Genomic DNA, 57,221 nt, shown 5'->3' with positions numbered 1-57,221 from the left:
CAGCGGCAAAATCGTCACGTCGAAATGGACATCCCCGTCATAAGCCGGCAGGAAGAACAAGACGGTGATAATGGCGACGAGAACAACCGACAGCACCGCAATTAATGGCGTGTAATTCCGTTCCTTCATCGAATTCTCCTTTGTATCTCTTATTTTGTCTACCCCAACAATAGCTGATATCGGCTTGTAAAACAATTCGTTCAAGCACCGTTTATGTCACGATCCTATGACGATTGTTTAGCAAAACGGTGAATTCTTACTTACCCCCGTCCAGTAGTGCGCTATCTACAAGGATCATGACATTTCCCCATATGCAAAAAAGCCTCTGTTCCGTTTGTTGCGGAACAGAGGCTTCCTTTTGATCCATTAACTCTTACTCGTAAATATACGAGCAGCAATAATCAGCAACAGCCGCCACTTGCAGCTTGAACTTCGTGTTGGCCGGAACGGTGAATTCGCCTTTGCCTTGAATGTGTACCCATTCCGTTTCACCTGGCAGAAGCACTTTCAAATCGCCGGCCAGAATCTCCATAATTTCAACGCAGTCCGTACCGAATTCATAATCACCTGGCAGCATAATGCCGAGCGTTTTTTTCGTTCCGTCAGCAAATACGACAGCACGGCTTGTTACTTTACCGTCGAAATAAACATTAGCTTCTTTAATAACTGTTACGTTTTCGAATTGCGACATTGTTTTCCCGTCTCCTCTACAGTACAGCTTTTACTTTTGCTACAACGTTTTCAACCGTAAATCCGTACTCTTTAATGACGCGGTCGCCAGGAGCCGAGGCGCCGAAACGGTCGATGCCGATAATCGTGCCTTGGTCGCCGACATAACGCTCCCAACCGAACGGATGCGCCATCTCAACCGCTACGCGCGCTTTCACGTCAGGCAGCAGAACGGAGTCTTTGTACGCTTTGTCCTGCTTGTCGAACAGATCCCAGCTCGGCATGCTGATAACACGCACTGCGATGCCTTCTTCTGCCAGCGCCTTTTGCGCCGCTACAGCCAGTTGCACCTCGGAGCCCGTTGCGATCAGCTGTGCTTGCGGTTTGCCGTTCGCTGCTTCGGATACGACATAAGCACCGCGACGAATGCCTTCTTTGGCATGCTCAGCCGTACCTGCAAGGATAGGCAAGTTTTGACGGGTCAGAACGAGCGCCACTGGATTTTCTTTATTTTCAACCGCATAAGCCCATGCCGCGGAAGTTTCGTTGCCGTCAGCCGGACGGATAACGGTCAGACCTGGAATAATGCGAAGCGAAGCAAGCTGTTCGATCGGCTCGTGAGTCGGGCCGTCTTCGCCTACGGCGATACTGTCGTGCGTCAGCACATAAGTCACCGGCTGCTTCATAATCGAAGCCAGACGGACAGCCGGACGCAGGTAGTCCGTGAACACGAAGAACGTGCCGCCGAAAATTTTCAGGCCGCCATGCAGACTGATGCCGTTCATTGCCGCAGCCATGCCGAATTCGCGAACGCCGAAGTAAATGTTACGGCCGTCGTAGCTGCCTGGCTTGAATTGCGTCAAGCCTTTCAAATGGGTCATTGTCGAGCTTTCCAAGTCGGCAGAGCCGCCGGCGAGGTAAGGAATGTTTTTCGCCAGGCCGTTCAATGCATTACCGGAAGCGACGCGCGTCGAGAGCGCTTTATCTTCCGTCGAGTACACAGGCAGGTCAGCGTCCCAGCCTTCAGGCAGATCGCCGGCAATCGCCAGCTCGAATTGCTTTGCCAGCTCCGGATTCGCTTGCTTGTAAGCGGCGAACAGCGCGTTCCATTCTTCGTTCGCTTTCTCGCCTTTCTGTTTCACTTCTCCGAAGTGAGCGGACACTTCATTCGGCACATGGAACGCTAATTCTTCGTCCCAGCCATAGAAGCGCTTCGTCAGCTTCGTTTCTTCGGCGCCAATTGGCGAGCCGTGCGTACCGCCGTGGCCGCCTTTGCCTTGCTTGTTCGGGCTGCCGTAGCCGATAATCGTTTTTACTTCGATCAGAGTCGGCTTGTTGGCAACGGCTTGCGCTTCCGCAACCGCTTTGGCGATCGCGCCAAGGTCGTTTCCGTCTTCTACGCGAAGCACTTGCCAGCCGTAGCCTTCGAAGCGGTTTTTCACGCTTTCGGAATAGGACAGGCTCAGTTCGCCGTCGAGGGAAATATCATTCGAATCGTACAGAACGACCAGCTTGCCCAGCTCCAAGTGACCCGCAAGCGAGGCTGCTTCGTGGGAAACCCCTTCCATCAGGTCGCCGTCGCCGCAAATCGCGTACGTGTAGTGATCAACGATTTTAAAGCCTTCTTTATTATAAGTCGCGCCCAATTGCGCTTCGGCCATCGCCATGCCGACAGACATCGCAACGCCTTGTCCAAGCGGACCGGTTGTCGCGTCAACGCCCGCCGTGTGGCCGACTTCCGGGTGACCCGGCGTCAAGGAGCCCCATTGACGGAAGTTCTTCAGCTCTTCGATTGGAAGATCGTAGCCGCTCAGGTGAAGCAAGCTGTACAGAAGCATTGAGCCGTGGCCTGCCGACAGTACGAAACGGTCGCGGTTAATCCAGGTTGGGTTCGACGGATTGTGCACCATATTTTTTGCGAAAAGCTGGTAGCCCATTGGAGCGGCGCCCATCGGCATCCCCGGGTGGCCGGAGTTCGCTTTGTCGATCGAATCGATCGAAAGCGTACGGATTGTGTCAATCGAAAGCTGATCAATCGATTTTTGGGTAACTGTCATTGCATTTCCTCCTAAAGTCCGTTGTTCGCTTTTCATTTTTCTCTATTTAATTTTAAGGGTATAGCGCGAGTTGTCAGCGCAATGGCTTTGAATATTGTACCATCCCGTTCTGCCGTTTACCACTTTAAATTGAGGCTCCAAACGGCTAAAACCGAACATTATTAGTTGAACATAACCGTTTTGTTCTGATGTACGATGATGCGGTCTTCTAAATGCCATTTTACGGCGCGGGCCAGCACCACTTTCTCAATCGTCCGTCCGATCCGGCGAAGCTCCTCGACGTTGTCGCGATGGCTGACGCGTTGTACGTCCTGGTCGATAATCGGTCCGCCGTCCAACTCCTCGGTCACATAGTGAGCGGTCGCTCCGATGATTTTTACGCCGCGGTTGTACGCCTGCGCATATGGGTTGCCGCCGATAAAAGCCGGCAAGAAGGAGTGGTGGATGTTGATAATGCGGTTTGGAAAATGTTCGATAAACTTCGGCGAGATGATCTGCATGTAGCGGGCGAGAACGACCAGATCGGCTTTGCCTGCGACAGCTTCCAACTGCTTCGCTTCCGCTTCCGCCTTGGTGCTCGCCGTAACCGGAATATGATGATAAGGAATGCCGAACGACTCGACCATTTCTTTCATATTCGGGTGATTGCTGATAACCATCGAAATATCCGCGTTCAAATCCCCGGACTTCCATTGCCACAGCAGTTCCATCAGACAGTGATCTTCTTTGGAGACGAAAATAGCGAGGCGCTTCTTCCGGCTTGCGCGGAACGTATGCCACTTCATATCGAAGCGGTCTGCTACGCGGGCAAAATCCTCCACGAGAACCGGCAATTCTTTGTCCAGATCGGACAAGTCGAATTCAAAGCGAATGAAAAACATACCGCCCACCGGATCCATTGTATATTGGTCAGATTGCACGATGTTCGCTCCGTGCTCGTAGAGGAACTGCGACACAGCCGCTACAATTCCCGGTCTGTCGGGGCAGGAGATCAGCATGCGCGCGCGGCCGCTAGTACCTGTCGTGGATTGAGGGGGTTGATTGGATGACATAAAGTGAACTTCCTTCCTTGGTAACGGTTATATAGTTGCAGCTATAAAATACGGCTTGCGCCGGAGTAGCGCCTGAAAGGCAGCGAAACCGGCGACAAACCGAGATTTTCATCCTGTATAGGTCATTTGTGCAGTTACGCGTTGGCAAGCAGCTGCTTGCCGGCAAACCAAGCGGTGATCCGCTGGTTGATTTGCTCCTCGGTCAATTCTTCAGGCAGCGGGCTGCCCTCCGATACGAGATCGAACAGCCTTTCCATCGGCTCGCGCGGATCGGCTTTTTTCGCCTTCGCGTCGTTTTTCAATACGTCCCAAGTGCCCAGCACGAATTGGCGCGGATCGATTTCCTGTTTGCCGAAGAAGTGATGCAGCCGCTCAACATGGTCAAAGAACGACTCGCCAAACCGCGTCGTGGCATCGCCGCGAAGCAAAGCGATCTCCGCTTCGTACATCGGACGAACCGTCTTATCTTCCTTGCCGATCCACGGCGTTTCCAGAATAAACGGGCGGCCGGCAAGCGCTTCATGATGCACGATCGAGCGGATTGCGTCATGTCCTAGCCAGCCCGCACCGATCGGTGCGTGACGGTCTTTTCCGGCTCCGCGCGGATTTTTGCTGTCGTTGATATGAACGACCGCTACCCGATCCAAGCCGACGATCCGGTCGAACTGCTCGAGCGTCCCGTCGAGATCGTCGATCAGGTCGTAACCGGCGTCGTGCATATGGCATGTATCCATGCAGACAGTTAGACGTTGGTTATCCTGTACCTTATCGATAATCGATGCGATTTCTTCAAAGCTGCGGCCAATTTCGGTACCTTTGCCCGCCATCGTTTCCAATGCGATGTTGACGTTCGTTTCTTTCGTTCCGGCCAGAACTTCGTTCAGCCCTTCCGCGATGCGGGAGATGCCGAATTCGGCATCTTTATCCGTATAAGCGCCCGGATGCAGTACAATATTTCTCACACCGATATGATCCGTTCTGCGGATCTCCTCCTGCAGGAACCGGACGGCAAGCTCGAATGTGTCTTCCTTATAAGAACCGAGGTTGACGATATACGGCGCATGCACGACAATCTCGCCGATGCCGGCTTCGCCCATCGCCGCTCTTCCTTCTTCAATATATAAAGATTCGATTGGCTTTCTCCGGGTATTTTGCGGAGCCCCGGTATAAATCATGAAGGTGCTCGAACCATACGATACCGCTTCTTTGGCTGCCGTCAGCAGACCCTTGTCCGAAAATGATACATGGGAACCGATTTTTAACATCACTAAACGCCCCTTTCGGTTGATCAAACCTTATTTTACAAGGAATGTCGAAATAAATCTAGGAATACGGTATAATTCATGCTGAGGTGAAGGCTCAAGATGAAAGCAACCCCAGATTGGTTTATGTATTTTATCGTGTTTTGGGCGGTCGTTATGGTAGGCGCTATGGCTATCGGCGGCTTCTTCATGTTCCGTAAATTTCTGAAGGTGCTTCCGAAAAAGGATGGAAAATCAAAGCTCGACTGGCAAAATTATTGGGTCGAACGGAGCCGCAGCATGTGGACCGATGATTCCAAAAAATTTCTTGACGAGCTCGTCTCTCCGGTGCCTACCGCATTCCGCGACATCGCCAAGCATTCCATCGCCGCCAAGATCGGTGAAGTCGCAATCGAGTCCGGCGCAGCCGAAGTGACGGAAGCGCATTGTATAGAAGGTTACATACGGGCCACGCCCAAGCGCGATTATCGCAGTTTAGTCAGCTTTCTCAATCGCAAAGGCATCGATTATGCCCCATACAAGCACCTGCTGAACAAGTAGGCCTAAAGTCTAGAATCGACGAGAAAACGGAACTTTAAGCCTGCTCGTCTCGTTAATAGGTGCAGGAGGTGGTTGCAATGACAACAAAGAAACGCAACAAGAAGAGCATCGCCGCGATCGGCGCCGTTCTTCTCGCCGTAGCCTTAACCGTATCCGCATGCGGATCGGGCAACGACAAACCGCTGGGCAACGCTAATACTGGAGCGAACGAGAACCAGCCCGCTGATACGGAACTGAACGGCAGCGGAAACGACGAGAATGTAGGAAGCGAGAATACACAGAACGACGATTCCAGCACCGACAATGGCAACAGCGGCGGTGTTACTGATCCTGGCAACGCCAAGCCTGACGCTCAGACGGGCTCGGATAAAGGCTCTAGTTCCGCGAAGTCTGAAGAAGGTACGTACGGCGGACAAGTCGATTCGCACTCCATCGAAGTGATGACATCGAACGGACCGCTCGTTCTGCAAATCACAGACGCGCAGCAAAGCGAGCTCGACATGGTATCCCCTGACGCTAAAATTAAGTTTACTTATAGCGAAAAAACAACGGACGGACAGACGCAGCTCTGGCTCGAGAAGCTGGAAAAACAATAATCGATAAGGGATGATGGCCGTATGCGGGTAGCTGTAACGGGCGGAACCGGATTCGTAGGCAAGGCTCTTGTCGCGGCGCTTCTCGCCCGAGGCGACGAGGTATGGGTGATCTCGAGAACGGGCGGGAAAAGTGTGACGGCCCATAAACGGCTCCATACAGCTACATGGACCGAGCTTGCCGAGAATCCATCGAAGCTGCAAGGCATAGAAGCCATTGTCAACTTGGCGGGCGAGTCGATCAGCAAGCGATGGACGCCAGCAGCGAAGAAACGGGTGCTTGATTCCCGTCTGCAGGCTGCTGCAAGAATCGCCCGATTCGTTGAGGAGCTTCGCCAGAAGCCGGTTACCGTTATCAATGCTTCCGGCATTTCCACATACGGCCATTCGCTCGATCAAACGTTCGACGAAAGCAGTCCTACCGCGACAAGCGACTTCCTTTCGGGCATCGTCAGGAAATGGGAGAAAGCGGCCGACGCGATCGACGCCGAACGAATCGTCAAGCTTCGCTTCGGCGTCGTGCTGTCTGGCGAGGGAGGCGCATTTCCGCTAATGGCGCTTCCGCATCGCCTGTTCGCAGGCGGCCGCCTCGGAAGCGGCAAGCAATGGCTTTCCTGGATCCATCTCGAGGATGCCGTCCGGCTCGTTCTGTTCTGTCTGGATCAGCCTGCCGTACGGGGAGCAGTCAACGTATCCGCCCCGGAGCCCGTCACCAACGACGAGTTCGGACGCGCCTTGGGCAAGGCGATTGGAAGGCCGCATTGGCTGCCGGCCCCGGCTTTCGCTTTAAAGCTGGCGCTCGGCGAAATGTCCGCCATGCTGCTCGAAGGGCAGCGTGCCCTTCCCGCCAAAGCGCTCAGTCACGGCTTTGAGTTTCGTTATCCGACAATCGAGGACGCCTTGCGTGCTATTGTCGAACAGAGCAAGAGCAAACGTGGCTCGTAGCTATCGACAGAGTTGAAGATAGTATGAAAAACGAGTATGTGCGGATTTCGAGCGTTATAATGATGCAATGATGATGCAAAAAAAAGAAGGCCTCATCTCCGACTTTCAAGTGGAGATGAGGCCTTTATTTTTAGATTGAACTAGCTAGGATACCAAATAGCGCTTTTGATGCTGCCACTCTCTTTTATTGATTGTTGTAATCGGATAATGACTTCGAACAGCGAAATAGCAGTTACTCTACTCGCCTTGCCCTTGGGCAAAAGCTCGACCCACGGGAGCAATAAATGCAGAATTGCAGTTATTTCCTTCCTATCGGCCGTGTGCCGAGGGAATAACTGCGAAATGGCAGTTATTTCGCTTGCCCTTTCGGCAAAAGCTCGACTGGTGAGGGAAATAAATGCAGAATTGCAGTTATTTCCTTCCGATCGGCCATATGCCGGGGAAATAACTGCGAAATGGCAGTTACTTCCGTGCTCTTCGTGCAAAAGTTCGTTAGTGGTAGCAACATATTTAGAAGTGCGGTTATTGGCTAGTTCTCTCTGCAAAGGTTAGTGCAAGTATGCAAAAGTACAAACACTGGCGTGCTAACGGAACACAGAGAAGCGCCTCAACCTTCTCCTCCTTACAGAGATAGCTTATAGGCAGGTCCGCTTACACCAGCGAGATGGATGACATCCCCATCGCTCAGCGAGTAGGACTTGTAGGGAACCATGGCCTGCCCGTTCAGCAGGCTGCCGTTGCGCGAGCCCAAATCTTTGGCCCGGCAGCTGCCGCTTTCCCGATTCAGCTCAAGATGGAGGCGCGATACGCCAGCAGCCGTCTCCTCGTAATCGACGCTTTCTCCGGCTCTGCCAATCGTTAGCTTCTCCCCCTTCCAAGGCAGCCAAGCACTTCCGTCAGACCACTCCCTTTTTAAAGACGGCCCGCCGGATCGAACCGACTGCCCGAGCAGGACGGTCGCCTCGGTCGCATTCGCAGTCGCAGTCGCAGTCGCAGTTGCAGCCGCGACCGTTGTCCCCATGCTCGGTCCCGGCCCATCATTCGTCTTGGCCGATGAATCAGCCATTCTTTCATTGCTCTTCCCAATGTTGCGGGCAAAGTCGGAAACCGACGCGAGGCTGCTCCCGTGCTCATCTTCTCTACCATATGCGTTTTCCTGTTTGATAGAGGACGCAACTGCCCCGCCGTTTGGCCAAGAACGTTCGGAAGCTCTTGAAGCGGCAGGAGTGAATGGTGAAGAGCCCCCTCGCAATGGTCCCGATACGGGAATAAATTCATCAGGATCGTAATCATCGGCGCGATCGCCCGTCAGCAGCCGCGGCGCTTCTCGTTTCGTCCAGACATAGATTAAGCCGGCCGCTCCCATCAGCGTCAATCCGAGGCTGATATACAGCCCATTGACCGCAGCCGATGGCAGATAAATGTATCTCCATGCGCATGCGATACCAACTAAAACGACAGCGGTCAATATCCATCGCTTGCGACTCAACTCGGAACGATCAATCGGCTCAGCCTCTTCTTCGCTCATCTCCTCGTCCGGCTCCATCCCATCATAAGCTAATCGGATGTGATGTTCCCACACCGCCTGCGGATCACGCTCGAGCGAAGCAGGTGCCGTTACCGACGCTGGTGCCGGCACCTGACCGACAACAGCCTGCTGCCGATGCGACTCCCGTGCGATCGGCAAGCTCTGCTCCGCGCTGAGAGACTTATAAACACTCCTGCTTGGAGAGCCCGCCTCGATCAGTTCCAGCAAAACTTGCCGCAGTTCGTTCAGCGGCCACGGCCGGTCGTTAAACGTACGCAGCAAGCGTTGTAGGCCGCTGCCATCAATCGTATGGACATAAGCGCTGACGTAGACAATGAGCGGCAGCAGTCCTCCGCCACCCGAGGCACCGCTTGCACCAGCCAAACCCGATCCTTCCCGTTTTAAAGGCATATAAGCGATGCCGATATCATCTAGCCGCTCACCTGCGAACAAACAGCTTTCTTCAAGCAGGCAACCGCTGGGATGAAGCATGTAGTTCTTGCATTCGATCAATGTTTCGACAATCGCAAGCAGCAATGCGTAAAATTGCTCCATGCTCAGCCTTTGCATCTGTAAGCATCGAGATAGCATTCGCCGCCCGGATAGCGCATACCGAAACGTAATGGCGCCGTCGAATTCCATCCATTCAACTGGCAGCAAACCAGGAATACGGTTATTTTGCAGCATTTGCAGCTCGATTTCATCGAGTTCCGCTCTGGCGATCGCTTTTTCCCGATCGACAATCATTTCGTGACCCCGCTGCATCGAGAAATCGATTCGGTAATCATTCATAAGTTATTCCTTCCTCCTTTCCTGCCTGCTACTGAATAAAAAAGGTTACCGCTCCCGGTACAACCGCCAGCATGAACGGAAAGGTTCTGCCGCCAGCCGCCCAAGCCGCCCATTCTCCTTGGCGAGCCCCGCTTCTCCGGCCGACAAGCGCCCCCGCGCCTGCTGCCATTCTTTTAAAAAAGGGCCGGTGCAAAATCAGCCATAGCGCGCCAATGACACCTGCGTAAAGAATAGCGTAGAGCATAATGTAAAGCACGGGTACGACTCCGATCCAAGCACCCAAAGCACCGAACAGCTTGACATCTCCGGCTCCAATCCCTCGCGCCAAATGGAGGAGAAGCAGCGGCCCAAAGCCTGCGGCAACGCCAGCCAAAGCACGCACAAGTCCGTCCCAGCCAGCGAAAACCCCGTGGTAAAACAGCCCAGATATAAAAAAAGGAAGCGTAATCCAATTGGGAATAATCATTGCGCGGAGATCGGTGAAAGCCGCCACGCCGAGCAGCAGTATTGTCGCCGCAAATGGAATCCCTCCAATTTCTGTGAACGGCAGATTTAATAGAGTCATGCTTACCCTCCTCCTTCCTTCGGTTTCTTTTCAACTTGAAAATGCATCGACGCCTGTTCCCCAGACGCCGAGGTTGCCGTCAGCTCCCATAATCCCGGCGTCGTATTGCCGGATACGTGCCAGGTCCATTTCACGAAGCCGTGTTCATCAGCCAACGCCTCGCCTAAATTTTTCGCTTTGCTCTGCCCGCTCTTATATTGTACTTGCAACGAAGCGACGGCTCCCGGTTTCGTTAAAGCCGTTAATGTGGCGGTATGACCTGGACGCAGCGGCGACGGTTGAATCGAGACGAGCTGAATTGGAACGATTTCGGCAGAGTCCGTTTCTTTATCTGTGGCTGGCAATATGTCGCTTACCCATACCCGCTCCGATGCCGGCTCTCGCAGAATGATCGGTTTATTCAGAATCGGAACGCGCATTGGAAACTCATAGGACGCTTCAATTGTTATGTAAGGCTCCTGCTTGCTCTTCAAGTCGGGTAAAGACAGCCGGGAAAGCGTAATCCGCTCAGGTTCGAGAATGGCTTTATCAGCATTACCGCGAAGAAGCGGTTCAACGGCGAATCGGCCAAGCTCCGTTGAAGCGGCGTCCACGAGTGGACTCCAATCTCCTTCGATAGCCGAAGAAGCTAACACGCCTGCAGGATCAGGAAGCCATCTCGCCGCCTCAGCGGCAATCATCCGCCAGCCGGACAAAGGCAAATTCGCAGGCTCTGCAGCCGGGGCAGGACTAGACCATTGCGAGACTGCCAACTCCGCAGGCCGAATATGCGCCGCGATTTGCCTGACGGATTGCGAGGCGGCCGATTGCAGCGCCATCTGCGCAGCGCATAGCCGGATAAGAATAATAAAAGCCATTAGCACAGCCAGCAGCAAGGGCATCGTCAGCGCCGCCTCAAGCACGATGCTGCCCTGCTCGTCTCTTCTGCCGTCTGCTGCTTTAGTAGGACCAGCCCATCGTTTTCGTCGCTTCATAACGATTGCCATTAACCGCTCCTTCCCACGCGCCGAATGCACCGATCGCCTTCATAACACCAGGTAAAAACCAAAATGCCATTTCTGCCTTTACTTCTCCTGATACGGCGGCAGGCACCCCTGCCAGCGTTACGCCGTTGTTCTGCTCAATAACAGCAATCATCCGAGATAGTCTCGGCGGACTGTCGGCTCCCCCGTGCAGCAGCATGAACAGTCTTAAGTAATCAGAATACGTCAAATCTATCTTGGCGTATTTAGACAACGGAGCTTTACCGTTCGTAGCCAGCCCTATAAAGTCTTCGATCGTTTTCTCCAGTCCGTATATCACTGCGCAGCCTAAAATAAGGAGCGGGTGCCCGGCAGAACGGCATTCGATCAGCCCCTCTGTCGTACGAATCGCCATACGCACACCAAACAACTCGCCATAGGAAGCCGCTACATTAGCGAGCGGGCGATGAAAGCCGTACAAAATGTACTCCGCCTCTTGGAACTGAAAATCCATCCTACTGGACAACGCGCCCTGTCCTCGGTCGCCCCCGGTAAACGACTCTTTCAAATATTCGGGTTGAAAGGCATGGAAACGCTGGAGTACGTATTCTCCTGCATACACCGAATCTCTGGCGCGCTCCAGCATATCCGCCATGCCGGCGAATAAGCCGTCCATCCTATCGACGGAAGCCTCGGCCTGATCGTATGCATCCTTAAGAGGCTTACCGTCCCCGGAAAAGTCTTCTTCTCCCGCTGCAACTTCGTTAAACAGCCGATTATGCTCGTATCTTTGCTTTACCAGTTCGAAAGTTTCCCGATTTCCGCCTTCGCCCGGCTGTTCAAGACCGCTTAGCATTTTCCGGCCCTGTTTCCAAAGCGAGCCTGCCTTGTTATTTTGCTCGCGCAGCCGCTTACGCACATCGCCTTGATCGACCGTTTCTCTTCTTAATTCAATCAATGAACGCTCGCCAAAATACACTTTTTTGTACTCGACATACTTCTCTTGCATTTGCCTTACTTGGCCCTTCAAAACACTGCTGTACGAATACCCCGTTCCAAGAGCCGCCTGCAAAGTCGAAGCGAAGTTGGAAATCGAAAGGCTGATCTTATCATAGGCCTTGCTTTGCTGCATCAGCTCCTCCCGATACTCGGAAAACCATCCGTCAGGCAGGATCACTTCTCTTGCGGTTCGGCGAATATCCGCCAATTGCCGGTCTGCTCCGCTATTATCGAAATCGCCGCTTTCCTGAGTCGATGAATGCTCCGAGACACGGTCATAACCAGCTTTGCTTGGCGATTGTTCCGCCAATTCCGCCACGGCTTTCATCTCATCGTTCACGCTTTGAGCTTCGGCAAGCGCAGTAATTGCTTTGAGGCGCAGCGCATCGTGCAGCTTAGCGAGCTTGCCATCCTCTTTCTGAAGCCGATCAAGCAGCGTTCGCGCATTTTGTTCGTAGGCTTGCCGCTGAGCTGCGTATTTCGGCTTTTTGCCGTTCTTTATCAATTCCATATCCGTTCGTACCCAAGATGCGTAAAGCTCATAATCCTCCGCCATCGCATTCGCGTTCAGTTGCGCCGCTTTCGAGCCGTCGACTGGAATAAGACCTGGCAGCCCGCCTTTCTCCGCCTCTTCGGCCGCTTCTTCCTGCAAAGAGACGATGGTTTCCAGCAGCGACTGTCTTTTCTCGTACAGTTTTCTAAGACGCTCCAGCGTATCGATTGCCGCAGTCCCCTCCTTCAACGTCTCTGAAAGAGGGGCAAACTTGGATAGTAGATCAATCGTGAAGTCGATAGGCGCTTTATATTTCATTTCCTCCAACACTTGTCGCTTGAAAATCGGATGGCTGCCCAGGTAGGCCGCATCATTAAGCTTCACATCCGTTAGTTTGGCGTCAACCATCCGGAATGAGCGGCCCGTCAGCGACCGCTGCCGTTCCAAATTGGCTTGCGCCGACCGCCGAAACAGCTCTTCGCCGTCCGTTCCTCCACGGCCGAACAAACCATAGCGTTCGTACAGGCCGTCGTCGAATGCCGACAGCACGGAACGTGTTCCGGCTCTCGCCGCATCCTCCGTCATCTTATTCAGCGTTGCCAATCTTGCATAATCAATCAGTACGGAAGAAAACAGCAGCAGCGAAGCAAGCGCCATGACCGAGAATACCGTCACCGCTCCTTCACGACGGATGGACAAGCGACACCACTGGCGTATTCGCTTTGCAAACTGGCCTGCCAAATTCATGTCCCCTCCTCCATCTCCGACTAAGAGCTCTTTCCGTATTTGCCAAGCGTTTTTTCCGCTTTCATCTTCTCTTTGCCACCCCAGCCCGAAGCAAAGCGATTGTTATAGTACCTTGCCAAATCGACGCTTCGAATAAATTCAACCGGATCAACGATGCCGGCAGCTGCAGCCGTCTTCGGCTCGGTTAAACCGAGCATTCGCTCTAGCGGGGCTATCGACACCGGCTGCTTCAGTTTAAGCTCGATTGTTCGTTTTACAGCCCCCGGCTCGTACTGGATGGAACCGGTCAGCGATGAGGCCGAAACCGCCCCGATCCAGGAAGAACTTGCGGTCAGCTTGCGTTCCGCCAGCCCTTCTCCCACATTCTCGCCTGCTGTTGCTTGTCCAGGCAGGTCGAGGGTGACGGCGGAAGCCTGTCCGCCCAGTCCGAACAGTGACTCGAGCAGTCGATCCTCTGTCATTCGCCAATACAATCCGTCGTAGAGCGGCTGCTCCAGCATGCCGTTCCGCCAATCGCGGTGACTATTATCCCAGCTGAAGGCCGTTCGCTCCGCCGCTGAGGAAGCCGAGTAATAAATGATGACCTTTTGATATAAATAGAGACTGAATAATAGAAATAAAAACAGCATCGTCAGCAGCAGCGGCATCACAAGCGCCGATTCGAGCGTAAAGCTGCCCCTTTGCCCCCACAAAATGCCACGCAGCCGGCTACGAAAAAATTTCGTCCGCTTTGTCATCGGCTTTGCCCATTAAGTTTTCGATCAGATCGATAATCCAATCCTTAAACAACAATGCGATAATAATGACAACGGCGATAATCAAAATAACCTCCAGTGTCCCCAGTCCGCTCTCCGAGCGCCAAAACTTTCGGACTGCCCGGCTTACTGCATTTCTCGGCCGGAAAATGCGTCCTCCACTTGATAAAAGAGCCTGTACTATTTTCATATTCGTTACCTTCCTCTCTTTAACCCGTTTTAAAATTCAACAAACCGTCTCAACGAACGACACAGCAGCTACAGCAGCAAGATCAAGACATAAGCAGCAGTGCAGGAGCTGCGACCAATACCATTAAAACAAGCAAAATGCCAACCAGCGGGAACACAAGCTTAGACGAAGCCTCCTCTCCCTTCGATCGGGCGACCGCCTTGCGCTTCTCCCACAGCGAATAGTTCAACTCCCGCAGCGCGAGTACGAAGTGCTCTCCTCCTCTGCGATAATTCAGCAGCAGCACGGTCGTAAAAACAGAAACCTCCTGAACGGCGCAGCTTCGATTAAAGCGCTCGATTGAAGTGCCGAAGGACTCCCCGTTCCGAAGAGATCGCACCACTTTGGCCCATTCTTTATAGAGGGGATGACTTTCGGCGTCCTTGCCATCGACGCAGCGCATAAACGCCTGCTGCACGGTCTCTCCCGCGCCGACCAGCAGCATCAGCTTGCTGAGCGTTTCGGGAAGCTCGAGCAAAATCGCCTGCTTCCGGCGAATAACAAGAGCGCCTGCTTCCGTGAATCGGCGAACAGGCAACAAGCATCCGACAAGCGCGCCGATCGTCAAAATGACCGTCTCTCCGCTGAGCCAAGCGAGCAGCGCGCTTGCCGTCAGCGCAGCGTATCCGCCTCCCGCCGCCGCAGCCAGCAGCCGCTTCGTGTCGTCCAGCCGCCATTCCGTCCCGTGCAGAACGACTTGCTTCGCATGGTATCCGCTTAGCGGCAGTTGAGCCTTCTCGAACACTCCGCTTCGTTCCAGAAATTCAGCGAACGGCCGTTCAAGCAACTGCGTTCTCGCCTCATTCGAAGACAAACGACCTGCAGCTTTAGCCCGCAAAACAAGCGATATTGCTTTTCTTGCTAATAACAGCCATGCAACGGTCAGTCCGACGGCTATCGCGGCTGCCATCAAATTCGCTCCCTCCTCATATCCGAATCGCCATAATCCGCTGGATAAACCAAAAGCATACCGCCAGCGCAGCCAGACCGACCGTCAGCAACGTATACCCCGCTTTGCCATATAACGGCGCCATATAGTCGGGCGCCGCAAAACCGAGAAAAGCAAGAAAAGCGAAAGGCACAGCCATCATAATTCGAGCTTCGAATTTTTTCTGCGCAATCATAACCGCGATTTCCTGCTGTACCTCCAGCTTTTCCCCAATCGTCTGAGACGTGCGCTTCATCACCGAAACGAGGTCGCCGCCGCTCCGTTTGCAAGCCGCCATGACATCGGCGAATTGCGTAATATCATCGATGCCGGCCCTGTTCGCCAAGTGTCGAAGTGCCTGCTCCAATGGTTCGGCGTTGTCAAGCCGATACTTAATCATTTGAAACTCGTTCAGCAGCTCCGTCCGAGGATCGGGATACAGCAGCCGCAAATCGTCGATCGAGGCAACGAACGCGTTCTCTACCGACCGTCCTGCGGCAAGCGAGGAGGCAAGCGAATAGAGCGCTTCTTTGAACTGAAGCTTCAGCCTCTGCTTGCGGCTGTTTATTAGGGATGCCCGATAGAAACGGGGAGCGCATAATCCAACAACCCCTAGCGTTATTGAAACGGGAACGGAACGGTAGACGATGTATAGTGCGACAAACATAATGGTGTACCCGACCGCCGCCGCGAACGCAAATTGGATGGTGGTCGTCGTTTCTCCGCCGTTACTCGGCCATCCGCTCCAGACGAGCAGTTTTCGCAAACGGCTGCTTTGCGGCTTCAGCTTCTTGCCCGCCAAAGAGACTCCGGGCTTTCTCCCTGATGCGGCTTGCCCGTTCTTCATCCGCTCCACTTCCTTTCATCCGTATCTATCCCGGCCATCTTCAGCTTATCGGTCTGAAGCAGCGAATGACCGGACCTCTTCAATTCTCCAAGAACGACACCGTCACGCTCGCCCTCCTCCTCAAAGCGAAATAGGGGCATGACCGCGATTTCGCCGTTCTCGACGCCAGTCACTTCACCTATTTCCGTCACCCTCCTTGAACGGTCGCGAAAGCGAGAGAGATGAACGACGATATCGAGCGCGGAAGCGATTTGCTGCCGAATCACTTGCACCGGCATGTCGGCGGCTCCGAGCACCATCGTTTCGAGCCTCGCCATCATATCCTTTGCGCCGTTTCCATGTCCGGTCGACATGGAGCCCGCATGCCCGGTATTCATCGCTTGCAGCATATCCAGCGCTTCGCCCCCGCGCACCTCTCCGACAATGATGCGATTCGGCCGCATCCGCAGCGATGCGCGGATCAAATCGCGAATCGTAATCTCTCCTTTGCCTTCCGTATTGGCGTTGCGAGTCTCCAATGACACCAAATTCGGCACACTGCGAATTTGAAGCTCGGCGGAGTCCTCGATCGTCACGATCCGTTCATCGGAAGCGATATGCTGCGACAACGCGTTCAGGAAGGTCGTTTTCCCCGTTCCCGTCCCTCCGCTAATAAAAATATTGTATTGAGCCGCAATCAACATCCGCAGAAAGCGAGCCGCTTCAGCCGTCAGTGAGCCGGCGGCGACCAGCTGTTCCATTGTCATCGGCCGCTCGGGAAATTTGCGGATAGTCACGGCAGGCCCCCGGAGTGCGACGGGAGGCAGTGCAATATGAACGCGAGAGCCGTCCTTCAGTCTGGCGTCAACAATCGGAGACGACTCGTTCACCACCCGGTTAACGCTCGCAACAATGGATTGAATCAAGTCTTCCAATCGGTCCCGGCTTTCAAACGCGGCAGGCAGCTGGCTTATCCTCCCGTGTCGTTCGACGAAAATCTCGGCATGATGATTGATCATGATTTCCGTAACGGAAGCATCGTCCATAAGCGGCTGCAAAATATCAAGCCCTCGAAAGGAGTGAAACAGCCGGTGAACCAACGCCGCCTTATCGGCGGCGGTCATAGCCCTGCTGCCGTCCCATTCAAGTACAGCGGACTCCGCTAGCGACAGCAGCCGTTCGTCGGATATTTCTCCGCTCAAATCGATTCGTTCGCGAATCGATTCCCGCAGCTGCCGGACCTGCTCATCGGTGAACAAGCGGTTTCGCCCCCTCTTCTTCGATTAGAAAGCGGAACAGCCGCTCCACCGCCGCTTTATAGACCGGCGATGCGATTATAGCGCCGCCGGATTTCCGCCGCCCTTCGCTCTCCTGCTCAGGCAGTTCAGCCGCTATTGGATGCTTTGCGCCAAAGCGTCCGCCATCTGCAGTGGGTACCCGTTCCGTGGAGCAGCGATTTACGACAAATTGAAACCTCCGCTCCACCGCTTCAAATCTTCCTTGCCAGCGCTGCTCCGCATAGCGATAAGCCAGCTCGGCTTTTCTTCGGACGGACGGATCGTCGGTCAACAGCCAGATAATCTGGTCGCTTCGCTCGCAAATTGTCATGTGGAGCTCATCCGTGCCCTCATCCAAATCGACGACGATCAAGTCGTATTGTCCCGTTGCCGAAATCGCTTTGACGATCGCCTCAGCGTCAGCAGCCGAAAGTGCCAGCCTGTCCTCCTGATTCGAGCAAGGCAGTAAATAATCTCCTTTGAAACGTGGATGTCGCTTACGGTGCTTCAACAGCCAATCTCCAGCCCGCTCCGGCTGCGACTTTAAAACGTACAGCAACTGCGAAAGCCCTTCGCCTTGGTGATGGCCTTCACCGCCAACCTCCAACTCTCCGCCATCCAGCTTGTAATGCCACGCACTCCAGCGCTCCAAATTCAAATAAAATGCGCGGCAGCCCTTGGCGGCCGCTGTCTCCATCAATTGAAGAGATAGCGTCGTTTTACCTACTCCTCCCGATGCCGAATAAACCGCAATGACGGATGATCCGTCTCCTTCGGCGCCTCGGTGAGCCTTGCCGCCAGACGCTCCGGCGTATAGCGCAGACAGCGATCTCAGCAGCTCGGGGAGCGGCTGATATTGCCTAATCTCTTCATACTCCGGGCATTGGCCTCTGGCCGTCACCAGCGCGGCAACCGGAACCTTCCCCAGCGAGTCGGACGCGGCGCTCAGCATGGATGGCTGTGCTGCCACGAGGTCTACCGGATAGCCGCTTCGCAAATATTGCACGAACGCGTCCGGATGAGTGAAAACGGTAAGCTGCCACTGTTCGCCAATGGGACTGTTCCTCACGTAATCGGCCAATCTTCTGGCATACTCCTGTTCCTTAACTGCAATCGCAACCTGCAACCGCATCGTTCATCCCCCTCCCTCCAAGCGAACGCAAAAAAGCACCGTAAAAGGCGCAGTTCCCTGCGTCTTCTACGGTGCTTCCGTATCGCTCGTTATTTAATTGACTAGAATTTACCATACAGAACCGACATCCGTCAACTGAAGTTCCCAAAAAAATCCTTGCAGATCATTTCCAAATATTTTAAAAAATCTAGATACAATTTGTATCGCTTATGCTATAATCAGAAACGTACCGTATCGAGTAGCTAAACTACATAAGAACAATGAAAGGGGGTGAGCTCAATGAAAAAACAATGGGAAGCTCCAGCTTTGGAGACACTGGAAGTGAAATTCACTTTCGACGGCGAACTCGCTGAAACGCAAGGCCGTCCTAAGCCAAGCCACTGGGGCCCTCGCTCCTAATTCATCACATTTTACACAAAAAGCTGTCCGCGGCGAAAACCGAGGACAGCTTTTTTCTTTTTCGACTAAAAACCGAAATCAGTACTTGACTCTAAGTAAGGAGAAGCGCTGATTTTAAGTTTGATCCTCTTTTTCAATAAAATGCGAAGAGCCTGCTCCTACGGGATCTGCGGCCCCCATATAACGTTCCCCTCCCCGCCTGGCGCCACATCCTACCATTTTTTGTGGATATCAAAACGATGGCGGGATTTACGCCCCAGTCGCTTATGCTTACAGCGCGGCATTTGCCGCACTGATTTCCACTTGCGGTACTTCATCCTGCGGCGAAGCTTCCGCTTGCGCACGGAGCAGCCTTTGGAAGCCCCCCTGCGAATCGCGCGCAAGCTCGGCATATCCGCCTTGCTGTATCACTTGTCCGCTTTCCAGCACGATCACATGATCAGCATTCCTAATCGTGGAAAGCCGGTGAGCGATGACGATAATCGTCATTGTTCCTTTAAGCCGCTCCAGCGCATGCTGAATTCGCAGCTCATTCTCGCCGTCCAGCGCACTGGTCGCTTCATCCAGCACGAGCACCGAAGGCTTGCGGAGAATCGCCCGGGCGAGAACGATCCGCTGTCTCTCTCCTCCCGATAGACGGATGCCCCGGTCGCCGATCACCGTATCCAGTTGGTCCGGCAGCTTGGAGACAAACGATTCGGACGCGGAGAAACGAAGCGCCTCCCACAGCTCTGTTTCCGTTGCATTTGGAGCACCAACCGTGAGATTGTCGCGCAAGCTGCCGTGGAACAGAAACGGCTCCTGCGCCACATAGCCGATTGAGCTTCGAAGCCGGCCGAGCCTTTCCCCTTCGAGCGGCAGCCCGTCGATCAGCACTTCACCCTCAAGCGGCGCCATCAAGCCCATCAACAAGTCGATGAGCGTGCTCTTGCCCGCTCCGGACTTGCCGACAATGGCCGTCATTTTGTTCGCGGGAACGAATAAATCGATATGTTGAAGCGCGCGGTCAGAATTCTCCGATTCCCCGTCCTCTTCCTCGCCTCTTCCCGCATAACCATAGCTGACATCCCGGCAGGCGATGCCGTGCTGCAGCTGGAAAGGCCGAAAAGACTGCCGATCCCCGTCAAAGCCATTTTCAACCGGATCATCCAGCTCTTCCTCCCGCTCAGCGTCGCTGTCTCTCTGAAGGCTCGTCACCGCTTCGAAGGCGGCTACTTTATTGACAATATTCTCAAGGCCTGATTGAATGCTGATGAACCTCGGCCATAGCCGGGTAAAGATAAGCACGATCAGCAGCAGCTGCTCCCCCGGTACTCGCAGCACATGCAAAGCCAAGTACACGAACCCTGCGATCAGCGCAACGGAGGAAAGCCGGTACAGCAAGTTTGAATTAGCGTAAACGCGATAGGCGTTGACCATATTTTTTTCCAATCGGCCGCAAAGCTCGGCAAACCAATCCATATGCTGCTGCTCGAGCCGATTGCTTTTTATATCCTTCATCCCGTTAAAATGATCGTTCAGCCCAGCAAAATAAGCTTTGGACAGCTGCGTCGTCTCCTTGCCCAGCTTGGCCGACTTGCGGACAAACCGTCGCGAAACGAGCGACAGCGTCACGCCGCTGCCAATAATTATCGCGGTCAATTCAAAGCTGAGCCACATCGCCAGGGCGATCTGAATGACGGTAAACGCAACCGATCCAATCATCTTCAGCAGCAAATCGATCCCGCCCGTAACCCGGTTCAATTCGGCCGACAGCGCCTGATTGAAGTCCGAGCTTCTCCTTTTCAAAAAAAAAGACCATTTGGCCCGCAGCAAGGAACGATGCGTATCAATTCGCAGCCGTTTCACAAAGGACTGTAAAATCGACTCGGACAATACGGTATGGTACCGCTGCAGCAGCGCCTGGCCGCCGACCAGCAGGACAAAAACAGCAAGCACGACGGCCAGATTCATACGAATGCCCCATTCACTCAAGTACGCCATGCCCGTTGAGACAAGCGGAATCTGGCCTAGCTCCATATCGAAGACGCCTGTCATGCCAAGCAAAGGGATAATCAGAAATATTCCGATTCCCTCAAGCCCGCTGACGGCCAGCATAAGCGAAATATGCGCATAGAGCCGGAACCCTGCAGCGGCGTGAAGCTGTTTCAACAAGACGAGCGTTGCTCTCATGCGCATCTCCCCCTCATACGGACGACCGCTTGACCTGTCTCCAGAACCATAGCACAGGCCTCAGCGGAAAATATAAAAAATGAAGGCTTCTCGGCAGCGGCAGTACATGCGCATCCTTGGAGCTTGGATACAGCTTATTGGCCGCATAAAGCCATTTCTGCCGTCCTGTCATCGATGCGAACAAATACCGGTTGAACGAAAGCGCCACATCTCTGCGCTCCGGCTTCGGAAACAGGACAACCCGTTCACGAATAAAGGTAAGCGCGAGCTGCGCAATGCGGACCGAACGTTCGCCCGCCGCCGCTTCCGCAGGCGCTTTCGTCCCTAACAGTGAAGCCGTCAGCACGACAGCCGCTCCCCCTAAGTGGACGCTTTTAAAGCGTCTGAGCTTATTGTTCAACACAGCCCAATCAAGCGGCAGTGCGAGCAGCCGGTCGATATCGATCAGCCAGCGCAGGCAGGACCAGCCGTGCCTTGTCCCGTGCAAGACGAGATAGAGATACAGGTCTTCATTGCCGAGCGTGTATACTTCTTTACCAAGATCGCTCCGCTGCTTGCCAGCCCACAGCTCATCAAACGCAGGCTCGGACACCGTATCCGGATTGAGCCGCCAATGCAGCTCGATTTCGATATCCTTCCCGTCGTGGATATAAGAATGATGATGGGTTTTGCGCTCCAAATTGTTCAACAGCTCGCCCGATTCCTGATGCAGACGGTATCCTAGCTCCACAAGCGCCTGCTCCGTCTCCGCCAGTTGCTCCTTCGGCACAAGCATATCCAAATCGCTGGATGTGCGTCCCGAAAGATCGCCGTAAAGCAGCTTGGCCAGCACCGGCCCCTTCAGCATCAGCGAACGAATGCCTTGGCCGGCAAGCGCCGAACATACGCGCGAGGTTTCGGCCGCCAAATGAAGCATCAGCAAGCCGTTATTGCGGTATAACCGCCGGATACGCTCCAACGTCTCCGCCGGCACCCATTCCTCGCCTGCAAGCTGTTCCTTTAATACCGGATACAACACCGGGTGCGTCTGATGATACTCCATAAAATCGCAAAATGTGCGCCAGTCGAGGCTCTCGGCCTCGCTCCGCGCTCTCTCTTTGTCCAGCCCGCCTTCCGCCCGGAGCAGAAGCAGCATAAATGTCATTTCTCTCGTAAGGGAACTTAAATCGATAGGATACGCCTGCACTCCGCTCATAGTTCTCTCTCCTCTAATCGGCCGTCCCCGCTGGCGAACATCGCCACCGTCGTATAACGGTCCATTTGCTCCGCACCGGTGAGAATGCGGTCTCCGCTTCGCAGCCACGCATGGGCTTTCATTCCGCCCGTACGCTCATCCTTGGCCGTACCCAAGTAGAGCGTGCTGGCAATCCCCCTTCTGCGCAGCATTCTTGTGCCTGCTATGGCGGTCACCAAGCATTTGCTCTCCCACGGCGTGAACCGTCCGGCAATGCGGAGCGCCCGGGCGACCGATTCCGCTTCAGCCATGCGTATGCTTCCAGCCGGTGCGCATGACGTTTCCGCCATTGGCTTTCCTAGCGACGGAGCGATTTTCCCGAAGGGCATCGCCTTCTCCATTCTCGCCCAACCGAGCTGTCCGTACGCTTCGAGAAGCAGCAGCTTGAACCGCATATCGGAGACGAGCAGCTTACGGATCATCACGATCGTCCTTGCCATGTTAACCGACCGAATTAATGATAAGCCCTTCGCCAGCCAGCTTGATCAGGAACGCCTCGACTTCCGCCTCGCATCGTTCCCGGTCGACCTCAAATTCCGCGCACAGCTGCTCCGTTATCCGGCCAATCGTCGTCGGTGAAGCAAGCAGCTCCCAAATTCGGCCGCCCGTCGCTCCGAGGTTATAATATTTGCCGCTCTCGATACTCATCATCACTTTCTCCCCGCCCATATCGCTTACGACATAGCCTTCGGCCTGCGAAATCGTCTCTTTAATCGCTACAGAATTCATCGCTATACCAACTCTCCTTGTTTGATTAGATTAAAAATCTGCTCCGTCAGCTCCGGGATGGAATAACGGCCTGCCGGGCGTCTAAGCTGATAGAACGGAACCGCATTCGCCGTCTTCGCCGCAAAGGCGAAATGCCATTGCTGCAAGCCGAGGCTGACCACGAACGAATTGCTGTATGTATGGTATTGAAAAAAATGAATGCGTTCGAGCGGCTGCAGCGCTCTCGCCGACACTGCGCCGATTTCGGCCTTGCCGAGTTCGAATAGGCCGCCAAGAGGAGCCGTACCGCCGTGAAAGCCCTTCTCCGCGGGAACGTCATACTTGTCGTACTCGGCCATTATCCGGGCATAATTACCGGAATCCATGCCGAAGTAATCCAAGCTTTGCGTCCACAGCTTTTGCCGCGGAAACGACGAATGCGCCGTCGGAACATGAGTGCCAGCCACCATTGACAGCGGTGTAATATCATCGCTCAGCATTTGACATCCCGCCTGCAGCAGAGCTGCCGTCAGCGTTGATTTTCCAGCGCCGCTGTCGCCCATCACGACATAGGCCTTTCCGTCAATCAGAACGGAGCTGCCATGTATCGGCACGATTCGCCGCTGAAATAAAAGGACGGCAAAGCAGATGCCAAGCAAATACAAACGCAGATCCCGATCGTCGATTCCTGGCTCGGGCATAATCTCAATCGTTCTGCCGGCCGTCATCCGGTAGGCCGCAAGCCCCTTTAATACAATGAGAACGAAGTCGTCGCCGTAAAAGCTATAGCGGCCTTCCGTATCGAATTCAGAGATGCAGCTGTGTAAGTCGGCGTATTCGATAATGATTTCGGGTTCATTCCCGAGCGCGGGGGCAGGCGGCAGCTCTGGAAGCTCGATTTCGCTCTCTATGCGAAGCCCGTACGCCGAATACCGCTTTGTTGCGCCAAGCAGCCTGTTCGTCACTTCTAATCACCTCGTTTTATTTGATACTAATTGTAGCAATAATATTATAAAATATCAACAAAATGTATCAAGATGAACGCAGCTTTACGGCTCGATCCAAATAATCAAGCAGCCTTTCGGCAAAAATCCGTTCATTGTACTTCTCTGCATGCCTTCTGATCGCGGCCGGGTCCCATGCTTTCGCTTCAAATCGCTCCAGTGCGCGGACAAGCGATGTGACGGTCTGCTCCTCAAAGTAAAGCCCGTTCTGATCCGGGACAATCGTATCGAGCGCGCCGCCGGCTTGAAAAGCGATAACCGGACGGCCGCAGCCGTTCGCTTCGAGCGGGACGATGCCGAAATCCTCGAGTCCGGGAAACAGCAGCGCCTGGCAGCGCTGTAAATATCGTACGACTTCCTCGTCGCTCCTTCTCCCGAGAAAGACGACGCTCGGACCGGCCAGCGCTTCGAGGCGGCGGCGATCATCTCCGTCGCCGATGACGATCAGCTTTCGGCCGGTCGCCGTGCAGGCCTCAACAGCCAAATCAATCCGCTTATACGATACAAGCCTCGATACAACCAAGTAATATTCGTCTGGCGGTTCGTCGGCGACGGCAAATCGTTCGATCTGAACCGGCGGATAAACGACCGGCGCGTCTACACCGTAAAAGCGCTTGATACGATCCTTGACGACGGTCGAGTTGGCTATAATACGATCCACCTTCCGCGAATTGCGGCGGTCCCACGACCGCAGCGGAAGCGTACAAGCTTTAACCGCTGCCAGCAGCCAGCGGGGCAGCCCGCTTTCCCTCATATAGCCGTCGAAATCCCAAGCGAAACGCATCGGCGCATGACAATAGCAAAGATGTACGCTGTTCTTTCCTTTAATTAGCCCTTTCGCGTAAGCACTGCTGGAGCTAATAACGATATCGTAGCCGCTTAAATCCATAGACCGGACTGCAAACGGAAAAAGCCAGAAGAACAGCTTAAATCGGCTTTGAATACGGGGAATCCGCTGCATCCACGTCGTTCGGATCGACGCGTCCTGCAGCTCGGGAAGCAGCTTCTCGCGAGCGGCTATTGTCGTGTAAATCGGCGCGTCGGGGAACATTTTGTGAAGTACGCCGACGACTCGTTCCGCTCCTCCCATTTGATTCAAGTAATCATGCACAATCGCCACCTTCGGCTCGATCATTTGGCAATCCCCCTTGCCCGTTCTGCTTCCGGGACATCGCTGCCTAGAGCCGCTTCCAACTGTTGCAGGCAGCTTTCTTCATATACCGCTTCGACCTTGCTCGCCGCCTGTTCGATCGAGAAAGCGGTCCGCACGCGCTCCTTCCCCCGTTCTCCGAGCGTTCGGCGAAACAAGGGGTCTTCCAACAGCTCGCATGCGTAGTAGACAAGCTCGTCGATATTGCCCGTCTCGTACAGCAAACCGGTAATGCCGTGCTCGATAATGTCCGGCACCCCTCCGCCGTCCGTCGCAATGACCGGCGTGCCTTGCGCCATCGCTTCGATAATCACTCTGCCGAACGGTTCGTTTTCGGAGCAAAGCAGCAGCGAATCGGCCGCGCAGCAAATATCGTCCACCTGATCGTGAAAGCCGGTAAAGCGAATCCTTCCCTCCAGGTTGCGCTCGGCAGCCATCGCCTTCAGTTCTTCCCAGTAGCGGCCGTTTTCCGACCTAAACTTTGGTTCGCCGACCACCCACAGGTAGATGTCATGCCCTTGCTCGATCAATACGGCGGCGGCGAGGATAGCGTCCTCCTGCCGTTTCCAGCGGGCGATTTGCCCGACAATTGCGAACACGAAGCCGTTCTCGGGCGTCTGCAGCTCCTCGCGGATATGCTTTCTCCTGCGCTGTTTATCGGCGGCGGAAGTCTCTTGGACGACCGTTCCGTTATGGACGAGGCGAATGCGAGAGCGCAGGCCCGCCAGCTCCATGCCGTCGGCGACTGGCCGCGAAATGGCGATCAGCGATCGGGCCGCTGCGAGTGCGACCAGCTTAATAAGCCAGCCGACCGGACCTTTCGGCGGCATGTCATGCAAATGCCAAATAACTGGAAGCCGATGATGCCAGCGAAACAGCGAGGCCATCAAGCCTGCGCGCACCGAATTGGCATGCACCGCATCCACGCTATGCTTCTTTACTTCGCGGGCGAATCTCCAGCCCGCTCCCAGCATGCGGCCCGCGTCTCTCGCCAGCATAATCGGATTGCGCGACAGCCTTGCGCGGGCGCTTCGCAGCGGCACTGTCGCCAGACCGGCATCGCCGGCACGACGCAGCAGTTCGCCTTCCGGCGCGAACAAAATCGGTTCCACCCGCGACATATACGCGGCGGTCATAAGCAGGTTCACCTCGGCGCCGCTCACTTCGCCGGTATGGTTGTACAATGCGATTTTCACTGGCGCTTTCTCCTTTCCGCAGCGTCCTCCAACACTTCGGTCACCGACCTCGCCACCTGGCTCCACGTATAGTTCCGCAGAACAAATTCATGGCATTCTTCACGGGTCGGAAGCTGCAGCTCGCCTTTTAACGCTTTGACGAGTTGGCGGGCCATCGCTTGCGGACTGCCGTCATCAAATAACAGATCGCCGGACAATCCGCTTAATATTTCTTTCGTGCCGCCGTACGGCGTCCCCATTGCCGGCGTTCCGCATGAAAGCGATTCGACGGTAACGAGACCGAAGCCTTCCAGCGTAACGGTCGGAACGACGCTAATATCCGCGGCCTGATACCATTCAACCAGTTGCTCGTTGCTTACACGGCCTACCATTTGCACCCGTCCGGTCAGCCGCCTCTCCGCAATAAGCTGTTCATACTCGCCGCGCATCGGGCCTTCGCCTGCAATGACGAGCCGGGAATGCGGACAATGCTCAGCAACCTCCGACATCGCTTCAATTAGGCGATCGATGCCCATACGGCGTACGATTCTCCTGACGCAGAACAGCAGGCTCGTATGCTCTTGCACGCCTAGCTTCTGCCGAACACTGAGCCGATCGACGGCAGGCGCGAAGCGCTCGTGCTCCACCGCCCCCGGAACGATATCGATTCGCTCCCCGTCAATTCCGTAATGCTCGATCATCATCTTGCGAAAATAATCGCTGAGCACAATAAACCGGTCCGAACGGCGATAGGTCGCCAGCTCGATCCGTTTTTTCATCCGGTATCGCGCTTCTCTGACCAGGAAAGGCGTTCCGCTTTCTTCCAAATTAGATTCCATTGCCCAAGGGCCGTGGAAATGGGTTACGATCGGTATATGGTCCGGCAGCAGGTCTCGCGAAATCATTGACGCATACAGCGCGAAATGGGGATTAAACACATCCGGCTTTTGGTCCGCCACGATAGAGGCGGCATGCCGGCGAAACGACCACATCCGGCTCAGAATCGGCGCATCGGCATTGGCCGCCTTCTTAATGCTCAACCCAGCCGAAAGCTCCTCCCGCTTTCCTCCGGCAATCAACCCGATGGCTGTATGTCCGTGCTCCTTTAGCGCTTGGTTATAATCGGCATAGTAGCGATTTAATCCTCCGGGCTGCCACTCGTTCCACCCAAGTCCGGTCGTCAACACCTTCATCCTATCCGCTCTCCCTGTCCATCCCGTCTTTTCTCTGCCAAGCTTTCATAATAATCGAGTGTATCCTGCGCAATTCGGCTCCACCCGTACGTTTGAGCGGTCTCATACGCCTGCACTCGAATTTCTCTAAGCCGTTGCGGGTTCGCAAGCAGTAGTTCGAGCTTCTGGGCAATTGCCTGCGAATCCCTGGCTGGGATAATAAGCGCATTATGCCCGTCTTGCAAAAAAGCGTCCGTCGAAAATGCGGTCACTGGCGCCAAGCCGCAAGCCATCGCCTCAATCAGCGAAAGCGGAAAGCCCTCCGACAAGGTTGGGAAAAGCTTAATCTGATGACCGGTCAGCAGCGCCGGCAGCTCCACTTGCCGATAACGCTCGACGACCGATATTTGCGAGTGAACCTCCTCATCATAGTCCTCCAGAACCCGTTCGACGGAACAACCGGTCCCTATAAACGATATCGATACATGCGGGTACCATCGAAGCAAGCCATTCAGAGCCGCCGCCGTATACCGAATGCCCTTTCTCGGAATATAACTGCCAATTTGCGCGATGCGGATCGCTTGTCCGGCAGCTCCCCATTCGATCGGCAATCCCAGAAAAGCGTCCGGCAGCCCGTTCCGCACGATACGAGAATTTGCGCCTTCCACCTTTAATCGGCGCAGCGCATAGTCATAATCGCGTTGATTTAAAAAAAGCGATCCGTCTGCCCTGCGGAATGAAATCGCCACTTCCTTTAAACGCAAGCCGCCGTGATATAACGGGTACTTCCAGGAAAGACGAAGATGGCCTCTCCGCTCTTCCTCCAGCAAGCTTTCGTGCATCGTATGCTCCAGTCCGTGGCTGCGGGTAACCAAAATCGGGCCGTTCCTTCTGCTCCGCAGCAGGCTCCAGAGCCAGGCGTCGCCGCTGGAAGCGTCCACGACGTCCAGCTTCTTCTCGCTGGCAAGCTTGCGAATTTGTCGCCATAAAAAGAACGGAAAGAAAAGAGGCTTAAGCTTACCCGGAATATAAGACGGCAGTTGGTCGAAGGAAAATAACGCAACGCTGTGTCCAAGCCGCCTATATTGCTCCCCAAGCCGATAAGTGACGCCTGGAGCGCCCGCATTCTCATCCAATGGATGATGAATTGATAAAAGAATATACATTAGACGGCCTCCATTTTTTTCTTTTTGCTCCCCAGCTCGCGCCATTGATTCCTCATCCAGAGAAAATCCTCCTTGCAGTAGAAAAACGAGGAGAGCCGCACGCCGTAATCCCTCACAAACAGGACGATAAGGACGGCAAAATTAACGACGGAGGACAACAACAACGCGTACGCCGCGCCTGCAATGCCGTAGCCGGGAACGAGCAGATTGATCAGCAGTGCGTTCATCAGCAGCGAAGCTGCCTTAAGCGCCGTCGTCCGGCCCGGTTTGCCTGTCGCCATAAACGCTTGAGCGATCGTCCAGGTCGCACTCGACACGACCGTATGAACGACCAGTATGCGAAAGAGACCGATCGCCTCTTTAAAGCCGCTGCCGTAAAGCAGCAGCAGGGCATATGGGGCAAGCGCAATCGCCATAAACCCGAGCACGATCGTAATCATGGAGCTGATCCGGTGCATTTTCAAAGTCAGCCTCACCGCCTCTTCCTGCTGCAACGAGGCCGCCTGTGGAAATAGCACCGAGACGACCGAGGTTTGGATAATTTCCAGCATTTTCGACAAATTCAAAGCGACCAGATAGATGCCTAGGCTTGCTGGAGATAACAAGCCTGCTACAAGCACTTGATCGATATAGAACGACAGCGTCCCCGCCAGATCGGTGCCGTAGGAACGGATGCCGTAGCCGGTCAGCAGTCGGGCCGAAGCCATCACTTTTTTTTGCCGAATCCGGTAAATGCGCAGCAGGCGTACTGTTGTCCAAAGGGTGGCGGGTGCTATCGGAGCCAGATAGGCAATAGAAGTATGCAGCGGGGTCACCTGATTTGTCGTAACTAATGCGATCAGCAGCATCAAAGTCATCACGTTAGGCAGATACCGCATTCGGTTGTAAAGCTGAAACTCTTCTCTTGCCTGCAAAACCGCATTATTCATGATGCCTAGCAAGCCAAAGGGAACGAGCACAAGCGCCCAGCAAGCGAACTGCACCGTCTCGGTTGAATAGCCGGACAACCACTTCGGAATAAGCAGCAGGCCGGCTCCGACCGACAGCGCCGCCAGGCATAAGCCGGTCCATAAGGAGGCGACATACAGGGAGCCGTCGTTTCCTTCACGCTTCTTCATGTGGTAAATAATCGAAGACGGCAAGCCAAGCGTTACGATATAGGAGAGCAGCTGCGGCCACATAATCATCGCTGCCTGCTCTCCCCTGCCTTCCGGTCCCAGAAAACGGGCGATTATGATGCCTGTCAGCGTATTGAGCAGCAGAATAAACAGGTTAGAGGCAAAAATTTGCGCGATGTAGCCTATTAAATCTTTCCTTTTCAAAAACTCGAATCTCGCCATCTTTCGCTTCCTTTCAGCGAGGCGTCGCCGTTACGGCTTTATGTACAGCCGTCTCTTGAATAACGCGGCTGTAATGGCCCGCCATTTCGCTCCAGGAGCAGTGGACCGCCAGCCGTTTTGCCTCGTTTCCCATACGGATTAGCCGGTCCCGGCTGCTCAAGCATTGCTTGATCGCATCCGTGAGCGCTTCACGGTCGTTCGGATCGTCGATAATAATCGCCGCATCGTTGTTCAACAGCTCCACGGCTCCGCAGTTGCAGCTTGTAATAATGGGCAGCCCGACAGCCATCGCTTCCAGCAAAACGAGTGCAAACGGCTCGTATCTGGACGGATAGACGAATAAATCAGCCAGCGACATCATTTCGGCAATATCGGTGCGATAGCCGAGAAAATGCACCCTGTCCGCGATACCGAGGCTTTGCGCCAATTGCGGGTAAATGCTGCCTTTGGTCGAGCCGATGACGAGCAGGTGCAAATCTTCGACGTCCGCCACCGACTTCAGCACGGTGTCCAAATTTTTGCGGGACGATTTGATATCGCCTGCAAACAAGGCGTATATCTTGTCTTCCGACAAGTGATAGTCGGCCCGCTTCACCTTGCGCGGATAGAACTCCCGCAAATCGACGCCGTTACGGATAACCGAAATATGCTCCTCCGCGATGCCTACCGAATCCAGCAGTTCCTGCTTCACCTGCTCCGAAACGGCTACAATTCTGTCGGTCCGCCGAACGGCGAACTTCTCCAAAAAGCTGTTTAAAAAATTAAAAATATACTGATAGAACGACCGGGCGCTCTTGCGCTCTCGGAAAGGATGATACTTGGAGTTGAGCCAGGAACGATGAACGAAATGAATGCAGTTGATATTGGAGCGCGCGTACGTGATAAAGCCATTCGCAACCGTAATGTCGATTCGCTTGCCTAGAAACAACAGCCACAAGGCAGAGGCTATTGCGAACCATTGATTTCGCAGCAGCTCGCTTGGCAGGCGGCGAACGCTAATTTTTTTCCAGACAACCCTGTCCATCGCAGCCAGCTCTTCGGACAGCTCGGACGAAATGACGACTACCTCATGCCCCTGCGCAAGCATTTCCCGAATGACCTCGTAATTAACTCTGCCTTGACCGTCGCCCTTGCGTACTTTATGCGTGATAAAGCAAATTCTCATCGAACACCTTCCTTTATTTCTGCGCTTCCTAGCCCTATCCGACTAGCCTCGATTACGGCATACAATTCGTCCGCAATGGTTTGGTGCCCGGCCTCATTAGGATGGAATCGATCCTCCCAATAGTCCTCCCATTGTCTTAGCAGAGCGGAAGTATCACAGCGATGAACGCTGCCGCTGCGCTGGTGCCTCCATGCGACGGCGTCGATTTGCTGCCGGAAGGCTTCCAGTGACGACCCGGAGGACGGGAAATAAACGGGATCTGCAGCAATCGGCGTTAACAGAATCAAATGAGTGCTTGGCGATTCGTTTAACAGCCTCGTTATAAAAGGATCCAAATAATTTCTGAACTCACTCGGACTCATCCAGGCGATTCCCCCGAATAAGCGAATCGCCGCCCATTTACATCGCCATCTTATTGCCGATTCGATTCGCTGCATCGTTTTTTTATACCGGTTCTTGGAATAATACGGCCGCGGATCCATCCATCCCGGCTTTCTCCATCTGGGAGGAAACAGCCTCAGAGCGGCAGGCTTCGGCCGCACAATCGCTTCGGTGACGCCGTGAGCGACAATAACAATGTCCGGCTGCATGCGAATGATCTCCTTTTCATGCCTCCGTATGGACTCGTCAAGCATCTTCGCGCTGGCGCCGAAATTGTACAGTTCTACTTGCCCCTCACCGCGCGAACGTAGCCTGTGCGCAAGCTGGCTTGGATAAGACTTGCCGGTTCGTATAACGCCAAGCCCTTCCGTAATCGAATCCCCCAAACAGATCAGCTTCATGCGGTTTCCCCCTTCCCCTCCGGTTGATGGGAAGCGAAGGCCAAGGAAGCGAGCATCCAAAACACGGCCCCCATCACCCCGGGCAATATGTTGCTTCCAAGGAGCAGAAATAACAGCGCTCCTAACGCCGACAGACTTAAACTCGCATAATTCCCTTCGATTTTTCGCGACCGAAACGCAGCCCGTGCCAGCATAAGCAGCATGCCGATAAATGCGATTCCGCCAATCACTCCGAACGTATACAGAACGTTCAAATAGCCGTTATCGAAAGATTGGATGGCGCTGTTGTTCAGCTTGGCGCTAAGACCGGTGCTGCCTAGGCCGTTTCCAATCGGATTGTATAATATCGCATTTGTAATCGAGCTAGAGAATGAAAGTCTTTCATTGTAGGACACATCTTGGTTCAGAGAGCCGAGCGTATTGATTCTGGAAATGATGGCGTCCGCTCCAGGCAAGCTGGGCAGCACGAACTGATAAGCTAGCAGCAGAACGGCCAGCATGGCAGACAGCTTCGCCTTCCCCGCTCGCGAGCTGACGAAGTAAACGATCAGCATAACGACCAGCGCTACCCATGCGCTTCTAACGAGCGTAATCAGCAAAGCAAAGGCGACGATTAGCATGCCTGCCAAGCCGAGCGCTCTCCATCTTTTATTCATTACCATGACGCCAAGGGCGAAAGCGAAAAACACCCCTGCCGGCCCCGGTGAATTCAACGTCGAAAAGACGCGTACCTTTAACGGCTCCGGCTGCCCAATGGACATCATTCCGGAATGGTGCATCCAGAAACGGTCCCACTCCGGCAGGTACAAATATTGAACAATGCCGTATAAGGCAACTATGACCGCCAGCCGAGAGAAGCTTTTCAGCCAACGGTCATGAACCTCTCTGCCAAATTGAGCCGTATGGACGTAGGCCAGAATAAAGACGGGGCAGAGGTAACTAATGAAGTCGTAAACGGCGGCCACCGCACCGAATTGAACAATCCCTAGCACAAGCCCGTATCCCATCAGCAAGGCGAATAGGATGACAATTCTGCGAAGCACTGGATTCATGCTTTTGAAGCCGGAAACGACTGGGATAAGCAGCGGCAGGCTGACGAAATAAGGGGCAAGCGAAAGAATCGGCGTTTCGCTGTAAACGTGAAAGGACCAGTCCAGCAGCCGGCGAATTTCGGGGCCAACTGCCCACACCGCCATCACATATGGCAGCAAGGCGACCGATCTGACATGCTGCAGCAAAAAGGCGACAGCGCTTAAAAGCAATACGATGCTGAACTGCCAAAGCTCGATGCGCAGCCCGTGGTTGGCGGACAGCCATCCGATCAGCAGGATTCCAATCGTTACTCCAACTGCGACGGCCATTCGGTTAAAAATAGGTTTGGCGACTGCTATGAATCTAACGACGCTCTCCATGATTTCCATCCGTCCCATCTGCCCCTATAAGTTGAAGCCAGCTTATGGAAGGCCGCCGTTCGTTCTCTTGGCAGCATTCTGGCGAAATTGGCAATGCCCGGCGTCGGCTTGCTCCCGATCAGAAGAGCCCAAAGGATAAAAAAAGGCCTTCGATAGCCGTTCAAATGCTTCAGCAGGACATAAGTTTCGTTATGCGCTTCGTTGCACCATGCTGCTTCGTTATACCCGTTCCTCTTATCTTCGTCAAAGCGCTCGGCCGGATAATGACTGACGCCGATATCGGGATCATACACAACCCGCCAGCCCAATCGTTTGACTGACAAGCTGATTCCGACCTCCAAATGAACCTGCGCACCGCTTCCGCGGAGCCTTTCGTCGAACCGCAGCCCTGCTATCGCCGCTTTGCGGAAGCTCATGTTCGCCCCCTTCAAAATATCGACTTCACGGCTGCCGCCAGTTCCGATATGATGATTGCCGATCATTCGGCCGAACCACATCATTTTGCCGACCGTTCCGTTCGCGCCTTCTTCCAATCGGTTGCCGTGATAGACCCAATCCTTTCCGCCTAAGCCGCCGAGCGCCGGATCGAACTCGTACCGATAAACCATTTTCTCCAGCCAGTCGGGGAATGGAATCGTATCATCGTCGAGAATGGTCACGATATCGCCAGTAGCTTGCGCAATGCCCGCGTTCAAGGCGGCAACCGCCCCGGGAACCTCAACCGCAACGGCTTTTACGGACCATTGGCTCGGCTCGCTCAGAAAGGCTCGCGTGTCCTTGTCGGTATCGCGGACAACAACGATCACTTCATCAGGCATTCTCGTCTGCCTGCATAGTCCCGCCAAGCAATCCGCTAAATTCGCCACCCTCTTATAGGACGGAATCACGACGCTTGCTCGCATAAGCCGCTCCTTTCAGTTGGATATTCCGTAATATTTGGCATATCCGATATCACGACGTTTGATTTGATTCAGCACTGTGCCAATGACACGCGCTTGTACAAAATCCAGCTTCTCTTTCGCTTTGCGAACGTACGACTTCTTGATCTTGCCGCAATGGACGACCAGCAACACCCCGTCGCACAGCGAGCTGACGACTATTCCGTCCGTCACCGCCAATACGGGCGGCGTGTCGAACAGAATCAGATCGTATTGCGTCCGCAGTTCATCAACCAGCCCCTTCATTCGATTGGAGCCGAGCAGCTCTGCAGGGTTTGGCGGGGCCGGGCCGGAAGTGATAATCGATAAGCCGTCGATCTCACTTTCTTTTATCATTTCTGCCGGCAGGCATTGTCCGCTTAAATAATTGGTTAGGCCGACCCGATTGGTTTGCTGAAACAGCCGGTGGATGGAGGGCTTGCGCAAATCGCCGTCAATCAGCAGCACCCTCTTCCCCTCCAAGGCGTACGCAGCCGCGAGATTGGAAATAACGGTCGATTTCCCTTCGCCGGATAAAGCCGAAGCTGCCATCAGCACCTGAATCGGGTTGTCGACCGAGGAAAATTGAATATTGGTACGCAGCGTTCGATACGCCTCGGACACAGAAGAGCTCGGATTGTAGGCGACAATCAGCTTAGGATCATTGGTTGAGCGTCGCATAATGATTTTCACCCGCTTCCTTCAATAATGTAGGCTGAGCGATGCGCTGGCGGCCGGTACGCAGCTCTTCTTTCGTCGTCAATCCGATGGAGGCAAGGAGAGGGATGTCAACCAGAGCTTTCAACTCCTCTTCGCTTCGTACCCGGTCATCTGTGAAATGGAGCAGCAGGACGAGCGAGACGGAGACGATTAACGACAAGACAAAAGCGATCATGATGCTCATCGTCAGATTAATATTAACCGGCGCATGCAACTGGGACGAATCGGTCTTCGCTTCATTTAGTATCGTAATGTTATCTACGTTCATAATTTGGGGGATTTGCTCCTTGAACACGTTCGATATCGCATTTACGGTTGCCGCTGCGCTCTCGTAAGAGGAGGAGGTATAGGTAAGATTCATGACTTGCGAATTGTTAGGCGAGGACACACGCAAGTTTTGCGACATTTCGTAGACGCTGTCCTCCAGCTGCGGGTAACCGCTCTTCACCTTGTCCAGAATAGCCGAAGAATCGATAATTTCTTTGTAGGTATCGATGAGCATCAGATTCGTTTGCAGCGTTCCTACAGTCGGCAGCCCGTATTCGTTGACAGCCGAGGACTGGTTCACGATTAGCTTTGCAACAGCCGAATAGACAGGCGTTGTAAAGTAATAGCTCTTCACGGCTGCCGCCGAGCACGCGAGGACGACTAGTATGAGGACGAGCCACCATTTTCGAGCGACAATTTTGAAGTATTGTTTGAAATCCACCTTGCACCTCCGCGTCAACGATCTTGATACATTATGTATATTAACTACTTTATGATACATTTAGTAGCATGTCAATAGGCTCCCGCAACACGAAAGATACCCGGCGCTCCCTTGCTGGAGTACCGGGTATCCGTACACAGGCTGCTTTGCCTTTGCCGCCATTCAGCTTAATGCTGTAATTTGCAGCTTGCCGCCGACAATTTCGATTTTATTTCTTGTGCCCGTCGTTTTATCGGTCAAAATAAAGGCGTCCCCGCTCTCAATCGCTTTCTTGGAATAGGCATGATTGTAGGGAGAATAGGCACCGTTGAAATCGTAATTGACCATAACCGCAGCGATATAGGTCGGCTGCGCAGCGGACAGATCAAAGAACGAAGCCGAGATGCCGATCGAGTTGGGCGCGAGCTGCTCCCTGCACGAAATTTTGCTCCAGCCGTTGGTCGTTACCTCGAACGTATCGTCATAGAGCGTCGCGTGGCTGCCGAAATCGAGACGGCTCCGATAGCGGGATACGGGACTCAGAATAAAGTATTCGAAGGAGAGAAAACGATTGGTTTCAATAGAGGAGGAAGAGAAGCCGAGGCTAATATAAGGACTGCTCGAGCCGTTTGGCGTAATTTTCAGTACGGCCCCAACCGACTGATCGATATAGGCTTTCATTTCGGCGCTGAAGGGGACAGGAAGCTTAGACAGGTCGGAGACGACCGAAAGGCTCGTTCCCGTGCCTGCCGTTACACTCCAACTGCTTGCTGTCTCCGGGTTTTTCAGCAAATTGCCGTGGCTGACGGCGCTGTTCGCTTTGGCCCGAATCGATTCGCCTACGGTTAACGGAGAAGTATAGAGAAGCGAGGTGCGAATATTTTTATTTTTAATTGTTAAAAATTCCGGGTTCAATCCCGATACGATGACGTTTTTCTCAATATAGTCGATATAAGCGGAGCCTTTCGCTCCCGGCGCCGAGGATTTGACGGCAAGGCCTTCAAATCCCTCGATTACGGTAGTGGTGACATAGCCGAGAACAACGGCGTATTGCTGCTTCTCGCCCGGGCTTTTCAAGCTGTCCGGCAGCGCCGTGTATTCATTCGCCGTCGGATCGATGGACGACCACGACATCCCGAGCCCTGACATGAGCAAGCCGTTAGAGATCGATTTCGGAAGCAGCTTGATTGCAGCCTCTCCGACTTGCTCGAAACGAACCGATTGGAAGGAGCCGTACAGACCGTTTACGCCTCCGCTGGCGTTATCGTACGTATTGGAATCCTTCACTTGATAGACACCGTAGGGCGCATAGCCCAGATGCACTCTTTTCATCGTTGCCCCGAATCCGCCGTAATGGTTGGCATGCTCGGCTATTCCGAACATAATGCAGCAAAAAGCTCCGCTGATCGCGCCTCCTTGAAAAAAGTAGTCTTCGCTGTTTTTCAAGCAATAGACGCCGATCAAGCCGCTCCAAGTACAATCGTAAGCCGTAATATGGCCGTCGGTGCTGTTCATCAAAAGCCCCACCTTGACTTGATTGGTTCGCACACAGCGGAAAATCGGCTTCGCCCCGCCAGCTACTTCGAACGCCGCCGGTCCCGCGCTGAACATCGAGTACAAATCTTGATCGAATAAGCTTTTATTGACCCAAGTCGACAATTGTCTGGGATTGTACAGGATTTCGCCAATCACCGAGAAGTTTTCGAACACGGCGTCCAGACCGGCCTGCTCGATTCTGATGCACGGCAGCAAATCGGTTTTGGTATCAATGGGGTCCCACATAATTTGCGAGCCTAATTGTCCGCCATCCACATAGTCGCCTACTCCGTACATGCCTCTGGATTGGTTCTCAATCGTTTGCCGGATCCGGTACGTGCCTTGCGGCAGGAAGATCCGGTACTTTTTATTGCATATCAACATTGCCGCCTGAAAAGCGGCGGAATCGTCCGTCACGCCGTCTCCTTTGGCCCCGAACCAATGCGGATAAATATCGGCCGTTAAAGGCGTTCCAGCAATAACGCCGCCTGCGCTAATATCGAATACCCAATCGTATACCCCGGCGTCGACCGCTCCGTTTACCGTAATCGTGACGCCCTTCGCCGGCTTAATACGGGCTCCCCGGTCAAAGGTTAGCCGTTTCGCAACGGGAATCGTGATGTTTTTCTCGACGAGATAGGTTCCTTTCGGGAAATAGATCGTATTTATATCGCTATTAACAGCGCTTAATAAAGCGTTGTAGTTGCCGGCAGTGCCGTTTCCGCTGCCGCCTCTCCACAGAATGCTTCCGCCCCGGTCCGCGAATTCTTTATCGATAGCGTCAAAATTGGCGTTCAATTCTTCTCTGAGAACCGTATCCTTGCTTCCCCAACTATTCATATTCATATTTTTCGTTTTGTTCGTTGACATCGCATATGCCCCCTTTCCTAATTCTATATTCCTCCCTTCTCTCATTTGATTCGGATAAACAACTAGATTCATAGATTCGGGCAGCTCCGGCCCTTTATTCTGCGGCTTCGAGCCTCGCCTGTTCGGCCGGTACAGCAGAATAGCCTATGGAGCCCTCCACCATCTCAATGACGATCATTTCCAGCTCCGCCGCCGCCTTTAGAATAAGAGCAGCATTGCGCGGAACGACAGTTACGAACCCCGTCTTCACTTCGTGGCGCTCGCCGTTAAGCAGGAGCTCTCCGGACCCTTTTACGCACGTCCAAATTTCCCGGCGCTCAGCGTCCAGCTTGGAAACGACGCTCCTTCCTTTTCCAACCAGCAAACGCTTCGTCACAACCCGGCTGCCGTCCTCTTCTTCCCGGATTTCCAGTACGCGCTGCCAGCCCCACTGCCGCTCCTCGTACATCGGCATCCGGTCGTGTCCGATATAATCCTTGATTCGCGGACTCGCTTTTTTATCGCTGACCAGTATGCCGTCTGGACTAACCGCCACAATTACATTGGAAACACCGATGATCGAAACCGGCAAATCGGTTTCGTTCACCAGATGCGTGTTGACGCAGTCTTCGCTAATTTGGCCCTTCCCGAGCCGGTTGTCGCCCATTTCTTCCGTCAGCGTATTCCATGTGCCAATATCCTTCCAGCAGCCGTCATAGGGGATGAAGGCGATACGGCTCATATGCTCCGCCACTTCGTAATCAAAGCTGATTTTTGGAAGTGTATCATACTGGCTGGCCAACGCATCGTATTGAATCGGATAGCCGCGACGCAGCAGATGGTCAATCATAAAGCCAAGCTTAAAGGCGAATACGCCCGAATTCCACAGCGCGCCTCGCGCGATTAATGATACGGCTCGTTCTTCCGCCGGCTTCTCGATAAATTGTAACACGCTGCCGTATTCCTCCTGGTCGCTCCCGGGAGCGGGGACCATATAGCCGTATTTAGAGGAGGCGTATGTCGGCCTGACGCCGATGAGTGCGAGTTCAGCATCCGTATGGCAAAGCGCGTCGTCAAGGCGCTTGACCGTATCGAAAAATCGGCTCTCCACATAGGGATCGACTGGCAGGATGACAATCGTCTCATCAAGCGCAACGCCCTTGCGGGAATATAAATAAACGGATGCAAGAGCGATCGCCGCGAACGTATCTCTTCGTTCAGGCTCTACGATCAGAGGCACCCGGTCTCCTAATTGATTTTGCATCATTTCAACCTGTGTACGAGCAGTAGCAATACAGGTCGATTCGGCCAATCCGTTCTCCCGAAGCTGACCCCAGACACGCTGGGCCATCGATACGAGTCGTCCCTCCTCGTCCTCCAGCACCTTTAAAAACTGCTTCGAACGGGCGTCGTTGGATAGCGGCCATAGGCGCGTTCCAGACCCTCCTGACAATAGTACAAGCTTCATGTCTTTCCCTCCCTAGCAACCGTCCTGTGAGGCGAACATCACTTTCACCGTCCGCAGCACGATTTTGATGTCTAGCAGCATGCTTTTTTGCTCCATATAAACCAGATCAAGCTTCACCATCTCGTCAAAGCTCAACCGGTTGCGGCCGCTCACCTGCCATAAGCCAGTGCAGCCCGGGACCGCGCGCAGCCGCAAACGATCGTAAGCGGTATACGCCTCGACCTCTCTAGGCAGCGCCGGCCTCGGACCGACCAGCGACATATCGCCGCGCAGCACATTCCAAAGCTGCGGCAATTCGTCAATGCTCGTGCGGCGAATCCACTTCCCGACCTTCGTTATCCGCGGATCTTCTTTCATTTTAAACATCGCGCCCGCGACCTCATTGCGTTCTAGAAGTCCGTCGAGCAGCTGTTCCGCATTCGTTACCATAGACCGGAATTTATACATATTGAACGGTTTCCCGTTCTTCCCGACCCGGCGTTGGTAAAAAAAAACGGATCCTGCCGGATCCTCTATTTTCACGCACACGGACACGAGGAGGAATACAGGAGACAGTGCGACGATGCCGATGGCTGCACCCAAAACGTCAAATGTCCGTTTCAGGAATGCATATGCAGAAAACGTCCGTACCCGATTCTTCTCATAACCCGTGTATAAGCCGGCCGGTTCGAACAACGAATCGATATCGCCGTGCTTACGGGATGTCGTTTGCGGTTGAGCCATCCTCAATCACCTCTTGTTTCTGGAAAGGTTCGCATATTCCCGTTTCATCATTTGCTCCATTGCCGCAAGCAGCGGCAGCCGAAGCTCATCGCTGCGCAGCGCAAAGTCCAGCGTCGTCGTAATAAAGCCCAGCTTCTCGCCAACGTCGAAGCGAGTCCCTTCGAACTCGTAAGCATATACGCCTTGCGTTCTATTCAATCGTTCTATCGCATCGGTCAGCTGGATTTCTCCGCCCGCCCCCGTCTGTTGATCAGCCAAGTAATCGAATATTTCCGGCGTGAGCACATATCTGCCCATGATCGCCAAGTTGGAAGGCGCTCGTCCGATTGCCGGCTTCTCGACGAAACCGCTCACCCGGTAAAGCCGATCCAGCTTCTCGGCCGGATCGATAATGCCATACCGGTTCGTTTCTTCCGGAGAGACGGCCTTCACGCCGATTACCGATCGGTTCGTCTCCTCATATTGCCCGATCAGCTGCTTTACGCAAGGAACATCGGAGCTGACGATATCATCTCCAAGCAATACGGCGAAAGGCTCGTTGCCGATAAAATTGCGGGCGCACCAGACCGCGTGTCCAAGCCCTTTCGCTTCCTTTTGCCGAATGTAATGGATATCGACGTCAGAGGAACGGCGAACCTCGTCCAGCAGCTCGAACTTGCCTTTGTTGAGCAGCGTATGCTCAAGCTCGAAGGAATGGTCGAAATGATCCTCGATCGCACGCTTCCCTTTGCCGGTCACAATAATAATGTCTTCAATACCTGACATGACCGCCTCTTCGACGATGTATTGAATGGTAGGCTTGTCGACGATCGGCAGCATTTCTTTCGGCATCGCTTTCGTAGCCGGTAAAAAACGCGTACCGAGACCGGCTGCGGGGATAATCGCTTTTTTCACCTTTGACTTCGGTAACGGCATCGGTCCAAATTTCATTTCCATTTCCCACGTCTCCTATCCTACTGGTTCTGTTCTCTCCTATTTGCGCGATACGCTCTCTTTTTATGATACATTTTGTATCCTGATTTCTTTTACTTTAAGATACAAATCGTATCATGTCAACGTTAAATTGCCCTCTTTCGCGCGCTGCAGACGGATACCGTTTTTTTTGCATGCCAAAAAGCCCGTTAAAACGTTTTCAATTCGTTCTAACGGACTTTCGTTATAAGGAGTCATATGGATTTAAGTAAGCGGCTTGTTGCTTGCCATCACGAGAAGAACAGATGGATTTCGCGGGCCGCGCTTTCGTCGGAGTCGGAACCATGAATGATATTGCTATCTACGCTGACTGCGAAATCGCCGCGAATCGTGCCCGGCTCCGCATCTGCCGGATTCGTCTTGCCGATCAGCGCGCGCGCATTTTTCACAGCGCCAGGACCTTCCCATATCATGGCAAAAGACGGACCGGACGTAATAAACGACACAAGCTCCCCGAAGAAAGGCTTCTCCTTATGCTCGCCGTAGTGCGTTTCCGCCAGATCCTGATCTACTGTCAACAATTTGGCTTCGGTCAGCGTAAAGCCTTTATTTTCGAATCTCGAAACGACGCTGCCGATCAAGCCGCGTTTTACGCCATCCGGTTTCACCAAAACAAATGTGCGTTCCATTATCGTTTCCTTCTTTCTTGAATGTTTTACTTGCAAGCAATTTACTGGGATTAACCTTTATTTCCGAAGCAGCGGCTTATTCGGCAAATAGTGGACCGATTTTATGAAACGAATCGTCCGAGTTTTGGCCCGCATGACCATCGAATGCGTCTCTGCCCGCTGATCCGGCAAATACCGTACGCCGCCGAGAAATTCTCCCGGCGTTACGCCGGTCGCCGCGAATATAACATCATCGGTGCCCACCATATCGTCGACCGTCAAAATCCGGGTCGGATCGCTGATTCCCATCGAGATGCAGCGTTTGTACTGCTCCTCGTCCTCCGGCAGCAGGCGGCCTTGAATCTCCCCGCCCAAGCATTTCAATGCGGCTGCGGCAAGTACGCCTTCAGGCGCGCCACCCGAACCGACATATAAATCAATGCCCGCTTCCGGAAAAGACGGCGCCATCGCCCCGGCAACGTCGCCGTCGGACAAAAACTTGATCCGAGCGCCCGACTCGCGCAAATCGGAAATCATATCCCGATGACGATCCCGGTCCAAAATCATGACCGTCAAATCGGAAACCGGCTTATCCAGGGCCAGCGCCGCTTTCTCCAGCGTTGTCCGAATCGGATCCTTCAACGAAAGCTTGCCCGCCAGCGCAGGGCCAACGGCCAGCTTTTCCATATACATATCCGGAGCATGCAGCAGTTGTCCCTTGCCCGCTACGGCAAGCACCGCCAGCGCATTGTTCAACCCTTTGGCTACGATTTCCGTTCCTTCAAGCGGATCGACCGCCACGTCCACCTCCGGCCCGGACATACTGCCAACCTTCTCGCCGATATAAAGCATCGGAGCTTCGTCCATCTCGCCTTCCCCGATGACAACCGTCCCTTGAATGGACACCGTATCGAACATTCTGCGCATGGCTTCAGTTGCCGCACCGTCCGCGCTGTTCTTATCTCCGCGCCCCATCCAAGGGGACGAGGCCAATGCGGCAAGCTCCGTAACCCGAATAAGCTCCAATGAAAGTTCGCGCTCCAACATAGCTTCTGCCCCTTCTCTCATTCGTATTGCCAAATCAGCTGCAATCTAATCGTATTCAGTTGGCCCGGTCATTCTCTTGCTGTTTGGACAGCCATTCAATAATAATTCCAGCCGTCTCCTCAATGGCGCGATTCGTAACGTCAATGACGGGACAATCCAATGATTTCATGACGGTTTCGGCATAATCCAGCTCTTCCTTAATCCGTTCCATCGACGCATACTTCGCCGACTCGGGCAATCCTAGCGTCTTCAGCCTCTCGGTGCGAATATCAAGCAGATGCTCCGGCTGCATCGTCAAGCCGACGATTAATCGGCCCGGTGCTGGCGCCAGCTCAGCCGGCGGACTCACCTCCGGCATAAGCGGCAGATTGGCCGTCTTGATGCCTTTATGGGATAAAAATATACTCAAAGGCGTTTTCGACGTACGCGAAACGCCGATCAGGACGACCTGAGCTTGCATAAATCCTCGTGCATCCTTACCGTCGTCATACTTGACGGCAAACTCGATCGCTTCCATGCGCCGGAAATATTCGTCGTCGATCGAGTGGAGCAGGCCCGGCTTCCTTTTCGGGAAGCTGCCGAACGTATCGACGTAAGCCTGCATCATCGGCCCCATCACATCGACGGCCCGTACTCCCCAACGGAACGCCTCCTCCTTCATCAGCTCGCGAAGCTCCGGCTGAACAAGCGTATAGCTGATAAAACCTCCCGTCCGGCTCGCCTCCGCTACGACCTGAACGACTTCATCCTCGCTCTTCATATGGCCGTAACGCTTGATTTTAACCTGATCGGACGAAAACTGCCGAAGCGTCGCCTTCGCAACCGCCTCCGCCGTCTCACCGACGGCATCCGAGCATACATAAATAATCATTTCTTTCATAACTTCCGCTCCCCCAAATCCGATGCTTCGGCGATATCCGACATAAGACGCACTAAATTCGATTTGGATACCCAGCCCGTAACCTCGGCGCCGCGCCCCCGTTCCTCACTGGAGACAATAACTGGCAAACAATCGACCTGATGAAGCATCATTTTGCGGACAGCGTCCGTGACGGAGTCTTCAGGATCGAGCGATACGATGTTCGGATAACGGGTCATGACCATGCTGACCGGAATCACTCCCGATCCTGCGTTGCCAAGCGTAATTTTGAGCAAATCTTTGGGCGTTACGATACCGACAAATCGCTTCTGCTCATTAATGACGAGGAGCGTATCAGCGTTCTCGGTAAATAGCGTAATGACCGCGTCGTGAACAGACAGCGTCTCCGGTACATTAACCGGCACGCCTTGTATTTCATGGACTTTAATGCTGTCGAACCTTTCTCTTGCAGCCGAGTTGTTGGTGCTTCGATAAGCGTTTCCAAGAAAGTACCCGACCTTCGGCTTGGCATCCAGCATGCCAAGCATAACGAGAAGCGACAGGTCGGAGCGTAAGGTCGGGCGGCTGACGCCCATGCTTTCCGCGAGTTGCTCTCCCGTTATCGGTTCCTGCTTCTTCACTAATTCAAGAAGCTCAAGCTGACGAGTCGAAAGCTGAATGGGGCTCGCCTCCTATCCGGTATATGTTTGATGCACATATTTTAATTATGTCGTCTTATCCAGCAATTAATATAACATATATAAATATGTTACACAATATTTAAACGAAAACGCTACCAATATTACGATGAGGATTGTTCATATAGGCGTCACATTTCTCAATCCACTCCTAATTATGTCATTCTGATCACAAAGTAAAGAAACCTAACATAGCTCTTGTAAGGCTTCGTCTCGCGCGTTAAACTAGTGAACAATGGATCGTCTCTATTTTATAGAGAAAAAATGAAATATGGGCTCAAACTTAAAAGCAGTGCTTGACGGAAAAGGAGAAAAAGTGGAGGGGCAGAGGGATTCTGGAGAAACGATAGTGGTCGCTTTTAAAGCAGGGTTCCTACCGCAAATATTCTGTAAAATAAAGGTATCAGGCTTTAATGGCGATCGGAAGAACCCTCTGACCCGCAGCGCTTTCCCTCACTTAAAGTCATGCACTGATTTCCGTTTTGAGCCAAAAAGTGTGATGTCGAAGGAGTGGGAGACTTGGAGATTCGGAAAGACGATCTGTCAGGCGAGAAAATCGCTATGTTGATTAACGAGCATTTGAATAGCATGCATGACAATTCGCCCCCCGAAAGCGTTCACGCGCTCAATCTGGATGGGCTCAAGAAGTCGGAGATCACCTTTTGGAGCGCTTGGGAAGGAGACGAATTGCTTGGCTGCGGCGCTATCAAGGAGCTTGACCGGTCGCACGGGGAAATCAAATCGATGCGAACCGCGTCCGCCCATCTTCGAAAAGGGGTAGCCCGGCATATGCTCGCTTTTATTTTAAAGGAAGCCAAGCGTAGGGGTTATGCGCGCGTCAGCCTGGAAACGGGATCTCCTGCCATTCCGGAATTCGATCCGGCTAGGAAATTGTACGAAGCATTTGGTTTTCAATATTGCGCGCCTTTTGCGGATTATAATGAAGACCCTTATAGCTCTTTCATGACGCTTGAGCTGTAGGCGAAAAAAGCGAAGCGGCCCGTTCGAGGACGGACCGCTTCGCTTTTTCTTCTTACCCTTGCTCACTCTCAGTCAACGAGAGGAACAATTCAATATCCTTGTGGGTCAAGGCAACCGCATCCCGCCAGAATTCTGGCTCATCGAGCTTGACGCCCAAATGCTTAAGAGCCAAATCCTCCACCGTCATTCTGCCCGTATCTCGCAGCAGCTCGACATAACGCTCAGCGAAAGCCGGCCCTTCCTGTTGGGCTTTGGCGTAAATGCCGGCGCTGAACAAATAGCCAAACGTATACGGGAAGTTATAGAACGGAACATCCGTTAAATAGAAATGCAGCTTAGACGCCCAGAACAACGGATGCGCTTGACCTAGAGCGCCGTGATGCGCCTCGCGCTGCGCCGTTTCCATCAGCTCGTTAAGCTCCTCCACCGTCACTTTGCCTTGACGCCGCTTCTCATAGAAACGGGTTTCAAACAAAAATCTCGTATGGATATTCATGAAGAACGCTACCGTACTTTGTATTTTAAGATCGAGCAGCGATAGCTTTTCCTCTGGATCGGCAGCGGCCTGTACCGCCGCGTCTGAAACGATAAGCTCGGCAAATGTAGAAGCGGTCTCCGCCACGTTCATCGCGTATTCCTGACAGAACGCCGGCAAATCGTCCAACACATATTGGTGATAGGCATGGCCCAGCTCATGCGCCAACGTCGACACATTGTCCTTCGTTCCGGAGTAGGTCATAAAAATGCGGGTTTGCCGATCCTTCGAGAACGGGATGCAAAATCCGCCCGGCCGTTTGCCAGCGCGGTCTTCCGCTTCGATCCAGCCCTCCTTGAACGCCATCTCCGTAAAGGAAGCAAAATCCGGATTGAATTTGGCAAATTGCTTCACGATTAGGGAGGCAGCCTCGTCGTAAGACGTCGTTCCCGAAGATGCTCCCAACGGCGCGCCAATATCGTGCCAATCCAGCTTCTCGATTCCGAGCAGTTGTGCCTTCCGCTCCAAATAACGGACCAGCAAAGGCTTGCCTTCTTCAATCGCCGTCCACATCGCTTGCAGCGTCGCTTCGCTCATCCGATTGATTTGCAGCGGCTCCTTCAATGCCGAGTCCCAGCCGCGTTTTTCGTACAGCTTTAACCGGAAGCCTGCAATCCGATTGAGCGCATCGGCACACAGTTCAGCATGCTCGCCCCACTCCCGTTCCCACTCGCGGAAAGCGGCCTGCCTCACAGAACGGTCGCCGTCGGATAGCTTATTGAACATCTGTCCGGCCGATAAGACCCGCTGTTCTCCGTCCTTGCCGGTATCGGTAAATTTGGCGTTCGATACAATTAAATTGTAGAGCTCGCCCCAGCCGTGATAGCCGTCTACCGCCAAATCGCCAGCCAGCTCCTCGAGCTCCGGCGAAAGCTTCTCCTTCGCCTGCTCTCTGCGCTCGGCAAGCGTAAAAGCGACAACGCTCGCTTCTTGGCTTTGCAGCAGCTTGGTCCAGTCGGCATCGGCAATTTGGCGCAGCTCGTTATCGAATCTGGTCATGACCCCGAAATACTTGGCGAATATCGTTTTCACCCGATCGTTCAGGCCGTTCGCCGGCGTATCTTTCATATTTTGCGCGAGCAGACAGGCGGCAAACGATTCCGACTGGCGAAGTCGAAGCAGCACCGACTGGACAAGACCGACCGTTTGCTTTACTCTCTCATAGGACGACAGTGAATCGTCCTCCAGCTTCGCCGCCGCAACGGCGAGATCCTGTTCCATTCCTATCAATTCAGCGGCGAACTCCGGTGATTTTGAGCCTCCCGGATAAAAGACGTCTAAATCCCAGACCATTGGATAACTGTTGTTGCCCATGTCTTCACTCTCCTTGTTTCGATTATGCAGCAGCCCCCGCCGCCTCCGCAGCGGCGAAAGAAGCAAAAAAATGCCGCCGCAACAGATGCGAATAATTTGCGCAATCCAAGGCAGCGGTGTATAACTTAATTATATCCTGATCGGAGGTATTGTACCATGTCCAGACCCTTGCAAATTTCACCCGACACGGCGGTTAAGCTTTCCCAACAGCTTGGCGTGCCGATCGAACATCTCATGCATATGCCCCGGCACATTTTACTGCAAAAGCTGGCGGAGCTAGCGAAAACGGAATCCGATGCCGCCAAGCCGGCCGATTCAGCTTCCGGCGACAGTGCCGACGCCAATCCTGATTCGGAAGACCGCGGCTTATGATACCATTTGAGAACAGCTGGCCTTATGACGTTTTAATGAATGATGTATACGTTCCCGACTGCCCGTTCTGCGGCGCTGACAACGTGCTTATTCCGCTGAGGGTGAAGGAGATCGCCGAAATTCAGCAAGGAAAGAAGAAGCTGCTCGTCTTTCCTTGCTGCCACAATAAAACAACGATCGTTGACATGGACAACGATTATATGCTTTCTGACCAGCCGTTGCGGTCCATACGCCGTTAACGGCCGGTGCGAACGGCTGGAGGCGTCGGGCGGTTTCCGCCCGCGCCATCCATCTATGCCTTTGCTGATTCTTCGGCCTTCTCCTGCACCATTTCTTCTCGTATCGCCTGCCACTGCTCACGGCTTGCTCGGATCATCGCCGCATCCATAATCCGTTTATCGTTAACGATGCGGGAAAACCATTTAACAGCCTCGTTACGCTCTCCGATTCGATAATTCAACTCGCCGAGCATATACATCAAACGAGCGTTGTTAACGTCCTCGCCTTCCTCCTCGTACACCTTAATATAGGATTGCAGCGCGAATCCAAGAAAACGAAGCTCATCCTCTTTCTTCTGCTCATAGCGATATAGCCAGGCGATATGATGGAGAATACCCGATATAACCCGCTCTTTCTCTCCTACCGTTTGTGCCGACAGCAAAGCCAGCTTATAGCAGGCAAGCGCGGATTGCGCATCACGCGCTCCGCCGTAATCCCGTGTCGACCAGCGCACTCCCACTTTTGAGAAGTATTCTTCTTTTTGACGATCGTTCAGTTTTTGAATTCCATTTTCCGTAGAAGCAAAACCGCATCCTGGGCACACGCGGACTACGTAAAAGTCCGGATTTATATCATCCTTATAGTATCCGCAAAAATCGGTATCCGTTCGAATCGCTCGTTTGAAGCTAGTCCTCACCCTCGATGTTGTAAATTCCGTTTCACAGCAAATACACTGCTGCTTAATCTGATAGAGCGGTTCCATACGGTCACTTCTCCTCCGCTAATTCGGTTATGTATGTATGATGTTCTGCTATCTTAATTGCAGCTGCCGCACGCTTGTTTATAAACGCAGTCGTCCGATAGCCGATAGGTAATATATCGACTGAAAGAGAAGGAAAATGTAGGCATTCGGTACGAGGTCTTCAGGCGAATAAAAAAGAACCGCATTGCTGCCAATGCGGATAGTGGAAAATCTAGTATTAGATTGAAGCTCAATAATCTTCTTCGCCGGAAGACGGCGCAGAGAGAGACTCTCGGATGACATACACGAAAGCACAGACTAGGATGCCGGAAATTATACTCATCATAACCATCCCTCCAGGTCTCTTCAATTAATACTATTGTACCATGCCTACCCGATCTTTATGCAAGCGTTTTCTTTTTGTTTTTTCCACTATTTTTCCCGCGCTGATCGCTCATCGGTTGTGATGGATATCATCCTCCTCACATATATGTTAATAGACAAGCTTAACGGTTAATTTCAAAGCGCGTGTTCCGCCCCATCGCCAAAGCACCCCGCATGCGGCAGCAGCGCTGTACGTGCCAAAACCACAAGCCGGAAGCGCATTACGGCAAGGAGGAGAGCATAATGTTGCGAATCATGACCCATCCGGCGACGTTGACCGGACTCGGCGCCCTGAGCATTGTATTGCTTATGGCCTTTTTTCCCGCTTCAACCTTGGAATCCTCGCTGCGAGGATTATCGATATGGTGGCAGGTGCTGTTTCCTGCCCTCTTTCCTTTCTTTGTTATATCGGAGCTGCTGCTTGGCTTCGGCATCGTTCATTTTTTTGGCAAACTGCTCGATCCGTTCATGCGCCCTTTGTTCCGCTTGCCCGGCATTGGCAGCTTTGTCGTCGCCATGGGCTATGTTTCGGGTTACCCGGTCGGCGCGAGACTGACGGCTCAGCTGTGGGAGCAGAAGCTTGTCAACCGGGCGGAAGGCGAACGGCTCGTTGCCTTTACGACGACGTCCGATCCGATCTTTCTGATCGGAGCCGTATCGGTCGGTTTTTTCCACAACGCTTCGCTTGCCCCAGTGCTTGCCGCCGCCCATTACGGAGGCGCCTTGGTGATCGGCTTCCTCATGCGCTATCACGACCGGCGTGCCCCTATTAGCGGCATGCTGGTCGAGACTTCGCATGCGGCGAAGAGTCGGCAGCGCTCTAGAATCGGCCAAGCCATTAAAGCGATGCATGAAGCCCGTTTGCTCGACGGACGCAGCCTGGGCAAGCTGCTGCAGGATGCCATTCAATCGGCGCTTCGGCTAATGATTGTCGTCGGCGGCCTGGTCGTCTTCTTCTCCGTCGTGATGGAAATGTTGACGAAAACAGGCCTAATAGAGGCGCTAGCGCAAGCTTTAAGACAGCTATTTCGAACGTTTGGGCTGCCTGGGCGTTTAGCCGACGCACCGATTTTCGGACTGTTTGAAGTTACGCTTGGAGCTAGAGAAGCCGGCGGCGACCACGGAGCTTTGATGCATCAAACGGCGCTTGCCGCTTGGATTCTGTCTTGGGGCGGCCTATCTGTACATGCACAAGTCATCAGCCTGCTCAGCCGCACCGATATTCGCTACCGTCCCCTGTTTCTCTCGAGACTGGCGCACGCCTTCATCGCGATGCTGCTCGTTTATGTGCTGTGGGGCTGGCTCGGTCCGTAAATCGGTCCTTCGTCATTGAATTTACGGCCGTATTTCGTTATGATCGTATAAGAAAATGTTGTTTTCGGAAGGAGTTAATTTTTTGAAATACGCGGTAATAGACCGGGGAGACTCCATGTCGCAGCAATTGGCCGAGCAGCTTCACAAACTGGCTGCCGCCTCTGAGCTGGAGCGCAACGACGATCAACCGGAGCTTGTCGTTTCAATTGGCGGCGACGGCACGCTGTTGCAAGCCTTTCATAAATATGTGCACCGAATCGACGAGGTTGCCTTCGTCGGCATTCATACCGGCCATCTCGGCTTCTATGCCGACTGGAAAGCGAACGAGATGGAAGAGCTTGTTCGCATGATGGCAAGCGAAAAGCCAAAGATCGTCAGCTACCCTCTCGCCGAGCTGGAAGTACAGACCGACAAAGAAACGATCTCTTATGTCGCTCTGAACGAAATAACGCTCAAAGGCGCAGACATTACGCTTGTCGCGCAAATTAACGTAAACGATGAGCCTTTCGAAATGTTCCGTGGAGACGGCATCGTTATTTCTACTCCATCCGGCAGCACGGCATATAACAAGAGCGTAGGCGGCGCGATTGTACATCCGACGATCGAGTCGCTGCAGATCGCCGAGATCGCCTCTATCAATAACCGCGTCTATCGGACGCTCGGCTCGTCCTTTTTGCTGCCTCAGCATCATCATTGCGATATCATTTCCAAAAAGGACCAGCGCCTGCTGCTCGCCATTGACCATCTCAGCGTGCAGAGCAATGATATCCGGGCGCTAAGATGCACGGTCAGTTCGAAAAAGGTTCATTTCGCAAGGTACCGGCCATTCCCGTTTTGGAATCGCGTACGCGACGCGTTCATCGATTTGTAAAAACAAACAAAGCTCCTAGCGTTCGCTAGGAGCTTTGTTTGTTTTAGAACCGCCTTCAGCGGATCGATTCTGATGCTGTTTCGGGGCCGATTGCGATTGCGCGGAGGAATGCTGTCCCTTAGGCTTGTCCGGCAAAGTGGCGACAGCCGCGCCGTCGGATGGACGTGCCGGCTTCTTCCCACGGTCACCGCCTTGTCTGAACCTGCGCTGGCTCCGCTTGTGCGGCTTCGCTTGCTGGATCGTTCCCTTCTCCTCGCGTGCATGCCCGCTCTGCGTATCAAGCTGCTGCTCTCTTGCCGCTGACACAGGAGCGGCTGCAGCTGCGACGCCGGCCGCTATCGCCGAGATCAAGGAGTTTTCCGGCAAATCATCGCCGTCCTCCAGTTCGCTGGAATGGGATGCCTCGGCATCCGCCACTTCCTTATCCTGCTCCTGTTCTTCCTCTTCCGGCGTTTTTTTGACGGTCCCCGTCTTTTCCACAATGAAATAAGGGCAACCGAAATTGCAATATTCGTTAATGTAATCAACCATTCCGGAGAACGCGGTATCCTTGGTCGCCTTCATATGATTGTCGCGAAAGAAGCCTTTCAGCCGCAGTTGGCTGTATCCCCAGTCGCCGATTATAAAATCATACCGCTCCAGCACTTCGCTGTATCGGTCTTTAAAAGCTTCCGCGTTCCAGCCGTTGCGGTTCTCGTGAAGCAATTCATAGGTCTTGCCGCCGATTTGAATCAACGTCTCTCCCCCATCTCTGGCAGCTTCGCCAATCCTTTATACGCCGGTCAGCTCGCGGCTTTCCGCCGCTTCCGCCGAATCGGTCTGCTCATGCGCATGATAAGAGCTGCGTACGAGCGGTCCAGACTCAACATGACGGAATCCGCGCTTCCGGCCTTCTTCCTTAAGCTGTGCGAATTCATCCGGATGCACATAGCGCTCGATCGGCAAATGATTTGGCGTAGGCTGCAAATATTGACCCAGTGTCAAAATATTGCAATCCACAGCGCGCAAATCGTCCATTGCCTGTAAAATTTCTTCGTATTGCTCGCCTACGCCGAGCATAATGCTCGATTTTGTAGGGATTTTCGGATTCATTTCCTTAGCCCGCTTCAGCAGTTCAATCGAACGCTTATATTTCGCCTTTGCGCGAACGCGGTCCGAGAGGCGTTCCACCGTCTCAATATTATGATTCAGAATATCAGGCTTCGCGTCCATAACCACTTGGAGCGCATCCCAGTTGCCCATAAAGTCGGGGATGAGCACTTCAACCCGGCAAAACGGCATTCTGGCGCGGATCGCCTTAATCGAAGCGGCGAAGATCGAAGCTCCTCCATCCGCTAAATCGTCGCGAGCGACGGAAGTAATAACGCAATGCTGCAGTCCCATTTGCTCAGCTGCTTCCGCTACGCGTTCTGGCTCCTGCAAATCGAGCTCTGTCGGCAAGCCCGTCTTTACTGCACAGAAACGGCAAGCGCGCGTGCAAATATCTCCCAATATCATAAACGTTGCCGTACGGTTTGACCAGCATTCGTAAATATTCGGACAGCGAGCTTCTTCACAAACGCTGTGCAGCGTCTTCGAGCGCATCATGTCTTTAATTTCGGCAAAATTGCCTTCTGTCGATAATTTTATTTTAAGCCAATCGGGCTTTTGGAGCTTTTCCTTCTGCATTTTCATCCGCATTCCCTGCTTTCACTATCAAATTCGGCTATGTTGATTCAAGTTAATGTCAGCATCATGACCGTATTGAGCGTTGCTTAACCAATTTCCGTTATTATAACATGTTTCGCTTTAAAGCAACATGCTCGCCAGATGGCGTTTTCATTTCAAAATTAGATGAAACCAATCTCTTTTATTGGCTTGTTCTACCTCAGAACACTGCTGCTTGCTTTGCTCTTCCCGATTCGGATAAAAACCAATCATTTGCAAATGATAAAGCATATGCGAAAAGCTCGCGAAAGGGTGGAACGATTGAAACAGACCATTTCTATTGCTGCGGCGGTTATCGCCGCCTCCCTCTTGTTGATCGCCCAACCTTGCGACGCACGAGCGGCAAGCGAGGCGCGATCGGCAAGCGAGGCGCGATCGGCCGGGAGCAAGCCAGCTGCGGCATCTGGGAGCAGTATCAGCGCTTCTAGTGAAGCTGCAGCGGACGATGCATTAAAAGCGCGGCAATTTCTTTATGAAAAGTTAAGCGTTATGACGGATATTCCATGGTACCGGATTGCCGCCATCGATCAATATGAACGGACGCTGTCGAAAGCCAAACCGAAAGCCAGGCCTCAGCTTGGGAACGTAAGCGGCGTTTTTATCGAAGAAGAGCAATGGGCGGGCTCGCTTAACCCGGACCTTGAAGACCGCACCCCCGTCTCCATTCAGTGGTTTGGCGGTGTAGGCAGGGACGGTGACGGCGACGGCTATGCCGATCGGACGAACGATTTTGACTTGCTGTACTCCATCGCGAGCCGACTTCTTCTCTATGACGGCACCTCGGAGGACGATTTTGCGATCGGGCTTTGGGAGTATTACCATAACAGCCGTTCCGTCCAGCGAATCCAGCAGTTTTCCCAAATCTATGCCGCTTACGAACGATTAGATTTGTTCGATCATGCTTTTCCCGTTCCCGTCGGGAACAATTATTCGTACCGAAGCACATGGGGCAATGCCCGCAGTTGGGGGGGACGGCGCAGCCATGAAGGAACCGATATTTTCGCCAATCACGGACTGCCGGTCAGAAGCACCTGCTTCGGCATCGTCGAGGTCAAAGGCTGGAATCCGTACGGCGGCTGGAGAATCGGCATTCGGGATTTGAACAATTACTACCACTATTACGCTCATTTATCCGGATTCGATAAAGCGCTGGCGATCGGCACGATTGTGGAGCCGGGACAAGTCATTGGCTGGGTCGGCAGCTCCGGTTATGGAAAACCGGGTACGCAGGGCAAGTTCCCGCCCCATCTCCATTACGGCGTCTATTCCGATCGCGGCCTTATCGAGTGGTCATTCGATCCGTACCCGCTGCTTAAAAGATGGGAAATGGACGAACGCCGCCGCCTGCGGATTAGAGACTAGCTGAACAGGTTAGCAAAAAAGAAAGAACCTACGATATGCAAACGGCACGGATCGGATAGTTCCCGCGCTCATTGCATGAAGAAGGTTCTTTTCTTTGTTTCTTTGTTTCTTTATTTCTTTGTTTCTTTGTTTTCTTGATTCTTTTTATCTGCCGGTTGTTCCCCTTCCTTCAGTTCCCCGCCCCTGTAGCGTTGTTGGCTCCGCCTGAACCGCCGCTCTCATTCGCAGCCGGCGATGGAGATTCCAGGTACTCCTCGATCATGCTGCCGTCCGACGGCTTCGAAATCCCCTCGCCCTCCTTCAAAGGCAACGCGATGTTCGGAGCCTGATGCGCAGAATCGCCGACCGGATTTCCTTTGTTGTCGTAGTAATACATCGGGACGTCACCAACAACAAGCAAATAAGAAATCGGAATTTCGGTCTCAACAAGCTGAGGCTCCGTTTCAAACGGTACAATGATCGCTACCTCGGTCATAATTCGGATATAAACCTCGATCAAAATCATGTTAATCCCCGCATTTTTTTGCCGGGTGTTCAAATCGACTTTTACCGCCCCGACAGGCTCGAACTTAACCGGAATCCGCGGGCCGTACGACGAAATAATAGGACTTCCCAGCGCGTTGCCCACCGGTATGCGTTCTGGAATTTCCTTCAGGTGGCTCAGTGTCGCTTGCACCGTCTGAATCGTTTGAGCGCGTATTTTCGTATGCTCCGCGTAATTCAGCATAAAACCCGACACCTTGCCGTCACTGTTCATTTTCCAATCGATCAGCTTCTCAAAGTCGGACTGGCCCGCCACCTTTTCCGTCGTCGCTTCATTGATCGCCTGTGTCGCGATTTGCTTGATTCGGATTTGCGCCACCTTCATAAGCGGCGGCCGCAAATGTTTATCGATATAGACAACGGATTGAATACCGATTAAAAAAAATGAAAGCAGTAGCGCAATAATCCAGATACGCCGTTTTCGTCTTGCAGGCTTAGGCTTGCTCCCCCATCCGCCGTTCCCTCCCGCTCCTGTCGACGACGTACGTTTGGACACCGCAAGCGGCTTGGCTCTAAAAGACTGCACCCGTTTCGGCTGCCACATCCCACCCCACGCCGACTTTTTCTGGCTTTGAAACGGTTTGGCGGGCCGGACCGTCGACTGCCATTTTCCTCCGCTCCGATTCTTTTTGGAGGATGTATTTCGGCTGCCCCAGCTTACGGTTTTTACCCTTCTAAAAGAACGGCTTGGCCACAGACTGGAACGATTGCGGCTCAAAGGTCTTAACAGCCATCCCCTCCTACCCCACTTCGCCATTTCTCCTCTGCCCCCTTGCCGGCTCGGTATCGTTTGTCCTTCCTTCTCTTCATGCTTATGCGGCGCTCGGACAAAAAAGAAGAAGCCCGCGCCTTGTAGTCGCGGACTCCTACCGTCATATGTGTTTGCTCCAAATAGTGCATATTGGTTGATCAGCCCGTTGTCTCCTGTCTCATGTGTGAAGCCTTTGCCCCACGGCATAGACCGCTTAGAGTCATGTCGTTATTCGTTAATTACTTTTGGCTCCAATACCCTTCATGTACAGCGATTGTTTCCGCCTCCAAATCCGGAAAGGGGCCAATCACCTCAATTGGCTTCTGCCCTTTAGCGAAAATCGATCTGCAAGGCAGGTCTAAGGTCGGATTTTGCTCATGGCTGCCCGTAAGCGTAAGCAGCGAGGATTCCGATGCCGCATAAACAACTTGGCCGACATTACCCCAGTAGATCGCTCCAGCGCACATCGCGCAAGGCTCAAAGGTCGTATACAGCGTGCAGCTCCACAAAAACGAATGCTCGAATTGGCGAGAAGCCCGCTCCATCAACGCGGCTTCAGCGTGCCCAGTACATCGGCGCTCGGTGATTTCAACATTTTCCTGCTCCATAAGCACGCTGCCATCCGGTCCAACTAGCAAAGCTCCGAACGGAGTGTTGCCATGCTCGCGCGCCAGACGGGATATTTCGATGCATCGGCGCAAATAGCGCACATGATTATCTTTCATTGGGAAGTCCTCCCCTCCTCCTGACTCATCGCCGTTACCGTTTCCTCCTTCATCATAGCCATCGCCCGATTTTAGCGTCAACGAAACTGCTCTGTATTCGTAAGCCGCGACAAGAAAACCTTATTTTATTGGTAGATGCGCACATGTCCCTTTTTGTTTGTGCCGGATACGCCGTTCTCAGAAGTAGCCCCCTTGCCCGAAATGGGGTACTATGATAGAAAGCGAAATAGATCGGAGTTGATGGCATTGTTCACCCTAAAGGAAAAACTGTATCTCCTCCAATTGCTTAAGCAGCAGAAGCGGAAATCATGGTTCGGGTTGAAAAAAACTTCGCCGGAGCACGATAAGCTTGTTGAGAAACTGGAGCAAATGGTACGGAACGAACAGGTAAATCGCGAGCATCTGTGAGGAACCCGCTCCATATGTTACGCTCCATCATAAACGGAGGAACTTTTACTATGCTTACTTTTCAAGAAAAACTGGATATTATCGCCTCATTCCCGGAGCTTCAACGAAACGATGTGTCGCTTGGCCGGGTAAACTTTCAATATGAGGAAAGCCTGTATGATCGAAAAAATGTCGTCTACCACCTGCATCCGAATGGAAACGGCTTTGTGTATGCCGGACTGCTGAATGGGTATTCAATGGATGCCAAAGGATTGGTCAATATTCGCGATTTAGGCGAAGAGGAATTGCGCAACCTGCTGCGCCAAACAATCAATTCATTGTCCGTACGCGAGACGGTACCGGAGCCTGTATCCAGCAAAAAACGCAAAAAGAAGCCCAAGGAAGAGCTGTGGCACGGCCTGTCCGATCAAAAGCTGCTGCTTCAATACGAGGATGAAATGTGGTACATCTATGCCGGCATCAACCTTGAAATGGCTTTCGAAACATACGAGGAAGCGGTAGAGTATTTGGACGAGGAAGGGTTTGCCCGCGTTTAGTTGGTGGGGTTAAGTACTTGGGCGGAAAATGGTTACCCGGGTTTGACGGGTTTGACGGGTTTGACGGGTTTGACGGGTTTGACGGGTTTGACGGGTTTGACGGGTTTGACGGGTTTGACGGGTTTGACGGGTTTGACGGGTT

The 57,221-nt window shown here is 53.3% G+C and carries 56 protein-coding genes (1 of these 56 cut by a window edge); 11 read left to right on the top strand and 45 right to left on the bottom strand.

Translation table 11 applies throughout. The features are described 5' to 3' along the window. The 5 genes from ACFVTB_RS12555 to ACFVTB_RS12535 all read right to left on the bottom strand — a co-directional run. Positions 1-129, bottom strand: the start of a protein-coding gene (locus tag ACFVTB_RS12555; protein ID WP_387749022.1) for a DUF420 domain-containing protein. Its footprint begins 396 nt before the window's first position; only the first 129 of its 525 coding nucleotides appear in the window; it begins with the start codon at positions 127-129; its stop codon lies beyond the left edge, outside the window. Positions 130-373: 244 nt separating this feature from the next. After that, positions 374-691, bottom strand: coding sequence for a pyrimidine/purine nucleoside phosphorylase (ppnP, locus tag ACFVTB_RS12550; RefSeq protein ID WP_387749019.1), 318 nt, complete (start codon positions 689-691; stop codon positions 374-376). Positions 692-707: 16 nt separating this feature from the next. Further along, a complete protein-coding gene (gene tkt, locus ACFVTB_RS12545) occupies positions 708-2,726 on the bottom strand; it encodes a transketolase (RefSeq protein ID WP_387749016.1) in 2,019 nt (672 codons plus the stop codon). 161 nt (positions 2,727-2,887) lie between these two features. Beyond that, the gene (purU, locus tag ACFVTB_RS12540; protein WP_387749013.1) at positions 2,888-3,778 is read right to left on the bottom strand and encodes a formyltetrahydrofolate deformylase; all 891 of its coding nucleotides are present in this window, start codon (positions 3,776-3,778) and stop codon (positions 2,888-2,890) included. Positions 3,779-3,912: 134 nt separating this feature from the next. Continuing rightward, a complete protein-coding gene (locus ACFVTB_RS12535; protein ID WP_387749011.1) occupies positions 3,913-5,043 on the bottom strand; it encodes a deoxyribonuclease IV in 1,131 nt (376 codons plus the stop codon). A gap of 99 nt (positions 5,044-5,142) precedes the next feature. Here ACFVTB_RS12535 and ACFVTB_RS12530 point away from each other — a divergent pair, with 99 nt between their 5' ends. From ACFVTB_RS12530 to ACFVTB_RS12520, 3 genes are all read left to right on the top strand, one after another. After that, complete coding sequence (locus tag ACFVTB_RS12530) at positions 5,143-5,580, top strand: DUF2621 domain-containing protein (RefSeq protein ID WP_387749008.1); 438 nt, start codon at positions 5,143-5,145, stop codon at positions 5,578-5,580. 77 nt (positions 5,581-5,657) lie between these two features. Then, positions 5,658-6,176, top strand: coding sequence for a hypothetical protein (locus tag ACFVTB_RS12525; protein WP_387749005.1), 519 nt, complete (start codon positions 5,658-5,660; stop codon positions 6,174-6,176). 21 nt (positions 6,177-6,197) lie between these two features. Beyond that, positions 6,198-7,118, top strand: coding sequence for a TIGR01777 family oxidoreductase (locus tag ACFVTB_RS12520; RefSeq protein ID WP_387749002.1), 921 nt, complete (start codon positions 6,198-6,200; stop codon positions 7,116-7,118). Positions 7,119-7,740: 622 nt separating this feature from the next. Here the strand turns inward: ACFVTB_RS12520 and ACFVTB_RS12515 are convergent. The 10 genes from ACFVTB_RS12515 to ACFVTB_RS12470 all read right to left on the bottom strand — a co-directional run bounded on the left by ACFVTB_RS12515 (position 7,741) and on the right by ACFVTB_RS12470 (position 18,351). Further along, entirely contained in the window at positions 7,741-9,438 is a 1,698-nt protein-coding gene (locus ACFVTB_RS12515; protein WP_387748999.1) for a DUF6382 and FHA domain-containing protein, read from the bottom strand. A 28-nt stretch (positions 9,439-9,466) separates the two neighbouring features. After that, complete coding sequence (locus ACFVTB_RS12510; protein WP_387748995.1) at positions 9,467-10,003, bottom strand: A24 family peptidase; 537 nt, start codon at positions 10,001-10,003, stop codon at positions 9,467-9,469. A 2-nt stretch (positions 10,004-10,005) separates the two neighbouring features. After that, entirely contained in the window at positions 10,006-10,989 is a 984-nt protein-coding gene (locus ACFVTB_RS12505; RefSeq protein ID WP_387748993.1) for a TadE/TadG family type IV pilus assembly protein, read from the bottom strand. Then, positions 10,943-13,204 carry a hypothetical protein gene (locus ACFVTB_RS12500; RefSeq protein ID WP_387748990.1) on the bottom strand — a complete coding sequence of 754 codons (2,262 nt, stop codon included), beginning with the start codon at positions 13,202-13,204 and terminating at the stop codon, positions 10,943-10,945. The genes ACFVTB_RS12505 and ACFVTB_RS12500 overlap by 47 nt, the downstream gene beginning before the upstream one ends. A 20-nt stretch (positions 13,205-13,224) precedes the next feature. Beyond that, positions 13,225-13,941: a TadE/TadG family type IV pilus assembly protein gene (locus ACFVTB_RS12495; RefSeq protein WP_387748987.1), complete on the bottom strand. Its 717-nt coding sequence runs from the start codon at positions 13,939-13,941 to the stop codon at positions 13,225-13,227. Further along, complete coding sequence (locus tag ACFVTB_RS12490) at positions 13,913-14,149, bottom strand: Flp1 family type IVb pilin (RefSeq protein WP_387748985.1); 237 nt, start codon at positions 14,147-14,149, stop codon at positions 13,913-13,915. Before ACFVTB_RS12490 ends, ACFVTB_RS12495 begins: the two co-directional genes overlap by 29 nt. Positions 14,150-14,231: 82 nt before the next feature. Next, complete coding sequence (locus ACFVTB_RS12485; RefSeq protein WP_387748982.1) at positions 14,232-15,098, bottom strand: type II secretion system F family protein; 867 nt, start codon at positions 15,096-15,098, stop codon at positions 14,232-14,234. A 16-nt stretch (positions 15,099-15,114) separates the two neighbouring features. Beyond that, positions 15,115-15,963 carry a type II secretion system F family protein gene (locus tag ACFVTB_RS12480; protein ID WP_387748979.1) on the bottom strand — a complete coding sequence of 283 codons (849 nt, stop codon included), beginning with the start codon at positions 15,961-15,963 and terminating at the stop codon, positions 15,115-15,117. Beyond that, the gene (locus tag ACFVTB_RS12475) at positions 15,960-17,201 is read right to left on the bottom strand and encodes a TadA family conjugal transfer-associated ATPase (protein ID WP_387748977.1); all 1,242 of its coding nucleotides are present in this window, start codon (positions 17,199-17,201) and stop codon (positions 15,960-15,962) included. The genes ACFVTB_RS12480 and ACFVTB_RS12475 overlap by 4 nt, the downstream gene beginning before the upstream one ends. Then, entirely contained in the window at positions 17,188-18,351 is a 1,164-nt protein-coding gene (locus ACFVTB_RS12470; protein WP_387748974.1) for a P-loop NTPase family protein, read from the bottom strand. Before ACFVTB_RS12470 ends, ACFVTB_RS12475 begins: the two co-directional genes overlap by 14 nt. A 279-nt stretch (positions 18,352-18,630) precedes the next feature. Here ACFVTB_RS12470 and ACFVTB_RS12465 point away from each other — a divergent pair, with 279 nt between their 5' ends. Next, a complete protein-coding gene (locus ACFVTB_RS12465) occupies positions 18,631-18,750 on the top strand; it encodes a paeninodin family lasso peptide (protein WP_387748971.1) in 120 nt (39 codons plus the stop codon). A gap of 270 nt (positions 18,751-19,020) precedes the next feature. Here ACFVTB_RS12465 and ACFVTB_RS12460 read toward each other — a convergent pair whose 3' ends face one another. The 24 genes from ACFVTB_RS12460 to ACFVTB_RS12345 all read right to left on the bottom strand — a co-directional run bounded on the left by ACFVTB_RS12460 (position 19,021) and on the right by ACFVTB_RS12345 (position 44,297). After that, a complete protein-coding gene (locus ACFVTB_RS12460; RefSeq protein ID WP_387748969.1) occupies positions 19,021-20,922 on the bottom strand; it encodes an ABC transporter ATP-binding protein in 1,902 nt (633 codons plus the stop codon). 13 nt (positions 20,923-20,935) lie between these two features. After that, positions 20,936-22,117 (bottom strand): nucleotidyltransferase domain-containing protein, encoded by a 1,182-nt coding sequence (locus tag ACFVTB_RS12455; RefSeq protein WP_387748966.1) that lies wholly within the window; start codon positions 22,115-22,117, stop codon positions 20,936-20,938. Further along, positions 22,114-22,596, bottom strand: coding sequence for a lasso peptide biosynthesis B2 protein (locus ACFVTB_RS12450; RefSeq protein ID WP_387748963.1), 483 nt, complete (start codon positions 22,594-22,596; stop codon positions 22,114-22,116). The genes ACFVTB_RS12455 and ACFVTB_RS12450 overlap by 4 nt, the downstream gene beginning before the upstream one ends. A gap of 1 nt (position 22,597) precedes the next feature. Then, entirely contained in the window at positions 22,598-22,885 is a 288-nt protein-coding gene (locus tag ACFVTB_RS12445; RefSeq protein ID WP_387748960.1) for a lasso peptide biosynthesis PqqD family chaperone, read from the bottom strand. Positions 22,886-22,887: 2 nt separating this feature from the next. After that, complete coding sequence (locus ACFVTB_RS12440; protein ID WP_387748958.1) at positions 22,888-23,829, bottom strand: aldolase; 942 nt, start codon at positions 23,827-23,829, stop codon at positions 22,888-22,890. 67 nt (positions 23,830-23,896) lie between these two features. Further along, entirely contained in the window at positions 23,897-25,003 is a 1,107-nt protein-coding gene (locus tag ACFVTB_RS12435; protein ID WP_387748955.1) for a glycosyltransferase, read from the bottom strand. Next, positions 25,000-26,214, bottom strand: coding sequence for a glycosyltransferase family 4 protein (locus ACFVTB_RS12430; RefSeq protein WP_387748953.1), 1,215 nt, complete (start codon positions 26,212-26,214; stop codon positions 25,000-25,002). Before ACFVTB_RS12430 ends, ACFVTB_RS12435 begins: the two co-directional genes overlap by 4 nt. Then, positions 26,211-27,386: a glycosyltransferase family 4 protein gene (locus tag ACFVTB_RS12425; RefSeq protein WP_387748950.1), complete on the bottom strand. Its 1,176-nt coding sequence runs from the start codon at positions 27,384-27,386 to the stop codon at positions 26,211-26,213. Before ACFVTB_RS12425 ends, ACFVTB_RS12430 begins: the two co-directional genes overlap by 4 nt. Beyond that, complete coding sequence (locus ACFVTB_RS12420) at positions 27,383-28,531, bottom strand: glycosyltransferase family 4 protein (protein ID WP_387748949.1); 1,149 nt, start codon at positions 28,529-28,531, stop codon at positions 27,383-27,385. The genes ACFVTB_RS12425 and ACFVTB_RS12420 overlap by 4 nt, the downstream gene beginning before the upstream one ends. Further along, entirely contained in the window at positions 28,531-29,871 is a 1,341-nt protein-coding gene (locus ACFVTB_RS12415; RefSeq protein WP_387748946.1) for a lipopolysaccharide biosynthesis protein, read from the bottom strand. The genes ACFVTB_RS12420 and ACFVTB_RS12415 overlap by 1 nt, the downstream gene beginning before the upstream one ends. Before the next feature lie 13 nt (positions 29,872-29,884). Next, positions 29,885-31,036 (bottom strand): glycosyltransferase family 4 protein, encoded by a 1,152-nt coding sequence (locus ACFVTB_RS12410; protein WP_387748944.1) that lies wholly within the window; start codon positions 31,034-31,036, stop codon positions 29,885-29,887. Further along, positions 31,033-31,818 (bottom strand): SGNH/GDSL hydrolase family protein, encoded by a 786-nt coding sequence (locus ACFVTB_RS12405; RefSeq protein WP_387748941.1) that lies wholly within the window; start codon positions 31,816-31,818, stop codon positions 31,033-31,035. The genes ACFVTB_RS12410 and ACFVTB_RS12405 overlap by 4 nt, the downstream gene beginning before the upstream one ends. Further along, on the bottom strand, positions 31,815-33,239 hold the full coding sequence (locus tag ACFVTB_RS12400) for an O-antigen ligase family protein (protein ID WP_387748938.1): 1,425 nt from the start codon (positions 33,237-33,239) through the stop codon (positions 31,815-31,817). The genes ACFVTB_RS12405 and ACFVTB_RS12400 overlap by 4 nt, the downstream gene beginning before the upstream one ends. After that, positions 33,206-34,132, bottom strand: coding sequence for a glycosyltransferase family 2 protein (locus ACFVTB_RS12395; protein WP_387748935.1), 927 nt, complete (start codon positions 34,130-34,132; stop codon positions 33,206-33,208). The genes ACFVTB_RS12400 and ACFVTB_RS12395 overlap by 34 nt, the downstream gene beginning before the upstream one ends. Before the next feature lie 12 nt (positions 34,133-34,144). Then, positions 34,145-34,828, bottom strand: a complete 684-nt coding sequence (locus ACFVTB_RS12390; protein ID WP_387748932.1) for a CpsD/CapB family tyrosine-protein kinase — start codon at positions 34,826-34,828, stop codon at positions 34,145-34,147. Beyond that, positions 34,809-35,576, bottom strand: a complete 768-nt coding sequence (locus ACFVTB_RS12385) for a YveK family protein (protein WP_387748930.1) — start codon at positions 35,574-35,576, stop codon at positions 34,809-34,811. The genes ACFVTB_RS12390 and ACFVTB_RS12385 overlap by 20 nt, the downstream gene beginning before the upstream one ends. A 162-nt stretch (positions 35,577-35,738) precedes the next feature. Further along, entirely contained in the window at positions 35,739-37,961 is a 2,223-nt protein-coding gene (locus ACFVTB_RS12380) for a glycosyl hydrolase family 28-related protein (RefSeq protein WP_387748927.1), read from the bottom strand. Between the two features lie 94 nt (positions 37,962-38,055). Continuing rightward, positions 38,056-39,408 (bottom strand): sugar phosphate nucleotidyltransferase, encoded by a 1,353-nt coding sequence (locus ACFVTB_RS12375; protein ID WP_387748925.1) that lies wholly within the window; start codon positions 39,406-39,408, stop codon positions 38,056-38,058. A gap of 12 nt (positions 39,409-39,420) precedes the next feature. Next, on the bottom strand, positions 39,421-40,131 hold the full coding sequence (locus tag ACFVTB_RS12370; protein WP_387748923.1) for a sugar transferase: 711 nt from the start codon (positions 40,129-40,131) through the stop codon (positions 39,421-39,423). A 6-nt stretch (positions 40,132-40,137) separates the two neighbouring features. Further along, a complete protein-coding gene (gene galU, locus ACFVTB_RS12365) occupies positions 40,138-41,067 on the bottom strand; it encodes a UTP--glucose-1-phosphate uridylyltransferase GalU (protein ID WP_387748920.1) in 930 nt (309 codons plus the stop codon). 266 nt (positions 41,068-41,333) lie between these two features. Then, positions 41,334-41,732 (bottom strand): nucleoside-diphosphate kinase, encoded by a 399-nt coding sequence (ndk, locus tag ACFVTB_RS12360; protein WP_387748918.1) that lies wholly within the window; start codon positions 41,730-41,732, stop codon positions 41,334-41,336. Between the two features lie 57 nt (positions 41,733-41,789). Beyond that, the gene (glpX, locus tag ACFVTB_RS12355; protein WP_387749389.1) at positions 41,790-42,755 is read right to left on the bottom strand and encodes a class II fructose-bisphosphatase; all 966 of its coding nucleotides are present in this window, start codon (positions 42,753-42,755) and stop codon (positions 41,790-41,792) included. 58 nt (positions 42,756-42,813) lie between these two features. Beyond that, entirely contained in the window at positions 42,814-43,638 is an 825-nt protein-coding gene (locus ACFVTB_RS12350) for a pyruvate, water dikinase regulatory protein (protein WP_387748916.1), read from the bottom strand. Continuing rightward, the gene (locus tag ACFVTB_RS12345; protein ID WP_387749386.1) at positions 43,635-44,297 is read right to left on the bottom strand and encodes a helix-turn-helix transcriptional regulator; all 663 of its coding nucleotides are present in this window, start codon (positions 44,295-44,297) and stop codon (positions 43,635-43,637) included. Before ACFVTB_RS12345 ends, ACFVTB_RS12350 begins: the two co-directional genes overlap by 4 nt. A 537-nt stretch (positions 44,298-44,834) precedes the next feature. Between ACFVTB_RS12345 and ACFVTB_RS12340 the strand changes: the two genes are divergently transcribed. Beyond that, positions 44,835-45,296 (top strand): GNAT family N-acetyltransferase, encoded by a 462-nt coding sequence (locus ACFVTB_RS12340; RefSeq protein ID WP_387748913.1) that lies wholly within the window; start codon positions 44,835-44,837, stop codon positions 45,294-45,296. A gap of 52 nt (positions 45,297-45,348) precedes the next feature. Here ACFVTB_RS12340 and ACFVTB_RS12335 read toward each other — a convergent pair whose 3' ends face one another. Further along, positions 45,349-47,145 carry a M3 family oligoendopeptidase gene (locus ACFVTB_RS12335; RefSeq protein ID WP_387748910.1) on the bottom strand — a complete coding sequence of 599 codons (1,797 nt, stop codon included), beginning with the start codon at positions 47,143-47,145 and terminating at the stop codon, positions 45,349-45,351. 156 nt (positions 47,146-47,301) lie between these two features. Here ACFVTB_RS12335 and ACFVTB_RS12330 point away from each other — a divergent pair, with 156 nt between their 5' ends. Then, complete coding sequence (locus ACFVTB_RS12330) at positions 47,302-47,517, top strand: YycC family protein (protein WP_387748907.1); 216 nt, start codon at positions 47,302-47,304, stop codon at positions 47,515-47,517. Further along, the gene (locus ACFVTB_RS12325) at positions 47,514-47,756 is read left to right on the top strand and encodes a hypothetical protein (RefSeq protein WP_387748904.1); all 243 of its coding nucleotides are present in this window, start codon (positions 47,514-47,516) and stop codon (positions 47,754-47,756) included. The genes ACFVTB_RS12330 and ACFVTB_RS12325 overlap by 4 nt, the downstream gene beginning before the upstream one ends. A 53-nt stretch (positions 47,757-47,809) precedes the next feature. On the opposite strand, the gene ACFVTB_RS12320 is transcribed toward ACFVTB_RS12325, so the two are convergent. Then, positions 47,810-48,499: a DUF2225 domain-containing protein gene (locus tag ACFVTB_RS12320; protein WP_387748902.1), complete on the bottom strand. Its 690-nt coding sequence runs from the start codon at positions 48,497-48,499 to the stop codon at positions 47,810-47,812. 606 nt (positions 48,500-49,105) lie between these two features. Here ACFVTB_RS12320 and ylbJ point away from each other — a divergent pair. Next, positions 49,106-50,176 (top strand): sporulation integral membrane protein YlbJ, encoded by a 1,071-nt coding sequence (gene ylbJ / locus ACFVTB_RS12315; RefSeq protein ID WP_387748900.1) that lies wholly within the window; start codon positions 49,106-49,108, stop codon positions 50,174-50,176. 82 nt (positions 50,177-50,258) lie between these two features. Further along, the gene (locus tag ACFVTB_RS12310; RefSeq protein ID WP_387748898.1) at positions 50,259-51,047 is read left to right on the top strand and encodes an NAD kinase; all 789 of its coding nucleotides are present in this window, start codon (positions 50,259-50,261) and stop codon (positions 51,045-51,047) included. A gap of 15 nt (positions 51,048-51,062) precedes the next feature. On the opposite strand, the gene ACFVTB_RS12305 is transcribed toward ACFVTB_RS12310, so the two are convergent. After that, positions 51,063-51,782 carry a YutD family protein gene (locus ACFVTB_RS12305; RefSeq protein WP_387748896.1) on the bottom strand — a complete coding sequence of 240 codons (720 nt, stop codon included), beginning with the start codon at positions 51,780-51,782 and terminating at the stop codon, positions 51,063-51,065. A 36-nt stretch (positions 51,783-51,818) separates the two neighbouring features. Further along, positions 51,819-52,721: a lipoyl synthase gene (gene lipA, locus ACFVTB_RS12300; protein ID WP_387748894.1), complete on the bottom strand. Its 903-nt coding sequence runs from the start codon at positions 52,719-52,721 to the stop codon at positions 51,819-51,821. 264 nt (positions 52,722-52,985) lie between these two features. On the opposite strand from lipA, the gene ACFVTB_RS12295 reads away from it, so the two are divergent. Then, entirely contained in the window at positions 52,986-54,116 is a 1,131-nt protein-coding gene (locus tag ACFVTB_RS12295; protein WP_387748892.1) for a M23 family metallopeptidase, read from the top strand. 169 nt (positions 54,117-54,285) lie between these two features. On the opposite strand, the gene yunB is transcribed toward ACFVTB_RS12295, so the two are convergent. Together yunB and ACFVTB_RS12285 are read right to left on the bottom strand one after the other, a co-directional pair. After that, the gene (yunB, locus tag ACFVTB_RS12290; protein ID WP_387748890.1) at positions 54,286-55,416 is read right to left on the bottom strand and encodes a sporulation protein YunB; all 1,131 of its coding nucleotides are present in this window, start codon (positions 55,414-55,416) and stop codon (positions 54,286-54,288) included. 233 nt (positions 55,417-55,649) lie between these two features. Beyond that, positions 55,650-56,135, bottom strand: coding sequence for a nucleoside deaminase (locus ACFVTB_RS12285; protein WP_387748888.1), 486 nt, complete (start codon positions 56,133-56,135; stop codon positions 55,650-55,652). 458 nt (positions 56,136-56,593) lie between these two features. On the opposite strand from ACFVTB_RS12285, the gene ACFVTB_RS12280 reads away from it, so the two are divergent. Then, positions 56,594-57,079, top strand: coding sequence for a hypothetical protein (locus ACFVTB_RS12280; RefSeq protein ID WP_387748886.1), 486 nt, complete (start codon positions 56,594-56,596; stop codon positions 57,077-57,079). Positions 57,080-57,221 lie beyond the last annotated feature (142 nt).

This window comes from Paenibacillus sp. NPDC058071 (assembly GCF_042885235.1).
Lineage (GTDB): Bacteria > Bacillota > Bacilli > Paenibacillales > Paenibacillaceae > Pristimantibacillus.
The sequence above is the reverse complement of the archived record's forward strand: the minus strand, read 5'-3'. Positions and strand labels throughout refer to the sequence as shown.

Coding starts and splice junctions, on each gene's coding strand:
- ACFVTB_RS12380 (WP_387748927.1), bottom strand. CDS start 37,961: ATGTCAACGAACAAAACGAAAAATATGAATATGAATAGTTGGGGAAGC.
- ACFVTB_RS12395 (WP_387748935.1), bottom strand. CDS start 34,132: ATGCGAGCAAGCGTCGTGATTCCGTCCTATAAGAGGGTGGCGAATTTA.
- ACFVTB_RS12285 (WP_387748888.1), bottom strand. CDS start 56,135: ATGAAAGATAATCATGTGCGCTATTTGCGCCGATGCATCGAAATATCC.
- ACFVTB_RS12530 (WP_387749008.1), top strand. CDS start 5,143: ATGAAAGCAACCCCAGATTGGTTTATGTATTTTATCGTGTTTTGGGCG.
- ACFVTB_RS12405 (WP_387748941.1), bottom strand. CDS start 31,818: ATGAAGCTGATCTGTTTGGGGGATTCGATTACGGAAGGGCTTGGCGTT.
- ACFVTB_RS12535 (WP_387749011.1), bottom strand. CDS start 5,043: ATGTTAAAAATCGGTTCCCATGTATCATTTTCGGACAAGGGTCTGCTG.
- ACFVTB_RS12280 (WP_387748886.1), top strand. CDS start 56,594: ATGCTTACTTTTCAAGAAAAACTGGATATTATCGCCTCATTCCCGGAG.
- ACFVTB_RS12420 (WP_387748949.1), bottom strand. CDS start 28,531: ATGTATATTCTTTTATCAATTCATCATCCATTGGATGAGAATGCGGGC.
- ACFVTB_RS12400 (WP_387748938.1), bottom strand. CDS start 33,239: ATGGAAATCATGGAGAGCGTCGTTAGATTCATAGCAGTCGCCAAACCT.
- ACFVTB_RS12330 (WP_387748907.1), top strand. CDS start 47,302: ATGTCCAGACCCTTGCAAATTTCACCCGACACGGCGGTTAAGCTTTCC.
- ACFVTB_RS12410 (WP_387748944.1), bottom strand. CDS start 31,036: ATGAGAATTTGCTTTATCACGCATAAAGTACGCAAGGGCGACGGTCAA.
- ACFVTB_RS12485 (WP_387748982.1), bottom strand. CDS start 15,098: ATGGCAGCCGCGATAGCCGTCGGACTGACCGTTGCATGGCTGTTATTA.
- ACFVTB_RS12445 (WP_387748960.1), bottom strand. CDS start 22,885: ATGAATTCTGTAGCGATTAAAGAGACGATTTCGCAGGCCGAAGGCTAT.
- ACFVTB_RS12435 (WP_387748955.1), bottom strand. CDS start 25,003: ATGATCGAGCCGAAGGTGGCGATTGTGCATGATTACTTGAATCAAATG.
- ACFVTB_RS12525 (WP_387749005.1), top strand. CDS start 5,658: ATGACAACAAAGAAACGCAACAAGAAGAGCATCGCCGCGATCGGCGCC.
- ACFVTB_RS12450 (WP_387748963.1), bottom strand. CDS start 22,596: ATGGCAAGGACGATCGTGATGATCCGTAAGCTGCTCGTCTCCGATATG.
- ACFVTB_RS12390 (WP_387748932.1), bottom strand. CDS start 34,828: ATGCGACGCTCAACCAATGATCCTAAGCTGATTGTCGCCTACAATCCG.
- purU (WP_387749013.1), bottom strand. CDS start 3,778: ATGTCATCCAATCAACCCCCTCAATCCACGACAGGTACTAGCGGCCGC.
- ACFVTB_RS12415 (WP_387748946.1), bottom strand. CDS start 29,871: ATGGCGAGATTCGAGTTTTTGAAAAGGAAAGATTTAATAGGCTACATC.
- ACFVTB_RS12370 (WP_387748923.1), bottom strand. CDS start 40,131: ATGGCTCAACCGCAAACGACATCCCGTAAGCACGGCGATATCGATTCG.
- ACFVTB_RS12460 (WP_387748969.1), bottom strand. CDS start 20,922: ATGAGAGCAACGCTCGTCTTGTTGAAACAGCTTCACGCCGCTGCAGGG.
- ACFVTB_RS12350 (WP_387748916.1), bottom strand. CDS start 43,638: ATGAAAGAAATGATTATTTATGTATGCTCGGATGCCGTCGGTGAGACG.
- ylbJ (WP_387748900.1), top strand. CDS start 49,106: ATGTTGCGAATCATGACCCATCCGGCGACGTTGACCGGACTCGGCGCC.
- ACFVTB_RS12480 (WP_387748979.1), bottom strand. CDS start 15,963: ATGAAGAACGGGCAAGCCGCATCAGGGAGAAAGCCCGGAGTCTCTTTG.
- ACFVTB_RS12335 (WP_387748910.1), bottom strand. CDS start 47,145: ATGGGCAACAACAGTTATCCAATGGTCTGGGATTTAGACGTCTTTTAT.
- ACFVTB_RS12465 (WP_387748971.1), top strand. CDS start 18,631: ATGAAAAAACAATGGGAAGCTCCAGCTTTGGAGACACTGGAAGTGAAA.
- galU (WP_387748920.1), bottom strand. CDS start 41,067: ATGGAAATGAAATTTGGACCGATGCCGTTACCGAAGTCAAAGGTGAAA.
- ACFVTB_RS12490 (WP_387748985.1), bottom strand. CDS start 14,149: ATGAAAATAGTACAGGCTCTTTTATCAAGTGGAGGACGCATTTTCCGG.
- ACFVTB_RS12295 (WP_387748892.1), top strand. CDS start 52,986: ATGCGAAAAGCTCGCGAAAGGGTGGAACGATTGAAACAGACCATTTCT.
- ACFVTB_RS12495 (WP_387748987.1), bottom strand. CDS start 13,941: ATGACAAAGCGGACGAAATTTTTTCGTAGCCGGCTGCGTGGCATTTTG.
- ACFVTB_RS12455 (WP_387748966.1), bottom strand. CDS start 22,117: ATGAGCGGAGTGCAGGCGTATCCTATCGATTTAAGTTCCCTTACGAGA.
- ACFVTB_RS12325 (WP_387748904.1), top strand. CDS start 47,514: ATGATACCATTTGAGAACAGCTGGCCTTATGACGTTTTAATGAATGAT.
- ndk (WP_387748918.1), bottom strand. CDS start 41,732: ATGGAACGCACATTTGTTTTGGTGAAACCGGATGGCGTAAAACGCGGC.
- ACFVTB_RS12375 (WP_387748925.1), bottom strand. CDS start 39,408: ATGAAGCTTGTACTATTGTCAGGAGGGTCTGGAACGCGCCTATGGCCG.
- tkt (WP_387749016.1), bottom strand. CDS start 2,726: ATGACAGTTACCCAAAAATCGATTGATCAGCTTTCGATTGACACAATC.
- ACFVTB_RS12500 (WP_387748990.1), bottom strand. CDS start 13,204: ATGAATTTGGCAGGCCAGTTTGCAAAGCGAATACGCCAGTGGTGTCGC.
- ACFVTB_RS12320 (WP_387748902.1), bottom strand. CDS start 48,499: ATGGAACCGCTCTATCAGATTAAGCAGCAGTGTATTTGCTGTGAAACG.
- ACFVTB_RS12520 (WP_387749002.1), top strand. CDS start 6,198: ATGCGGGTAGCTGTAACGGGCGGAACCGGATTCGTAGGCAAGGCTCTT.
- ACFVTB_RS12510 (WP_387748995.1), bottom strand. CDS start 10,003: ATGACTCTATTAAATCTGCCGTTCACAGAAATTGGAGGGATTCCATTT.
- ACFVTB_RS12505 (WP_387748993.1), bottom strand. CDS start 10,989: ATGGCAATCGTTATGAAGCGACGAAAACGATGGGCTGGTCCTACTAAA.
- yunB (WP_387748890.1), bottom strand. CDS start 55,416: ATGGCGAAGTGGGGTAGGAGGGGATGGCTGTTAAGACCTTTGAGCCGC.
- ACFVTB_RS12470 (WP_387748974.1), bottom strand. CDS start 18,351: ATGCGGTTGCAGGTTGCGATTGCAGTTAAGGAACAGGAGTATGCCAGA.
- ppnP (WP_387749019.1), bottom strand. CDS start 691: ATGTCGCAATTCGAAAACGTAACAGTTATTAAAGAAGCTAATGTTTAT.
- ACFVTB_RS12515 (WP_387748999.1), bottom strand. CDS start 9,438: ATGAATGATTACCGAATCGATTTCTCGATGCAGCGGGGTCACGAAATG.
- lipA (WP_387748894.1), bottom strand. CDS start 52,721: ATGAAAATGCAGAAGGAAAAGCTCCAAAAGCCCGATTGGCTTAAAATA.
- ACFVTB_RS12425 (WP_387748950.1), bottom strand. CDS start 27,386: ATGAAGGTGTTGACGACCGGACTTGGGTGGAACGAGTGGCAGCCCGGA.